At 70.6% G+C, this 55169-nt stretch carries 56 protein-coding genes and 1 tRNA gene (1 of these 57 running past the window's edge); 29 read left to right on the forward strand and 28 right to left on the reverse strand.

The features are described 5' to 3' along the window. Nucleotides 1-330 carry the 5' portion of a GNAT family N-acetyltransferase gene (locus tag ABZX61_RS47150; RefSeq protein ID WP_355204876.1) on the reverse strand. Its footprint begins 102 nt before the window's first position, so the window shows 330 of its 432 coding nt (coding positions 1-330); its start codon is at nt 328-330; the stop codon falls past the left edge of the window. 198 nt (nt 331-528) lie between these two features. Here ABZX61_RS47150 and ABZX61_RS47155 point away from each other — a divergent pair, with 198 nt between their 5' ends. Then, complete coding sequence (locus tag ABZX61_RS47155; protein ID WP_355204879.1) at nt 529-1629, forward strand: SGNH/GDSL hydrolase family protein; 1101 nt, start codon at nt 529-531, stop codon at nt 1627-1629. A 9-nt stretch (nt 1630-1638) separates the two neighbouring features. Here the strand turns inward: ABZX61_RS47155 and ABZX61_RS47160 are convergent, their stop codons facing one another. Then, the gene (locus ABZX61_RS47160; protein ID WP_350740588.1) at nt 1639-2385 is read right to left on the reverse strand and encodes a hypothetical protein; all 747 of its coding nucleotides are present in this window, start codon (nt 2383-2385) and stop codon (nt 1639-1641) included. Further along, nucleotides 2372-2884, reverse strand: coding sequence for a SigE family RNA polymerase sigma factor (locus ABZX61_RS47165; RefSeq protein WP_350740591.1), 513 nt, complete (start codon nt 2882-2884; stop codon nt 2372-2374). Before ABZX61_RS47165 ends, ABZX61_RS47160 begins: the two co-directional genes overlap by 14 nt. 131 nt (nt 2885-3015) lie before the next feature. Between ABZX61_RS47165 and ABZX61_RS47170 the strand changes: the two genes are divergently transcribed. Then, nucleotides 3016-3948 carry a hypothetical protein gene (locus ABZX61_RS47170; protein ID WP_355204883.1) on the forward strand — a complete coding sequence of 311 codons (933 nt, stop codon included), beginning with the start codon at nt 3016-3018 and terminating at the stop codon, nt 3946-3948. Nucleotides 3949-4002: 54 nt separating this feature from the next. Here the strand turns inward: ABZX61_RS47170 and ABZX61_RS47175 are convergent, their stop codons facing one another. Next, entirely contained in the window at nt 4003-4185 is a 183-nt protein-coding gene (locus tag ABZX61_RS47175) for a hypothetical protein (RefSeq protein WP_185078139.1), read from the reverse strand. A 148-nt stretch (nt 4186-4333) separates the two neighbouring features. On the opposite strand from ABZX61_RS47175, the gene ABZX61_RS47180 reads away from it, so the two are divergent. The 3 genes from ABZX61_RS47180 to ABZX61_RS47190 are packed head-to-tail and all read left to right on the forward strand — an operon-like array spanning nt 4334 to nt 7136. Beyond that, entirely contained in the window at nt 4334-4885 is a 552-nt protein-coding gene (locus ABZX61_RS47180) for a TlpA disulfide reductase family protein (RefSeq protein ID WP_355204886.1), read from the forward strand. Nucleotides 4886-4887: 2 nt separating this feature from the next. Beyond that, nucleotides 4888-6717: an ABC transporter ATP-binding protein gene (locus ABZX61_RS47185; RefSeq protein WP_355204889.1), complete on the forward strand. Its 1830-nt coding sequence runs from the start codon at nt 4888-4890 to the stop codon at nt 6715-6717. After that, nucleotides 6714-7136 (forward strand): S26 family signal peptidase, encoded by a 423-nt coding sequence (locus ABZX61_RS47190; protein ID WP_355204892.1) that lies wholly within the window; start codon nt 6714-6716, stop codon nt 7134-7136. The genes ABZX61_RS47185 and ABZX61_RS47190 overlap by 4 nt, the downstream gene beginning before the upstream one ends. On the opposite strand, the gene ABZX61_RS47195 is transcribed toward ABZX61_RS47190, so the two are convergent. Then, nucleotides 7120-8859 (reverse strand): BTAD domain-containing putative transcriptional regulator, encoded by a 1740-nt coding sequence (locus ABZX61_RS47195; protein WP_355204895.1) that lies wholly within the window; start codon nt 8857-8859, stop codon nt 7120-7122. The genes ABZX61_RS47190 and ABZX61_RS47195 overlap by 17 nt on opposite strands. Before the next feature lie 163 nt (nt 8860-9022). On the opposite strand from ABZX61_RS47195, the gene ABZX61_RS47200 reads away from it, so the two are divergent. Beyond that, the gene (locus tag ABZX61_RS47200) at nt 9023-9202 is read left to right on the forward strand and encodes a hypothetical protein (RefSeq protein WP_350740609.1); all 180 of its coding nucleotides are present in this window, start codon (nt 9023-9025) and stop codon (nt 9200-9202) included. Between the two features lie 123 nt (nt 9203-9325). Then, nucleotides 9326-10408, forward strand: coding sequence for a pentapeptide repeat-containing protein (locus ABZX61_RS47205; protein ID WP_355204898.1), 1083 nt, complete (start codon nt 9326-9328; stop codon nt 10406-10408). A gap of 83 nt (nt 10409-10491) precedes the next feature. On the opposite strand, the gene ABZX61_RS47210 is transcribed toward ABZX61_RS47205, so the two are convergent. Next, a tRNA-Ala gene (locus ABZX61_RS47210) sits at nt 10492-10564 on the reverse strand. A gap of 75 nt (nt 10565-10639) precedes the next feature. On the opposite strand from ABZX61_RS47210, the gene ABZX61_RS47215 reads away from it, so the two are divergent. Further along, nucleotides 10640-11530 carry an RNA polymerase sigma-70 factor gene (locus tag ABZX61_RS47215; protein WP_355204901.1) on the forward strand — a complete coding sequence of 297 codons (891 nt, stop codon included), beginning with the start codon at nt 10640-10642 and terminating at the stop codon, nt 11528-11530. 11 nt (nt 11531-11541) lie between these two features. Here the strand turns inward: ABZX61_RS47215 and ABZX61_RS47220 are convergent, their stop codons facing one another. The 7 genes from ABZX61_RS47220 to ABZX61_RS47250 all read right to left on the reverse strand — a co-directional run bounded on the left by ABZX61_RS47220 (nt 11542) and on the right by ABZX61_RS47250 (nt 16122). Then, nucleotides 11542-12072 (reverse strand): Clp protease N-terminal domain-containing protein, encoded by a 531-nt coding sequence (locus ABZX61_RS47220; protein WP_355204904.1) that lies wholly within the window; start codon nt 12070-12072, stop codon nt 11542-11544. Between the two features lie 4 nt (nt 12073-12076). Continuing rightward, nucleotides 12077-12292: a helix-turn-helix domain-containing protein gene (locus ABZX61_RS47225; protein WP_350740620.1), complete on the reverse strand. Its 216-nt coding sequence runs from the start codon at nt 12290-12292 to the stop codon at nt 12077-12079. 138 nt (nt 12293-12430) lie between these two features. After that, nucleotides 12431-13261 carry a metal-dependent hydrolase gene (locus ABZX61_RS47230; protein ID WP_355204907.1) on the reverse strand — a complete coding sequence of 277 codons (831 nt, stop codon included), beginning with the start codon at nt 13259-13261 and terminating at the stop codon, nt 12431-12433. Continuing rightward, nucleotides 13258-14487: an MFS transporter gene (locus tag ABZX61_RS47235; RefSeq protein ID WP_355204910.1), complete on the reverse strand. Its 1230-nt coding sequence runs from the start codon at nt 14485-14487 to the stop codon at nt 13258-13260. The genes ABZX61_RS47230 and ABZX61_RS47235 overlap by 4 nt, the downstream gene beginning before the upstream one ends. 139 nt (nt 14488-14626) lie before the next feature. After that, nucleotides 14627-15007, reverse strand: a complete 381-nt coding sequence (locus ABZX61_RS47240) for a hypothetical protein (protein WP_355204913.1) — start codon at nt 15005-15007, stop codon at nt 14627-14629. Further along, complete coding sequence (locus ABZX61_RS47245; protein ID WP_350740632.1) at nt 15004-15366, reverse strand: hypothetical protein; 363 nt, start codon at nt 15364-15366, stop codon at nt 15004-15006. The genes ABZX61_RS47240 and ABZX61_RS47245 overlap by 4 nt, the downstream gene beginning before the upstream one ends. 66 nt (nt 15367-15432) lie before the next feature. After that, nucleotides 15433-16122 (reverse strand): TetR/AcrR family transcriptional regulator C-terminal domain-containing protein, encoded by a 690-nt coding sequence (locus tag ABZX61_RS47250; RefSeq protein ID WP_355204917.1) that lies wholly within the window; start codon nt 16120-16122, stop codon nt 15433-15435. Between the two features lie 43 nt (nt 16123-16165). Here ABZX61_RS47250 and ABZX61_RS47255 point away from each other — a divergent pair, with 43 nt between their 5' ends. Both ABZX61_RS47255 and ABZX61_RS47260 read left to right on the forward strand, forming a co-directional pair. Next, the gene (locus ABZX61_RS47255) at nt 16166-17521 is read left to right on the forward strand and encodes a DHA2 family efflux MFS transporter permease subunit (RefSeq protein ID WP_355204920.1); all 1356 of its coding nucleotides are present in this window, start codon (nt 16166-16168) and stop codon (nt 17519-17521) included. Beyond that, a complete protein-coding gene (locus tag ABZX61_RS47260) occupies nt 17491-17985 on the forward strand; it encodes a DUF523 domain-containing protein (protein WP_350740641.1) in 495 nt (164 codons plus the stop codon). Before ABZX61_RS47255 ends, ABZX61_RS47260 begins: the two co-directional genes overlap by 31 nt. On the opposite strand, the gene ABZX61_RS47265 is transcribed toward ABZX61_RS47260, so the two are convergent. Both ABZX61_RS47265 and ABZX61_RS47270 read right to left on the reverse strand, forming a co-directional pair. Further along, nucleotides 17930-18364, reverse strand: coding sequence for a hypothetical protein (locus ABZX61_RS47265; RefSeq protein ID WP_355204923.1), 435 nt, complete (start codon nt 18362-18364; stop codon nt 17930-17932). The two genes, ABZX61_RS47260 and ABZX61_RS47265, sit on opposite strands and share 56 nt — an antisense overlap. Nucleotides 18365-18458: 94 nt before the next feature. Further along, on the reverse strand, nt 18459-18962 hold the full coding sequence (locus tag ABZX61_RS47270) for a hypothetical protein (protein WP_355204926.1): 504 nt from the start codon (nt 18960-18962) through the stop codon (nt 18459-18461). 39 nt (nt 18963-19001) lie between these two features. On the opposite strand from ABZX61_RS47270, the gene ABZX61_RS47275 reads away from it, so the two are divergent. The 8 genes from ABZX61_RS47275 to ABZX61_RS47310 all read left to right on the forward strand — a co-directional run bounded on the left by ABZX61_RS47275 (nt 19002) and on the right by ABZX61_RS47310 (nt 27155). Beyond that, nucleotides 19002-19679, forward strand: coding sequence for a response regulator transcription factor (locus ABZX61_RS47275; RefSeq protein WP_355204929.1), 678 nt, complete (start codon nt 19002-19004; stop codon nt 19677-19679). Between the two features lie 37 nt (nt 19680-19716). After that, entirely contained in the window at nt 19717-21015 is a 1299-nt protein-coding gene (locus ABZX61_RS47280) for a HAMP domain-containing sensor histidine kinase (RefSeq protein ID WP_355204932.1), read from the forward strand. A 41-nt stretch (nt 21016-21056) separates the two neighbouring features. Then, a complete protein-coding gene (locus ABZX61_RS47285; RefSeq protein WP_355204935.1) occupies nt 21057-22049 on the forward strand; it encodes a lytic polysaccharide monooxygenase in 993 nt (330 codons plus the stop codon). A gap of 152 nt (nt 22050-22201) precedes the next feature. Continuing rightward, nucleotides 22202-23572: a Dyp-type peroxidase gene (locus tag ABZX61_RS47290; protein WP_350740657.1), complete on the forward strand. Its 1371-nt coding sequence runs from the start codon at nt 22202-22204 to the stop codon at nt 23570-23572. A 113-nt stretch (nt 23573-23685) separates the two neighbouring features. Beyond that, entirely contained in the window at nt 23686-24369 is a 684-nt protein-coding gene (locus ABZX61_RS47295; RefSeq protein ID WP_355204939.1) for a GAP family protein, read from the forward strand. Nucleotides 24370-24409: 40 nt separating this feature from the next. Further along, nucleotides 24410-26206 (forward strand): Na+/H+ antiporter NhaA, encoded by a 1797-nt coding sequence (nhaA, locus tag ABZX61_RS47300; protein ID WP_355204942.1) that lies wholly within the window; start codon nt 24410-24412, stop codon nt 26204-26206. A 71-nt stretch (nt 26207-26277) separates the two neighbouring features. After that, entirely contained in the window at nt 26278-26679 is a 402-nt protein-coding gene (locus ABZX61_RS47305) for a hypothetical protein (protein ID WP_355204945.1), read from the forward strand. An 83-nt stretch (nt 26680-26762) separates the two neighbouring features. Further along, nucleotides 26763-27155: a hypothetical protein gene (locus tag ABZX61_RS47310; RefSeq protein WP_355204948.1), complete on the forward strand. Its 393-nt coding sequence runs from the start codon at nt 26763-26765 to the stop codon at nt 27153-27155. On the opposite strand, the gene ABZX61_RS47315 is transcribed toward ABZX61_RS47310, so the two are convergent. Next, nucleotides 27152-27604 carry a hypothetical protein gene (locus tag ABZX61_RS47315; RefSeq protein WP_355204950.1) on the reverse strand — a complete coding sequence of 151 codons (453 nt, stop codon included), beginning with the start codon at nt 27602-27604 and terminating at the stop codon, nt 27152-27154. The two genes, ABZX61_RS47310 and ABZX61_RS47315, sit on opposite strands and share 4 nt — an antisense overlap. 46 nt (nt 27605-27650) lie before the next feature. Between ABZX61_RS47315 and ABZX61_RS47320 the strand changes: the two genes are divergently transcribed. Next, nucleotides 27651-28628, forward strand: a complete 978-nt coding sequence (locus ABZX61_RS47320; RefSeq protein WP_355204953.1) for a YafY family protein — start codon at nt 27651-27653, stop codon at nt 28626-28628. 49 nt (nt 28629-28677) lie between these two features. Here ABZX61_RS47320 and ABZX61_RS47325 read toward each other — a convergent pair whose 3' ends face one another. From ABZX61_RS47325 to ABZX61_RS47355, 7 genes are read right to left on the reverse strand one after another with little or no spacing between them, the layout of a single operon-like run. Further along, nucleotides 28678-29673 (reverse strand): ABC transporter ATP-binding protein, encoded by a 996-nt coding sequence (locus ABZX61_RS47325; RefSeq protein ID WP_355204956.1) that lies wholly within the window; start codon nt 29671-29673, stop codon nt 28678-28680. Then, complete coding sequence (locus tag ABZX61_RS47330; protein WP_355204959.1) at nt 29670-30650, reverse strand: ABC transporter ATP-binding protein; 981 nt, start codon at nt 30648-30650, stop codon at nt 29670-29672. Before ABZX61_RS47330 ends, ABZX61_RS47325 begins: the two co-directional genes overlap by 4 nt. Next, complete coding sequence (locus ABZX61_RS47335; RefSeq protein WP_355204961.1) at nt 30647-31471, reverse strand: ABC transporter permease; 825 nt, start codon at nt 31469-31471, stop codon at nt 30647-30649. The genes ABZX61_RS47330 and ABZX61_RS47335 overlap by 4 nt, the downstream gene beginning before the upstream one ends. After that, the gene (locus tag ABZX61_RS47340) at nt 31468-32448 is read right to left on the reverse strand and encodes an ABC transporter permease (RefSeq protein WP_355204964.1); all 981 of its coding nucleotides are present in this window, start codon (nt 32446-32448) and stop codon (nt 31468-31470) included. Before ABZX61_RS47340 ends, ABZX61_RS47335 begins: the two co-directional genes overlap by 4 nt. Further along, complete coding sequence (locus ABZX61_RS47345) at nt 32445-34052, reverse strand: ABC transporter substrate-binding protein (protein WP_355204966.1); 1608 nt, start codon at nt 34050-34052, stop codon at nt 32445-32447. The genes ABZX61_RS47340 and ABZX61_RS47345 overlap by 4 nt, the downstream gene beginning before the upstream one ends. Then, nucleotides 34049-34759: a PIG-L family deacetylase gene (locus tag ABZX61_RS47350; RefSeq protein ID WP_355204969.1), complete on the reverse strand. Its 711-nt coding sequence runs from the start codon at nt 34757-34759 to the stop codon at nt 34049-34051. Before ABZX61_RS47350 ends, ABZX61_RS47345 begins: the two co-directional genes overlap by 4 nt. Then, nucleotides 34756-35688: a GNAT family N-acetyltransferase gene (locus tag ABZX61_RS47355; RefSeq protein WP_355204972.1), complete on the reverse strand. Its 933-nt coding sequence runs from the start codon at nt 35686-35688 to the stop codon at nt 34756-34758. The genes ABZX61_RS47350 and ABZX61_RS47355 overlap by 4 nt, the downstream gene beginning before the upstream one ends. Nucleotides 35689-35960: 272 nt before the next feature. Between ABZX61_RS47355 and ABZX61_RS47360 the strand changes: the two genes are divergently transcribed. Further along, nucleotides 35961-37256 (forward strand): PHB depolymerase family esterase, encoded by a 1296-nt coding sequence (locus tag ABZX61_RS47360; RefSeq protein ID WP_355204974.1) that lies wholly within the window; start codon nt 35961-35963, stop codon nt 37254-37256. A 123-nt stretch (nt 37257-37379) separates the two neighbouring features. Beyond that, nucleotides 37380-41150, forward strand: a complete 3771-nt coding sequence (locus tag ABZX61_RS47365; RefSeq protein ID WP_355204977.1) for a S8 family serine peptidase — start codon at nt 37380-37382, stop codon at nt 41148-41150. A gap of 64 nt (nt 41151-41214) precedes the next feature. On the opposite strand, the gene ABZX61_RS47370 is transcribed toward ABZX61_RS47365, so the two are convergent. Further along, on the reverse strand, nt 41215-41940 hold the full coding sequence (locus ABZX61_RS47370; protein WP_355204980.1) for a WYL domain-containing protein: 726 nt from the start codon (nt 41938-41940) through the stop codon (nt 41215-41217). Nucleotides 41941-42029: 89 nt separating this feature from the next. Between ABZX61_RS47370 and ABZX61_RS47375 the strand changes: the two genes are divergently transcribed. Then, nucleotides 42030-42902 (forward strand): NAD(P)H-binding protein, encoded by an 873-nt coding sequence (locus tag ABZX61_RS47375; RefSeq protein WP_355204983.1) that lies wholly within the window; start codon nt 42030-42032, stop codon nt 42900-42902. Nucleotides 42903-42926: 24 nt separating this feature from the next. On the opposite strand, the gene ABZX61_RS47380 is transcribed toward ABZX61_RS47375, so the two are convergent. Continuing rightward, nucleotides 42927-44081 carry an epoxide hydrolase family protein gene (locus ABZX61_RS47380; RefSeq protein WP_355204986.1) on the reverse strand — a complete coding sequence of 385 codons (1155 nt, stop codon included), beginning with the start codon at nt 44079-44081 and terminating at the stop codon, nt 42927-42929. A 63-nt stretch (nt 44082-44144) separates the two neighbouring features. On the opposite strand from ABZX61_RS47380, the gene ABZX61_RS47385 reads away from it, so the two are divergent. Continuing rightward, complete coding sequence (locus ABZX61_RS47385) at nt 44145-45107, forward strand: YafY family protein (RefSeq protein ID WP_355204989.1); 963 nt, start codon at nt 44145-44147, stop codon at nt 45105-45107. A 17-nt stretch (nt 45108-45124) separates the two neighbouring features. Continuing rightward, the gene (locus ABZX61_RS47390; RefSeq protein ID WP_355204992.1) at nt 45125-45790 is read left to right on the forward strand and encodes a 4'-phosphopantetheinyl transferase superfamily protein; all 666 of its coding nucleotides are present in this window, start codon (nt 45125-45127) and stop codon (nt 45788-45790) included. A 12-nt stretch (nt 45791-45802) separates the two neighbouring features. On the opposite strand, the gene fxsT is transcribed toward ABZX61_RS47390, so the two are convergent. Beyond that, entirely contained in the window at nt 45803-48358 is a 2556-nt protein-coding gene (gene fxsT, locus ABZX61_RS47395; protein ID WP_355204995.1) for an FxSxx-COOH system tetratricopeptide repeat protein, read from the reverse strand. Between the two features lie 110 nt (nt 48359-48468). Between fxsT and ABZX61_RS47400 the strand changes: the two genes are divergently transcribed. From ABZX61_RS47400 to ABZX61_RS47420, 5 genes are all read left to right on the forward strand, one after another. Next, a complete protein-coding gene (locus ABZX61_RS47400) occupies nt 48469-48636 on the forward strand; it encodes a hypothetical protein (protein WP_185078173.1) in 168 nt (55 codons plus the stop codon). Nucleotides 48637-48758: 122 nt separating this feature from the next. Further along, entirely contained in the window at nt 48759-49670 is a 912-nt protein-coding gene (locus ABZX61_RS47405; protein WP_355204999.1) for an SIR2 family protein, read from the forward strand. Next, on the forward strand, nt 49667-51316 hold the full coding sequence (locus tag ABZX61_RS47410; protein WP_355205002.1) for a hypothetical protein: 1650 nt from the start codon (nt 49667-49669) through the stop codon (nt 51314-51316). Before ABZX61_RS47405 ends, ABZX61_RS47410 begins: the two co-directional genes overlap by 4 nt. Nucleotides 51317-51365: 49 nt before the next feature. Next, nucleotides 51366-52562 carry an FxsB family cyclophane-forming radical SAM/SPASM peptide maturase gene (locus ABZX61_RS47415; RefSeq protein ID WP_355205004.1) on the forward strand — a complete coding sequence of 399 codons (1197 nt, stop codon included), beginning with the start codon at nt 51366-51368 and terminating at the stop codon, nt 52560-52562. Further along, on the forward strand, nt 52559-53845 hold the full coding sequence (locus tag ABZX61_RS47420) for an HEXXH motif domain-containing protein (RefSeq protein ID WP_355205007.1): 1287 nt from the start codon (nt 52559-52561) through the stop codon (nt 53843-53845). The genes ABZX61_RS47415 and ABZX61_RS47420 overlap by 4 nt, the downstream gene beginning before the upstream one ends. Nucleotides 53846-53887: 42 nt before the next feature. Here the strand turns inward: ABZX61_RS47420 and ABZX61_RS47425 are convergent, their stop codons facing one another. Next, the gene (locus ABZX61_RS47425) at nt 53888-54670 is read right to left on the reverse strand and encodes a glycerophosphodiester phosphodiesterase family protein (protein ID WP_355205009.1); all 783 of its coding nucleotides are present in this window, start codon (nt 54668-54670) and stop codon (nt 53888-53890) included. Nucleotides 54671-54703: 33 nt separating this feature from the next. Then, complete coding sequence (locus tag ABZX61_RS47430; RefSeq protein ID WP_355205011.1) at nt 54704-55114, reverse strand: hypothetical protein; 411 nt, start codon at nt 55112-55114, stop codon at nt 54704-54706. Between the last annotated feature and the right edge of the window lie 55 nt (nt 55115-55169).

Consider the following 55169-nt stretch of genomic DNA (forward strand, 5'->3'; position numbering starts at 1 on the left):
GGTGGACTCGTGGTCGGTGGTCAGCACGAAGTAGCGGCAGTGCGCGTACCGCTCCTTCAGCCGCTCCAGCAGCAGCCGGCCGATCCCCTGACCGTGGGATCTCCTGTTGACGAGCAGTTCCTGCACGTAGCAGACCATCTCGTCGTCGGACACCGTCCGGGCCAGGCCGAGCAGCCGCCCGTCCGCGTCCCTGGCGACGAGGACGAGATGCGAGTTCACCAGGCTCCGGCACACCTTGGCGATGTCGCGGGTCCAGGGCTGCCAGCCGACCGAGTCGTACAGCTCGAAGATCTCGGCCTCGTCGAACGACGTCTCCTGAGCGATGCTCACCACTTATGGGACTCCCCTGTATAAAGTCGACGCTTTCCAGCCTATTCGGGCCGCCGGATTCGGGAGAGTGTGGTTAGTTTCAGGATCCGTTCATCGGGCTGACGGTGAAAGGCCTGGTCGGCGCACAGGGGGCGGAATCAGATCTTGCGGCATCCGGGCAAGCGCTCGTTACAATCGCCCAGCCGCGAAGGAGAAGCCGTGCGAACTGTGCGTGTGACCGTAGTCCTGGCCGCGTTGACGGGTGCCCTGGTGCTGCCCGGCGTCGCGAGCGCGACCCCGTTGTCCGGCGCCATCGCCAAGGTGCACACCGCCGGACGCGTCAAGGCCGGCGGGGACTCCCTTCAGTACAGCTGGCCCGGCGTCTACTTCGAGGGCCGCTTCCGCGGCACCGGCGTCGGGATCGTCCTCGACGACTCCGACAACGACTACGAGGTCGAGGTCGACGGCTCGACCGTCGCCACCCTGGTGACCCCGGGCCGGACCACGTACTGGGTCAACGGCCTGACCCGGGGCGTGCACCGCGTACGGCTGGTCAAACGCACCGAGAGCCCGTGGGCCACGAGCGCCTTCGGCGGCTTCGTCGCCGCCCCGGGCGGCGCGATCCTCGGCAGGCCCGCCGCGCGCCACCGGCAGATCGAGTTCATCGGCGACTCCTACACCGTCGGCTACGGCAACCGCTCCGACAGCCGCGACTGCACCACCGACAAAGTCGCCCGCACCACCGACGCGAACCTCAGCTTCGGCGCCCTCACCGCGCGCCGCCTGAACGCCGACTACCAGCTCAACGCCTTCTCCGGCCGCGGCATGGTACGCAACTACAACGGCAGCGACCCCGGCACCGACTACCGCACCTACTACGACCGGGCCCTGCTGAACGTCGCCGGCGACGTCTGGCAGAACCCGGGCACCTGGCATCCCCAGCTGGTCGTGATCGGCCTGGGCATCAACGACTTCTCCACCGCCATCAACCCGGGCGAACCGTGGACGCCGGACACTCTGGCCGCTGCTTATCGCACCGCATACCAGGGCTTCCTCGACAAGCTCCGGTCACGGTACGGCCCCCGCACGACCATCGTGGTCAGCGCCACCCACATGTCCAACACCACCGTGTTCGCCGAGCTCGCGCGGCAGATCGTCCAGGAGCGCAACAGCAGGGGCGACGACCGGATCCGTTACTGGTACTACAGCGAATCCGGCCTCGACTACCTCGGCTGCCACTGGCACCCGTCCGTCCACGACCACCGGATCATCGCCGACCGCCTCGGCGAGTTCATCGCCACCCTCCCGCTGCGCTGGTAGCTCAAGCCCCTAGTCGGCGGCGGTGAGCCCTTCGGCGATCTTGATCAGCTCGCGGTCGACGGCCTTGGCGTCGCGGAATTTCTTCACGTACACCGGGCTGAACATGATCTCGGCCCTCCGCTGCTCGCCCATGTTCAGGAAGAGCGTGGGGGTGCCCTTCATGCCGTCCTCGCCGACCCCTTCGACGATCAGGTATCCGGTCCGGTCGCCGACGGTCACCTCCTCGCCCTCCCCCTCGTCGCGGTGCACCTGCACGCGGTCGTCGACCTCCTGGACGGTCTTGCCCTCGTACACGTAGATCTGGACGCAGTAGAAGCCGGTCTTGTCGCCGTCGTAGTTCCACGAGGTCGTGTAGCTCTCGCCGAAGTCCAGCGACCAGTTGGACCACCGCAGGCCGTCGGGCAGGTAACCCACCCTGACGTGCTTGAACGCCCTTCCGTCGCCCAGGTCCCCGAGGTTCGGGGGCTCGGACCGCACCGGCGGGGTGTCGTCGATGGCGGGCGGACCCAGCGTCTCGGAGGCGGATGGATCCGGCGTCTCGGAGACGACGGACGTCTGCACGGCGCCCGGGGCCGCCGTCAGGTAGAGGGGCACCGCCGCGGCCACGGCCAGCGACGTGGCCGCCGTCGCGATCCGGCCGCGGATCCGCTTCCGCCGCGAGGACCGGACGACCCGCTCCACGAGGTCGGGCGCGGCGTGCAGTCGCGCGGTCTCCTCCGCCATGATCTGGCGGAGCTGGTCCTCAAGCATGGGCATTCCCGATCACTCCTTCCACGGCTTCCTCGCCGAGTGCCGTCCGCAGCTTGGCCATCGCCTTCGACGCCTGACTCTTCACCGTGCCGAGCGTGCAGCCGAGCACCTCCGCGGTCTGCGTCTCGCTGAGGTCCTCCCAGTACCGCAGGACGACCACCGCGCGCTGCCGGGGAGGCAGGCCGCGCAGCGCGTCCATGAGCACGTGACGCAGGTCGACGTCGGTCGAGCGGGCCGCTCTCTCCGGCGGCACGCGCATCGGGATGATGTGCAGGATCGCCCGGCGCCGGGCCCGGCTGATGGCGGTGTTGATGATGACGCGGCGCACATAAGGCTCGACGGTGTCGCGCCGCACCCGGTCCCAGTTCTTGTACGTACGCTCCAGCGCCGTCTGCAGCAGGTCCTCCGCCTCCGCCTCGTCTCCGCAGGCGAGATAGGCGACCCGCAACAGGGTCGTGGCCCTTGCGGCCACGAACGCGCCGAAGTCATGCTCCGCGCCGCTCACGGCTGTCTGTCCAGTTTCACGCCTCCTAATACGCCTCGGCCGCTCCAAACAGTTGCCAAGCGCCCGCGGGCAACCTTGCCCGGCGCCCGGGCGTATTTGAGGACATCGAACCGGATTTCTGGAGGAAGCACATGAAGCGCGCGACCGCACCGGCCCGGCCGCTGATCGCCCTCGGGGCCGGCCTGGCCGCCGTGGGCACCGCCGCCCTGCTGGGTCTGCCGAGCCTCACCAAGGCACCGGAGGCCCGGCTCACGGCCGCCGCGTCGGCTCCGCCGGAGGGTGCGTACTGGCATACGAGAGTGCTGTCGCAGCGCCCAGAGCCCCGTCAGGTCGGCAGCGGCGCGAACCGCTACTCGGTGGTCCAGCAGTCGCTCACCGAGGAATGGACCGCGCCCGACGGCAGACGCTGGGTCGGATCGCGGGAGCTGGGGGCGTACCCGCAGAGCGCGGCGGACCGCGCGGCGTGGCGCCGCGACGGCTCCCCCACCAAGTGGACCCGCACCGCCAACGGCCAGACCGTGTCGCTGTCCACCACGCCCACCAAGGGCCACGTCACCCCCGTACGGCGTGACAACACGTTCTTCCTGATCGGGCAGCGGCTGACGTACGACGAGGTCCAGCGGCTGCCCGCGAACCCGGACGCGTTGAAGTCCTGGCTCGCGCAGGCCGCGCGGGTCTCACAGGTGCCGGAGAACGGCGTGGACAGGTACGTCACCTCGGAGCTGCCCATGCTGCTCCACCAACTCCCGGCGCCGAAGGAGGTCCGTGCCGCGGCCTACCAGGCCCTGCTGACGATGCCCGGCGTCAGCTCGCGCGGAAAGTCCGTGGACGGCACCGGCAGAACCGGCGCGGCCGTCTCGATCGGCTATGAGCCGGCCGGCCAGAAGAAGGAGACGATCAAGGTCACGACCGACCTGGTCGTCGACACCGGCACGATGCTCCTGCTGTCCGAGAGCCAGACGACCTTGAAGGACGGCAAGGTGTTCCCGAACAAGACCATGACCCAGACCGTGCTCCAAGCCGGCTGGACCAACGCCGAGCCGGCCGTGCCCGCCCTGCCGTAAGGCGGACGGAACAGGCGCGAAGGCCCGTCCGGACGGGCCTTCGCGCCTACGCGGTCATCGGCAGCGCGGGTCCAGGCACTGGGCGCACGCGATCACGCCGCTCCCGCTCCGGAACTTGCAGATCTGGAAGTCGCAACACCCGATCCACTCCGGGGGAGGAGCGTACGCCGCCGCCTCGGCCCTCGGCACCACCAGGCCGAGCATGAAATCGCTGACCTTGCCGAACAATCTGTTCATTCCCGCCTCCAAGCGGAACGCCGACGGTTCTCGGAGCCGACCGTAGAGAGGCCGCCGATCGGGCCGATACACGAGTGCGTATGCGGGGCCTATCGCCGCGGTTCCTAGGGTTCCGATGCCCGGCCACGGCGAAAGGGAGAGGACCCCCATGTCAGGTCTCGTCGCGATCCTTGCGTTCGTCAGCGTGCTGACGGTGCTCAATCTGCTGCTCACGTTCGGTGTGATCCGGCGGCTCCGCGAGCACACGGAGCTGCTCGCCGGCCGGGCGACCCCGATCACGGGCGAGGCACCCTCTCTGCCGGTGGGCAGCCAGGTCGGGGACTTCGCCGCCACCACGACCGACGGGGAGCCGGTCGCGCGGGCGCTGCTCGCGGGCGACACCCTCGTCGCCTTCCTGACGCCCGGCTGCGAACCGTGCGAGGAAAGCCTGCCCCACCTCGTCGAAACCGCGAAGAAGTGGCCGGGTGGCAGGCAGAACACCCTGGTGGTCGTCATCGGCAAACGCGACCGCGCCACCGAGTACGTCGAGCGGCTGACCCCCGTGGCGAGGGTCGTGGGCGAGGCGCCCGACGGGCCGATCGCCACGGGGTTCGGCGTGACGGCGTACCCGCTCTTCGGGGTGGTGGACTCCTCGGGTCAGGTGCTCCGATCCGAGTCGGCCCCCGCCGCGCTGCTGCCGCACGACGTCGCAACGGCCTGACGGTGCGGCTGCCTCGTCTGGGGGGTGTCGGCCACGCCCTCGGCCTGGCCTGGCGGGCCGGGCCGGCGACGTTGCTGGTGTACGTGGGCCTCACCGTGGTGAGCGGCGCCGTCCCCGTCGCCGTCTCGTGGCTGACGAAGCTGATCCTGGACCAGATCGCCACCGGCCACGCCGACGCGACGACGCTGACCGGTCTCGGCGCCGGATTGGCGGCCGCGGGAGCCGTCGTCACCGTCCTGCCGCGTGCCGCCCAATATGTCACCGAGGAGCTGGGCCGCTCCGTGGCGCTGCTGGCCGATGATCGCCTGTACGCGGTGGTCAACTCCTTCGCCGGGCTCGGGCGCTTCGAGGATCCCGCCTTCCTGGACCGGCTGCGCATGGCCAAACAGTCGGGCGGGGTCGCCCCGGGGCGGGTCGTCGCCGCGGTGCTCTCCCTCGTCCAGGCGGCGATCAGCGTCGCCGGCTTTCTGGGCTCGCTCATCGTCATCAGTCCCCTGATGGTCGTAGCGGTGCTCATGGGAGCGGTTCCGATGACGATCGCCGAATTCCTGCTGTCCCGGCGGCGGGCCCAGATGTTCTGGCACATCGGGCCGCTGCAGAGGCGGGAGATCTTCTTCGGGGACCTGCTCGGGAGCGTGGACGCGGCCAAGGAGGTGCGGTTGTTCGGCATCGGCGGTCACCTGCGCGGCCTGATGCGCGCCGACAGGCTTTCCGCGAACGCCGCCGAGCGGCGCACCGGCAGACGGGAAATGCTCACGCAGGGCGGCCTCGGCCTGGTCAGCGCGACGGTGTCCGGCGCCGGCCTCGTCTGGGCCGTCCGGGCAGCCGGCTCGGGGCAGCTTTCCGTGGGCGACGTCACGATGTTCGCGGCCGCGGTGGCGGGCGTGGGGCTCGCGCTCGGACGCCTGGTCACCGAGGTCGCGGGGGCTCATTTCCAGCTCCTGATGTTCGACCATTATCGGGCCGTCGTGAATGCCGGACCCGACCTCCCCGCGCCATCGCGCCGGCGTCCGCTGGCGGGGCTGCGGCAGGGGATCGAGCTCCGCGACGTCTGGTTCCGGTACTCGCCTGAGCATCCCTGGGCGCTGCGGGGCGTCAACCTGTTCATTCCGTACGGCTCCGTACTCGGACTGGTCGGTGTGAACGGCGCGGGCAAGAGCACGATCGTCAAGCTGTTGTGCCGGTTCTACGACCCCGACCGGGGCGTGATCCTCTGGGACGGCGTGGACATCCGCGAGGTGCCGCCGGAGACGTTGCGGAGCAGGATCAGCGCGGTGTTCCAGGACTTCATGGCCTATGACCTGACGGCCGCGGAGAATGTCGGCCTGGGTGACGTCCGCGCGCTCCAGGACCGGCCCCGCATCGAGGCCGCCGCACGCGACGCGGGCGCCCATTCCCTGCTCGCCGGTCTGCCCGACGGCTACGAGACCCTGCTCTCGCGGCTGTTCTTCAGCGAGGCCGACAAGACCGACGCGAGCACGGGAGTCTATTTGTCCGGCGGGCAGTGGCAGCGCGTCGCGCTCGCCCGTGCGATGCTCCGCGACCAGTGCGACCTGATGATTCTCGACGAACCGAGCTCGGGGCTCGACGCCGACGCCGAACACGAGATCCACCAGCGGCTGCGGCGCTATCGCGCGGGCCGCACGAGCGTGCTCGTGTCCCACCGGCTCGGTGCCATGACGGACGCGAGCGCCATAGCCGTGCTGGAGGACGGGCAGGTGACCGAGTACGGAACCCATGAGGAGCTCCTCACGCTGGGAGGCACCTACGCGCGGCTGTTCACCAGGCAGGCGCGGGGATACCGGGCCGACGAGCAGAGCGTGCCGTCGTGAACGGCTGGATTCTCGCCGTCGTCGGCGGCGCCGTCGCGCTCGGCCTCGCGTACGTCAGGCGGCGGTTCGTCGCCGTGACCATCACCGGCACGAGCATGGCGCCCACCTACAGCGGCGGTGAACGCGTGCTGGTGGTACGCGCCGGAGTCGACCGCCTGCGCCGGGGCGACATCGTCGTGGTGCGGTGGGCGGCGACGGATTCGATCCCGCTGTTGCTGATCAAACGGGTGGCGGGGGTCGCCGGTGACCCCATCCCCGCCGACGTGGCGACCGCCGTCAGCCGGCCCGCGGGCACGCCCATCCCCGCCGGGAAGTTCATCGTGCGGGGCGACAACTCCGACTGGAGCCTGGATTCCCGGACGGTGGGCTTCTTCGACGGCGAGAGCCTGCTCGGGACGACGGTCAAACGCCGGGCATGAGCCTCAAGGCGCCCCGGGACACGGTGGCGATGTCCCGGGCCAGGAGCCGGGGCAGCTCCGTCATCCGGTAGCGGTCACGCGCGTGGAAATCGAGCAGCTCCATCTCGACCAGCCGATCCAGTGCCCGGCTGATTCTCCTGACAGGCGCATGAAGCCTCCGGGCGGCCTCCGCCGCGCTGATCTCCGCGGCGGGAAGCGAGCCGGCCTGCCGGAACACCTCGATGGCGAGCCGATCCATCGGGTGCTCACTTGCCATGAGGTGCTCGACCTGCGCGTACATGCTGGCCCGCATCGACAGGTCACCGGTCTGGAGCTCGTCGAGCCGGTGCCGGTCGTCGGCCAGCCGCTCCAGCAGCTCGCGGACGGACCAGCCGGGATGCGCGACCAGTCGGGCGGCGACGATGCGCAGCGCGAGCGGTAGCCGGTCGCACAGCCGTACCACCTCGGCGGCGGCGCCGGGATCTTCCCGCAGCCTTTCCGGATCGACATGGTGCGCCAGGAACGCCAGCGCTTCCTGCCGTCCCAGCCTGTCCAGCCGAAGGTGCAGCGCGCCGTCCAGCGTCGTGAGCATCGGACAGCTCGTGACGAGGAACGTGCAGAGTCGGGCGGCCGCGAGGAACGGACGGACGTGCGCGACCTCGGGCGCGTTGTCCAGCACCACGAGCATGCGGCCTTCCGCCAGGAGCGACCGGTATCGCGCGAGGGCGGTATCGGCATCGCTCACGGGCCGGCGGCGCGGTCGCAGGTCCACGTACAGCTGGCCGTCCGGATAGCAATCCGCGATCAGGTGGGCGGCGTGCAGGGCCAACGAGGACTTGCCGGCTCCCGCTGGGCCGTGCACCACCACCACACCGGCGGCGGCGCCGAGTCGCCGGGTGAGAAAGGAGAGTTCCGGCTCGCGACCGACGATGACCGGCTTCCGCGGTAGCCGGCACGGCGGGGAGGCCGAGGCGACCGCGCGGGGCGGGCGCAGGTCCCGGCGCAGGATCGCCTGGTGGAGGCGCCGCAGGTCCTCGCCGGGCTCGATGCCCAGGGACCCGGTGATCGCGATGCGGGCCTGCTCGTACGCGTCGAGCGCCCCGGCGACGTCGTGGTCGGCGTACAGAGCACGCATCAGCAGCGCCCACGCCCGCTCCCGCAGCGGCAGCTCCGTGACGAGCGAACGAAGAGGCCAGATGGCGGGTGCCGGCCGGCCGAGCAGCAGGAGCGCTTCGCAGCGGTCCTCCTGGACCGCTCGGCGCTGCTCGTCGATCGCGACCTCGCGGGCGGCGATGACCGGCCCGTGGGGGACGTCCTCCAGCAGCCGCCCGCGCCACAGGGCGAGCGCCGTTTCGCATTGCCGCAGGGCTTCCTCGGCGCGTCCCTTTTCGAGCGCCGCGCGACCGGACGAGGCCTTGTCCTCGAACGCCTTCAGGTCGAGTTCGGCTGTATCGACCCGCAGTTGATAGCCGAGCGGCCGGACGACCAGGCGATCTCGCTCCGCCGCCGGAAACGCGGCTCGAAGCCGCGCCGCATAAGTACGGAGATTGGCGATGGCGGATTTGGGGGGAGCCGATCCCCACAATTCCTCGGTGATCTCGTGAAGCGGGGCAAGCGAGTTGGCCCGCACCAGCAGAAGGGACGTGAGTGTGCGTTGTTTCGGGGCTCCCGGCCTGAGCAACCGCCCATTCGCCCGTATCGCCAGCCCGCCCAGCACCGTGAATTCCATTGAACCAGGGGTCATCACCTCGAATCCTCGGAAACGAAAAGGCCCGCAACAAGGTCAGCCACCGGACATTGAGCGGACATTTCCCGAAGGGCACGCATACACATTCGTGTATCAGCCCTATCGGCAGCACCCCTACGGTCGAATCCGAACACATCCGCGCCGTACCTGGAGGTACACCATGAACAGATTGTTCGGCAAGGTCAGTGACGCGATGCTGGGACTGCTGGTCCCCAGGAAGGAGGCCCACGCCCTGCCCGCGACGTGGATCGGGTGCTGCGACTCCTGCATGTGCATCTACCGGTACGACGACGGCCACACGAGTTGCCTTCGCTGCTCCTGCCAGATGTGCGGCGCCTAACCGTAACCACGGGCCACGAATAGGTCGCATGGCCGGACGCCCGCGGAATCGGCCAGGCAGGCGTCCGGCCACGCGTGCGGCAGACCATCCCCACGTTGGCCCTTGTCGGGCTTTACTTGCTTCATGCAGCGCATGCGCACGCTCGCGGGCTGGTTGATCGAAGGTCTTGAGCGCACCTTCTCCGACGGCCGGGACCCGTCGATCAAGGGGGTGTCCCGCGCGGAGTTCGAGGCGCTGCCCGTGAAGGAGCGCATCGAGATCAGGGCGCTCGCCACGCAGAACAGAATGCAGTTGCTCTCCACGTCAGGGGTGCTGCTGGGGCTGCTGTTCACGGCGGCGGGGCTGTTCTACACCGCCCGCTCGCTCGACACCACCCAGGAAGGCCAGATCACCGAGCGCTACACGCGGGCCATCGAGCAGATCGGCTCGGACACGCTGGAGGGGAGGGTCGGCGCGATCTACGCCCTGGAGAGGATCTCCCGCGACTCGCCGCGCGATCAGCGGACCGTCGTGGACGTGCTCGCCACGTACGTACGCGAGCGCTCCCCGAAGAAGGCCAAGGAGAAGGAGCCGCGCATCCCGGCGGACATCCAGGCGGCGCTCGCGGTGATCGCCAGGAACAAGCCCGCCGGCACGTCGCCGCCGACAGGGCCGCCGTGGTCCGCGCAGCACTGGGTGAACCTGTCGGGCATCCGCGCCACGGCCCTGACGCTGGTCGACGCCGACCTGTCCGGCGCGGACCTCACCTACACCGACTTCGGCCACCGCGAATACATAAAGCAGGCAGACGGCTCCATCACGTGGGTTCGCAGTTTCCTCGACCACGCGAACCTCTCCTACGCGGACGTGGGCTACTCGACCTGGATCCGGGTGTCCTTGTCCGGGGCGAACCTCACCGGGGCGAACTTCGCCGGGTCCGACCTGACGAACATCGACCTCAGCGGGGCGCGGCTTCCCGGCGCGAATCTCGTCAGCGCGAAGGTCCGGTACGCGGACCTGGACGGTGCCGACCTCACGGGCGTCGACCTGGGCGGCGTCGACTTCACGGGCACCCACTTCCGTGGGGCCGACCTCACCGGCGCGAAATGGCCCAGCGGCCAGGGGAAGATCGACCTGCGCGGCGCCGACCTCAGCGGAGCCAAGGGCGTCCCGTCAGAAGACGTCCTGAAGAAGATCGCGCTGATGGACGACAAGACCCGGCTCTGACCGGCATCCGGCGCGCGTCCCCAGACGCGGAACCGCCCCCGACCTTGAGCCGTTTCGGCAGGTCAGAGGCGGTCTGATGAGGGTGGAGCTATGGGGATTCGAACCCCAGACCTCCTCCATGCCATGGAGGCGCGCTACCAACTGCGCCATAGCCCCTTGCGATCACCAAGTGTATCGGAGATCGGGAGCCCCTGTGTCACACCGAGAGCCCTGTGATACGTCTATGGTTTCATGCCGACCTTTGAAGACCACCGAAGCCTGCTGACCGGGGTCGCGTACCGGATCCTGGGCAGTGCCGCCGACGCCGAGGACGTCGTGCAGGAGGCGTGGTTGCGCTGGTCGGGGGTGGACGAGACGACCGTTGAAGAGCCCAAGGCGTACCTGGTCAGGGTGACCTCGCGGCTGGCCATCGATCGGCTGCGGTGGGCGAAGTCGCGGCGGGAGTCGTACGTGGGGCCGTGGCTGCCCGAGCCGATCAGCACGGCGCCCGACGTCGCCGAGCACGCCGAGCTGGCCGAGTCGGTGGAGCTGGCGCTGCTCCTGGTGCTGGAGACGCTGTCGCCGCTCGAACGGGCCGTGTTCGTGCTGCGGGAGGCGTTCGACCTGCCGTTCTCCGAGATCGCGGAGATCATCGGGCGGGCCGAGCCGGCGACCAGGCAGCTCGCGCGGCGGGCGCGGGACCACGTGCGGGACAGGCGGCCCCGGTTCGACGTGGACAGGCAGGAGCGGCGGCGGATCACCGAGCGGTTCATCAGCGCCTCCGCCGAGGGCGACCTCGACGGGCTGATCGAGCTGTTCGCGAGTGAGGTCACGATGGTCAGCGACGGCGGCGGCAAGGCCCGGGCCGCGCTGCGGGTCATCACCGGCGCCGACAACGTCAGCCGCTGGCTGCTGTCGATCAACACCCCCGCCAACATCGCGGCCTTCATGGCCTCGATCGGCATGGCGGGGATCTCCGACCTGTCCATCGGGCTGGCGACCATGAACAACGCCCCCGCGATGGTCATCTCCGCGGGTGGACGGGTGATCACGGTCGCCTCGCTGCTGATCTCGGACGGCAAGATCGACACGATCTACCTCATCGCGAATCCCGAGAAGATCGCGCACCTGGAGCCCGTCTGACGCCGCTGCGATCAGGCCGTGCGCCGGGTGGGGACGCGGGCCTCGCGGATCAGCGCGGCCAGGTCCACCCCGGCGTCCCGGAGGATCGCGGCGGCGCCGTTCGCGTGGTCGGCGAGCAGTCCCCACAGCAGGTCCTCACCCGTGACCGGCCCGGGGCGCCACATGGCGACCTCGATCGCCTTCCTGGAGTGCATGGCCAGGGGGATCTCCCCCAGCGGCCCGTACAGGGTCACCCGCAGCGGGCGCACCCGGGACCGGCGCAGGCTCCACAGCCCGGGCGCGTCCAGGCCCGCCCTGGTGCGCCGGTGCACGGCGTCGAGGTCGATCCCCAACGTGGCCAGCAGTGACCGCGCGTCGCGCACGTCCACCCGCGCCCGCACGTCGGCCTCGGAGGCGGTGAACGCCGCCAGCGAGAACGGCCGGACCTCGACCACCCCCAGCAGCAGCACATCGGCGCCGAGCGCGGGCCGGCCCGCGTCGAGCGCGAGTATCCCGGCCTTGACCACGGCCCTGCGGGCCCCCTCGGTGAACCTGGCGAACACGCGGCTACCTCCCCGTCCTGCGAGCATGCTTGCGATGAGCCGACTGCCGCCGAACGCCCAGCGCGTCGGCGATCTGCTCCCACGACCAGCCCTGGGCGCGGGCGTTCGACACGTGCGTCGCCTCCAGCTCCTCCAGCAGGCCCCTGAGCGCGGCCACGGCCGCCAGCCCCACTCCGGGATCGCGATCGGCGGCCGCCTCGGCCAGCTCGGTGACTTCCATGGTGTCAGCATGTGCTGACAAGCACCCGCTTGTCAACACATGCTGACACAACGATCAGAGCCGCTCGGGGCAGCGTGGCGGCCGCCTGCGGGGACGTCTGGACGCGGGTGCTCGCCTTCCCGGCGAGCCGCTGATCGGCTAGCTCGGGGCGCCGCAGGTGGTGCGCATGGTCAGGGCGGCCTCTTCCAGCGAGAACGCGACCTCGACCCGTCCCAGCTCGGCCGTGCTCCCCACGTGGGTGCCGCCGCACGGGATGGACGCCTCGCCCTCCGGCAGCGAGCAGTGCCACGTGCGGCGGGCGGTCAGCCCCGGCCCCGGAATGTCCAGCCGGACCGGCGCGTCAGCGGCCACCCACGCGGCGAGCTGCTCGTTCGCGTGCTGGGCGACCTTTTCGAAGTCCAGGCCCTCGGCGGAGAACCCCTTCTTGCGCAACGACTTGCCCAGACGGTAGACGTCCACGCTGCCGTACGGCTCGATCCGCGACGAGACGATCGCCCTCTGGTCGAAGTCGGGGTGCCCGAGCGGGTCGGGCGTGGCCTCCTTGCGCCAGTGGCCGGCCAGGGCCGCGTTCACGGCGAGCGCGGCCAGGTGGCAGGCGGTGTGACCCGCCGAGAGCGCCGCCCGGAATCCGGCGTCCACCTCGAGCTCGGCCTCCGCCCCGACGGGCAGCGGCGTCTCGGTGCTGTGGACGACCAGCCATTCCCAGCCCTCCGTGCCGCGCCGTACCGGGATGGCATCGCCGACGAAGACCTCGCCGGTGCTCGACTGGGCCCCTGTGACGCAGTCGATGACCGGCAGGCCTCCGATCGTGCCCCGGTCTGCGGGCTGGTCGGGCCAGGTGTGGTCAAGGGGGTGGAACGGCGTCTCGGCGACGACGAGACCGTGCCGGTCCCCCACCGGCACGGCCCCGACGATCTCGGAACGGCCGCTGGTCCGGCCGTCGGGAAAGGTGACGATGGTGGACTTCATCCGGTCATTCTCGCAGGGACCGCCTGCTCGTCCTCCAGGTAGCGGTTGCGGCCCGCGTACAGGCCGGTGAACAGCTGCACGACGAGCACCACGAAGATCAGCATGTACGGCAGCGTCCATCCGCCGGTCACGTCGCGCAGCACGCCGACCAGCAGCGGACCGGCACCGGCGATGAGGTATCCCGCGCTCTGCCCGAACGCCGACAGCGCGGCCGTGGCCTCCGCCGTACGGGTGCGCAGGGCCAGCATCATCAGCGCCAGCGGGAACGACCCCATGCCCACCGCCACCAGCGTGACCCAGAGCAGCGCCAGGTCGGCCGGCCCGGCCCACAGCCCCAGGAACCCGGCCGCGTAGAACGCGACGAGCCCGACCACGGCGGGACGCTGGTCGCGGAAGCGGGAGGCGACCATGGGGACGACGATCGAGACCGGGATGTTCAGCGCCGTGAACACGCCGAGGATCACCCCGGCCTCCGACGTGCTGAAGCCGCTGTCGGTGAGCATGGTGGCGAGCCAGCCGAACATCATGTACGCGATCATCGACTGGGTGCCGAAGTAGATCGCGATCATCCACGCCAGCTTGCTGCCGAGCAGGCGGCGGAGGCCCGCGTCCCGGCTGCCCGCGTCCCGCTCCGGCTCACTGCGCAGGAGCGCGAGCCACGGAATGGCGGCGACGGCGGCCAGGGCCGCCCACACGCCGAGCGCGATGTGCCAGTCGCCCGACGCGCGCTCGATCGGCACGGTAGCGGCGGCGGCCAGCATGGTGCCGACCGCCAGGGCCGTGGTGTAGACGGTGGTCATGATCCCGGTGCGGGCCGGGAAGTGGCGCTTGATCAGCGTGGGGATGAGCACGTTGCCGACCGCGCCACCGGAGAGCGCCACGGCGCTGCTCAGCAGGAACACGGGGGCGGAGCCGACGAGCGACCTGACCAGCATGCCGACGCCCAGCGTGACGAGGGCGAGCAGGAGCAGGCGGTGCTCGCCGACGTGGCGGGCCAGGGTGGGCGTGATCGCACCCACGCTGGCGAAGGCGAGGACGGGGAGGGTGGTGAGCAGGCCGGTGCCGACGCTCGACATGCCCAGCGCGCCGGTCAGCTGGTCGAGGAGGGGGCCGACGCTGGTGACGGCGGTGCGGAGGTTGAGGGCGGCGAGGACGATCCCCAGGACGAGGAGCCAGGCGAGGGGTCCGGTGGTACGGCCTCGTGCCTCTTGGGTCAGCACGCTCATCGGGGGCGGTCCTCCACTCATCAAGTCATAGGACGAATCGCCATCTTAACAGGACCGAAATATGCATTTATTCCTGGCTGTGTCGGTTGCGGGCAGCACGACGACCCAATGGACGGCGCACGCACGGCTCGACCGGGGGTCAGCGTTTGTGGCGCAGCACCCAGTAGAGGCCCACCACCGGAAGCACGAGCGGGATGAACCCGTACCCCTTCCCGTACGCCGACCACACCGTCGCGTCGGGGAAGGCGGCCGCGTCGAGGAGGCTGAGCGTGCCGATGACCAGCACTCCGACCAGCTCGATCCCCAGCCCCACCAGCGCCAGGAGCCGTGCCCCGCGCCAGAGCGCGACGGTGAGGGCGATGTAGACGGCGGCCGCGAAGGCCGACAGCGAGTACGCCAGCGGCGCCTGGTCGAACTTGGAGACGATCTGCACCGCCGCGCGAGCCCCGGCGGCCAGCGAGAACAGCCCGTAGACCGCGATCAGGGCACGTCCGGGCCCGGTGCTGATGGAGGCGGTCACGCGCCCCCCGCCCAGATCTGCAGCATCCGCCCCGTCATCACCGCGATCGCGAACCCCGCCACGACCAGGATCGCCGACCCCCACCTGCTCCGCTCCGCCAGCGCCAGGAACACGCCTGCGGGCGGGATCACCACCTGGCCTCCGACGTAGCCGAAGAGCGTGACCTTCTCGGCGGGCCCCTGCCCCCCGGCCACCGCCGCGATCACGAAGCCCGCCTGCACCAGCACGGCCACCTCGAGCACGGCGAACCCGACCAGCAGCACCATGCCCATCGGCCGGTTGCGGACGGCGACGATCAGGCTCGCCAGCATGAGCAGCAGCGAGACGACGATGACGATCGTGGAGATGACGGTGTTCATCGGGGCTAAGGCTATCCCCAGAGTGTCCCGGTCCCCATTTCGCGGCGGCCGGAAGCGAGGGCGGCGCTACCGCTCCGGGATGGCGCGTTCGATGCCGTCGAGGACCCAGTTGAGGCCGCGTTCGAAGTTGTCGTCCGCCCCGCGTACCCCCTGCTCGATCATCGGCGCGAGCCGCGGGAACTCGCCGCACTCGACCAGCTCCTTGATGTACGGCTCCGCCACGGCCGTCCGCTCCGCCTCGTTGATCCCCTCCGACCGGGGCGCCCCGCGTTCCTGCGCCTCCCGCACCACGAACCCGGTCATGTAGTCGTTGAACACCGCCAGGAACCGCCACCGGGCCAGCCCGTCGAGCCCCAGCCCGTCGAAGGCGGCCAGCTTCTGCTCCACGTGCCGCAGCGCGTTGGGCCCCACGGCCACCCGCTGCGAGATCAGCTCCACCCGCCACGGATGCCGCAGCACCAGCTCGCGCTCCCGCCGCGCCATCAGCAGCAGCGCCTCGCGCCAGGAGGACGGCAGCGGCTCCTCGACGAGCACCTCGGCGCTGACCTCGTCGAGCATCAGCGCGAGCAGGTCCTCCTTGCGCTCGATGTACGAGTACAGCGTCATCGCCCGCGCCTCCAGCTCGGCGGCCACCCGCCGGATCGAGACCGCGGCCAGCCCTTCGGCGTCGGCGACGGCGATGGCGGCGGCCACGATCGCCTCCCGGGTCAGGACCGGGCGGCGGGGCGGCGTGGGACGGGACCAGATCGAACTCACGCCCAGATCTTAGACACTGTACGAAAGTGCTACGGTGTACGACATGCGATACAGCGTACGAAGTTCACTCCGGACAACGGGCCTGGTCGTCCTCCTGGGCGTCGTCATGACGATGCTCGACACCACGATCGTCAACGTCGCGCTCGGCACCCTGGCCCGCGACTTCCACACCACGCTCGCCACCATGCAGTGGGCGGTCACCGGCTACCTGCTGGCCCTGTCGATGACGGTCCCGGTCACCGGCTGGGCCGTGGGCAGGTTCGGCGCCAGGAACGTCTGGCTGGTCTCGCTCGTGCTGTTCGTCGCGGGTTCCGCGCTCACCGCCGCCGCCTGGTCGGTCGGGAGCCTGGTCGCCTTCCGCGCGGTGCAGGGGCTGGGCGGGGGCCTGCTCCTGCCGGTCGGCCAGATGATGCTGGCCAGGGCGGCCGGCCAGGAGCGGATGGGCCGCGCGATGGCCATGATCTCGCTCCCGGCGATGCTGGTGCCGGTGCTCGGGCCGCCGCTGGGCGGGGTGATCGTGGAGGGTCTCGGCTGGCGGTGGCTGTTCCTGATCAACGTGCCGTTCTGCGCGGTGGCGCTGCTGGCGGCGTTCCTGCTGCTCCCCCGCGAACCGGGCGCGAACCCGCAGGGGCTCGACGTGCTGGGTCTCGCGGTGCTCTCGCCCGGCCTGGCCGCGCTGGTCTACGGGCTGTCCGAGATCGGCGACGGAGCCTCCCCGCTGCACCCCGCGCTGTGGATCGGCGTGGCGCTGGTCGCCGCGTTCGCCGTGCGGGCGCTGCGGACGACGGGCACGCTGCTGGATCTGCGGTTGTTCGGGAACAGGCAGTTCGCCGCCGCGGTGGGCGCGCTCGTGTGCTACTCGGCCGCCATGTTCGGCTTCACGGTGCTCGTGCCCCTCTACAGCCAGCTCGCGCAGGGCGGGAGCGCGCTGGAGGCGGGCCTGCTGCTGGCCCCGATGGGGATCGGCGCGGCGATCACGATGCCGGTCGCGGGCAGGCTGACCGACAGCAAGGGGCCGCGCGGCGTCGGCGCGGCGGGCGTGGTCGTGGCGGTGGCGGGCATCGCGGGATTCGCGGCGTTCGGGGGTCTCGTGCCGATGTTCGTCCTGGGGCTCGGGCACGGGCTGGTGTCGGCGTCGGCGATGGCGGCCGCGTTCAAGACGCTGGAGCCGGTCGCCATCCCGGCCGCGACCACGCTGAGCACGATCGCGGTGCGGCTCGCCTCCCCGTTCGGGGTGGCGGTGCTGGCCGTGCTGTTGCAGGTGTTCACCAGGACGGGCGTGGAGCGGCCCTTCACGTACGCGTTCGGCGTCGCGATCGCGCTGGCGGCCGTCTCGCTGGTGCCGATCGCGCTCATAGGATCGAAGGCATGGAGAGGATCCTCGTCAGCGCCTGCCTGATGGGCCGCCGGGTCCGCTACGACGGTCGCGCCAAGACCAGCTCGGACGCCCGGCTCGCCGCGTGGCGCGAGGAGGGGCGGCTGGTGCCGCACTGCCCGGAGGTGTCGGGCGGGCTGCCGATCCCGCGTCCCGCCGCCGAGATCGAGGGCGGCGCGGGCGGGGCGGCCGTCCTGTCCGGGGCCGCCCGCGTGCTGGCGAGCGACGGGTCCGACGTGACGGCCGAGTTCCTGGCGGGCGCGCGGTCGGCGCTGGCCGTGGCGCGCTCGTACGGCATCCGGCTGGCGGTGCTGAAGGAGGGCAGCCCGTCGTGCGGCGCGCTGTCGATCTACGACGGTACGTTCAGCGGCCGGCGCGGCCCCGGCCAGGGCGTCACGACAGCACTGCTGGAGCAGCACGGCATCCGCGTGTTCACCGAGGACCAGGTCGACGAGGCCGCCGACTATCTGCGGACCCTGGAGCCGTGACCCCGCGCACTCTGGACGCGTAGAAGGAGCCCGCCAGCCCGGTGGCGAGCAGGACCGCGATCACGCTGTGATACCAGCTCAGCAGCGTGCTCGCCGGGCCCGCCCCGAGCGCGAGCGACAGGATCCCCATCAGCACCCCGCCGAGCGCGGCCGCATGGCCGTAGATGAGCCCGTCCCAGGCCCACGCGCGTTTGGCGAGCACGCCGTACGCCCCGGCGAACGTGGCCCCGGCGCACAACGTCTCCACGATCGCGGCCGGCACGATCATGGGCTCGCGTACCGGGCCGAACGCGATCCCGGCGTGCAGCAGCCCGAACGAGAGGAAGATCAGCGCGTACAGCAGCGAGAGCCAGCCCAGGGCCCTGCGAAGTGCGTCCATGTGATCCACCCTCGCACCCGGGGCGGGCCGGCGAATCGTCCCCAGGGAGGCGGTGCGGATACCACGCCCGCCGTAGCCCGGCGGCCGCCGCTCGTCAGTACTCCCAGGTGTCGGTGCGCTGCTCGTGGCTGATGCAGAACACCCCCGTGCCGTGCTCGCCCTTGACCAGGTCCACCCTGATCCAGCCGGTCGCGTGGGCGACCTTGGCGGTGTAGCCGCTGACCGGGGTGGCCGACACCAGGCGGCAGCCCTCCGGGCCGAGCGTGAACGCCACCTCGCCGCCCCTCACCTTCACCACCTTCAGCGGCTTCCTCGGCGCGGGACTCTTCGCCGGGCTCTTCACGGGGCTCTCGACCGGGCTCTTGACCGGCTTTCTCGGCGCAGGACTCGGGCGGGGGGTGGCGGTCGGGGTGGGGCTGGGGCTGGTGAGGGTCAGCGGGGCTTCCTCGGCCGCGATCGTCTGGGCGACGAACGGCTCCACGTCCACGTCGTCCACGAACTCGTCCCGCAGCACACCCCGTACGCCGAACCACGAGACCGACACGGCCACCGCGGTCGCCCCGCACCAGATCGCCGCGTATCGAAGGGCTCGACGCATGAGACGAATTATGTACGGTACGTCGGTACGGTTGGGCGCATGGCGACGGTTCTCGTAGTGGAAGACGATGAATTCGTCAGATCAGCGATCATCCACGAGCTCGGCCGGCGCGGGCACGCCGTCCGCAGCGCCGGGTGCGCGCTCGACGCGCTCAGGGAGATCTCGCAGCGCCCGCCGGACGCCGTCGTCCTCGACCTCGGCCTGCCCGACCTGGACGGGTCCGAGGCGTTGCGGATGGTCCGCGGCGTCTCCGACGTGCCGGTCATCGTGGCCACGGCCCGCGACGAGGAGGCCGAGATCGTCCGGCTGTTACGGGCGGGCGCGGACGACTACCTGGTCAAACCGTTCTCCGGTGACCATCTCAGCGCCCGGCTGGACGCCGTGCTGCGCAGGGCCAGGTCCGCGTCCGCGCCCCAGATGTTCCGCGTGGGCGGCCTGGAGGTGGACGTGGGCCGGCGCGAGGCCGCGCTCGACGGCGGTCCGCTCTCGCTGACCAGGCGCGAGTTCGACCTGCTCGCCTACCTCGCCGCCCGGGCCGACCGCGTCGTCACCCGCCAGGAGCTGCTGGCCGAGGTCTGGCGGCAGTCGTACGGCGACGACCAGACGATCGACGTGCACCTGTCGTGGTTGCGGCGCAAGCTCGGCGAGAGCGCCTCCCAGCCGCGCTACCTGCACACCGTCCGGGGCGTCGGCGTGATGTTGTCGGCACCCCGATGAGAGCGCGCGACGAGAGTGCCCCGATGAGAGCATCCCGATGAGGCGCACCCTGGCGGTGCTGATGGTCGCGGTCACCTCGATGGTCGCGCTGGCCTTCCTCGTGCCGCTGGCGCTGATCGTCAAGGAGACCGCGCAGACCAGGGCGCTGGCGGGCGCCGAACGGCAGGCGTCCGCGCTGGTCCCGGTGCTGGCGCTGACGACCAGGAGCGACGACCTCGGGCACGCCATGGCCCGCACCGAGGCAGGGCGGCGCGGCCTGCTGGCCGTCCACGTCAAGGGCGGCGCGACGCAGGGCACCTCCCGCGCGCCGGCCGCCGAGGTGGCCGGGGCCGCCCGCGAGACCAGGGCGAGCACCGTCGAACTGGACGGCGGATACGTGCTGCTGCGCCCGGTCGCGCTGGACGAGGACCGGGGCGCGGTGATCGAGGTGTTCGTCCCGGCCGCCGACCTCAACCGGGGCGTCTTCACGTCATGGGCGGTGCTGACCGGGGTGGCCGTGGCGCTGGTGCTCGGCTCGGTGCTGGTCGGCGACCGGCTCGGGGCGCGGGTCGTACGCTCGGCGCGGCGGCTCGGCACCGCCGCGACCGCGCTGGGAGCCGGTGACCTGAGCGAACGCGTCTACCCCGACGGGCCGCCCGAGCTCAAGGCGGCGGCGACCGCGTTCAACGCCATGGCGAACCGCGTCACCCAGCTCGTGGCCGCCGAGCGGGAGCTGGCCGCAGACCTCTCCCATCGGCTCCGCACCCCGCTCACCGCGCTCAAGCTCAGCCTGGACCAGCTCGGCCCGCAGGCGGAGCCCGGCAGACAGGCGCTGGCCAGGCTGGAGGGCGAGGTGGACACGATCATCGCGGCGGCCCGGCGGCCGTCGCGGGCGGCCAGGTCGTGCGACGCGGCCGAGGTGCTGCGCGAGCGGCTGACGTTCTGGTCGGCGCTGGCGGAGGACCAGCGGCGCCCGTGGGAGCTGGTCGGGGCCACGCTTCCGGTACGGGTGCCCGTACCGGCCGGTGAGCTGACGGCGGTGGTGGACGCGCTGCTCGGGAACGTGTTCAGGCACACGGCGGAGGGCACGGCGTTCGGCGTCACCCTGCACGAGGGCCAGGACACCGTCGGCATCCTGATCGCCGACGCGGGGCCCGGCATCGCGGACCCGGACTCGGCGATGGAGCGGGGCAGCAGCGGCAGCGGGTCCACCGGGCTCGGGCTGGACATCGCGCGCAGGCTCGCCGAGTCGACGGGGGGCCGGCTGCGGCTGGACCGCTCGTCGATGGGCGGGGCCCAGGTGCAGGTGTGGCTGCGTACTGAAATAGCAGCTAAGCCAGCCTTAAAGGACACTTAAGCCCGAAGTTTCGCTCTTTCGGGTGCATCAAGGTGATCTACATGCAGATCACCCGCAAGGCGCTCGTCGCCACCACCCTGGCCGCCCCCACGCTCCTCGTGCTCGCCGTCGCCCCCGGCACGGCCTCCGCGCACGGCACCATGAGCAACCCGCCCAGCCGCACCATGGTCTGCTACAGCGAGGGCCCGGAGAACCCGAAGTCGGCCGCCTGCAAGCAGGCCGTGGCCATCGGCGGCACCCAGCCGCTCTACGACTGGAACGAGGTCAACATCGCCGACGCGGCGGGCCGGCACCGCCAGATCATCCCGGACGGGAAGCTGTGCAGCGCGGGGCGGGACAAATACCGCGGGTTCGACCAGGCGCGGGCAGACTGGCCCGCGACGACCCTGGCGAGCGGCGCGTCCCACACGTTCAGGTATCGGGCGACCGCGCCGCACAAGGGATCGTTCGAGCTCTACATCACCAAGGACGGCTACGACCCGGCCAGGCCGCTGAAGTGGTCGGACCTGGAGGCCAAGCCGTTCCAGACCGTGCAGAACCCGGTGGTGACGGACGGCTTCTACACGATGAACGCCAAGCTGCCCGCCCGGCAGGGACGGCACCTGATCTACGCGATCTGGCAGCGCAGCGACAGCCCCGAGGCGTTCTACTCCTGCTCGGACGTGGTCTTCGGGCAGGCCAACCCCGCCCCGGCCCCCACGCCCACCGGCACCCCCACCGCGACCCCCAAGCCCACCCCCACGGCCACGGCCGCCCCCACGCAGCCGTCCGGGGACGTGCCGGCCGTCAACGCGGGTGTCGGCGTCGCCCCCGCCGCGGCCAAGGTCGGCCAGCAGGTGAGGGTGACAGCGGTCTGCGGCGGATCGACGGTGCGTGACGTGACCTCGAACGCCTTCGCCACCGTCCGGAACCGCCCCACCGCGCCCACGGCCACCTGGTCGTCGGCCCTGAAGGCGGTCAAGGCGGGCCGGTTCGGGGTGACGGTGCGCTGCGAGAACGGCGGCGTGGCGCGTACCGCTCTCACCGTCGGCTGATCGGGAAAGCAACCCGACCGTTTTCCCGGAAACCTTCTCGCGTTCCCAGGAGTCGTACAGGTGGGGCGCGTTGGAATACGGGGGATTCGCCGTTCCTCGTTCGACGCGATAGGGGGCCCGATTTCACATCGAAACGGGGAAGGGACTCGGCAATGCCTGTCGACCTGAACAACGCACAACCTCTGGCCTGGGACTCGGCCACGCTCGACGCGGACACCAAGGCGATGCTCGACAATCTCCAGCCGAACATCCTGCGCGCCCACGTGCGCGAGCACCTGTCCGTGCTGTTCGTCCGGTTCAACGACGCGGCGGAAGGAAAGGCGTTCCTCCGGCACGTCGCGACCACCAAGATGAAGTCGGCCCGCCGGCACCTGCAGGAGGTGCACGACTTCAACGCGAAAGGCAGCCGCGGCACGCCGTACGTCGGCATCGGCATCAGCAAGGCCGGCTACCGCGACCTCGGCCACTCGGTCGAGGACGTGCGCAAGTTCGAGGACCGGGTGTTCCGCGACGGCATGAAGCGCCGCGTCGCCGAGGTCGCCGACCCGCCCGTGGAGACGTGGGAGCGCGCGTACCAGCGGGAGATCCACGCCGTCATCCTGATCGGCGACGCTGAGCCCGAGCCGGTGGCGGCGCTGCGCGAGGAGATCCTCGGCGAGCTGCCGGAGAGCGCGCGGCTGCTCGGTGAGGAGACCGGGCAGGGCATGCGCAACCCCGCCGGCGACGGCATCGAGCACTTCGGATACGTGGACGGCCGCAGCCAGCCGCTGTTCGTGAAGGACGAGGTGGACAAGGAGCCGAAGAAGCACTGGAACCCGGCGTTCCCGCTGAGCAACGTGCTCGTGCCCGACCCCTTCGCGCCGAACCCCGTCCGCCACCACGGCAGCTACCTGGTGTTCCGGAAGCTGGAGCAGAACGTACGGGCGTTCAAGACGATCGAGCAGGAGCTGGCCGACGGCCTGGGCCTGGTCGGCGCCGACCGCGACCGGGCGGGCGCCATGATCGTCGGCCGGTTCAGGGACGGCACGCCCCTGACCAGCAAGCCCAAGGCGGGCGGCGGGCCGGTGACCAACGACTTCACCTTCGACGGCGACGACGGCAGCAAGTGCCCGTTCAGCGGGCACATCAGGAAGACGAACCCGCGCTCGTTCGGGCGTGAGGTGCTCATGGCGCGGCGCGGCCAGACGTACGGGGAGCGGACCGACGAGCCGTGGGACGACTCGCCGCCGGAGACCCGGCCGAGCGGCGAGGTCGGGCTGCTGTTCATGGCGTTCAACGGCAGCCTGCTGAGCCAGTTCGAGTTCACGCAGCAGTCGTGGGCCGACAACCCCGACTTCGAGAACCCGGCCACCGGGCACGACCCGGTGATCGGGCAGGGCGATCGGGACATCAAGGTCGCGTTCCCGAAGGTCTGGGGCAAGCCGGAGCTGTCGGCGCCGCAGGCCCAGGTGGCCCAGACGGTCACGATGAAGGGCGGCGAGTACTTCTTCGCGCCGTCGCTGGCGTACCTGCGGAACCTGTAGCCGGAAAGGCCGGGCGCGACCCGGCCTTTTCTGCGCCGTACGAAGAAGTATGTACGCCCGGTTCAGCCCGCTGGAGGAGGAGGCGGCGGTCGTGACCCAGCACGATCGATAGCATGACGATTGGACTGTTGCTCGCCCTCGCCGCCTTGGCCCTCGTCGACAGCACCAGCTTCGGCACCCTCGGCATCCCCGTCTACCTGCTGCTGGCCTCGAAACGGTCGGGCGGGCTGCTCGTCTACCTGGCCACCGTCGCGCTCTTCTACTTCCTGGTGGGGGTCGCGCTCATGCTGGGGCTGTCCACGGCGATGGAGCGCTTCGGCGACGTCCTGCGCAGCACTCCCGCGTACTGGGTGCAGCTCGTGCTGGGCGTGGGGCTGTTCGCGCTGAGCTTCAGGCTCGACCCCAAGCGGCGCGCGAAGCTGGGCAAGCCCGAGCGCCGCTTCGAGCCCCGGGTGGGCGGTCCGCGCGTGATGGTGCTGCTGGGGCTGACCGCCGGGGCGCTGGAGGTGGCGACGATGGTGCCCTACCTCGCCGCGGTCGGCATCATGACCACGGCGGGGCTGACCGTCGGGCAGTGGGTGCCGGTGCTGGGCGCGTACGTGCTCGTCATGATCCTGCCGCCGCTGGCGCTCATGGGGCTGCGCGCCGTGGCCGGAGCCTGGCTGGAGCCGAAGCTGGAGCGGCTGCGGGCCTGGATGAGCAAGCACGCGGCATCGGCCCTGAGCTGGGGCCTTGCCATCGTCGGGTTCCTGCTCGCCCGAGATGCGGCGTTCTATCTGTTCTTCCGGACACCGTAGGATCGGATGCCTCCGCTGGATCTTCGGGGGGAGATCTGTGATGTTGCGGGCGTTCCTGCGGACCGAGGCAGGCAGCACGACCGTGCTGCTGGTGGCCACGGTGCTTGCCCTGCTCTGGGCCAATTCGCCATGGGGTGACACCTACGAGGCGTTCTGGCATACCCCCATGGGCATCTCCTTCGGGGACGCCGACTTCTCGCTGGACCTGCGGCACTGGGTCAACGACGGGCTGATGTCCGTCTTCTTCTTCCTCATCGGCCTCGAGGTCTCGTACGAGGTACGGCTCGGCCAGCTCAGGGACCGGCGGCTCATCGCCGTGCCCGCCGTCGCGGCCCTGGGCGGGATGCTGGTGCCGGCCGGCGTCTACCTCCTGCTCAACTTCGGCGGGCCGGGCGCGGGCGGGTGGGGCGTGCCCATCGCCACCGACACGGCGTTCGTGCTGGGCGTGCTCGCCGTCGTGGGGGCCCGGTGCCCGGATCCGCTGCGGGCGTTCCTGCTGACGCTGGCCATCGTGGACGACGTGCTGGCGATCATGATCATCGCGATCTTCTACACGGCCAGCCTCTCCATCCCCGCGCTCATCACCGCCGTCGTGCTCCTCGCGGCCATCGTGACCCTGCGGTGGCTGAGGATCTGGCGGGCGCCGGCCTACGTCGTGCTGGGGTTCGCGCTCTGGGTGGCCACCCTCGAGAGCGGGATCCACCCGACGCTGGTCGGCATCGCGCTGGGCCTGCTGGTCTTCGTCTACGCGCCCACGGACCAGAAGCTGCTGCTGGCCGGTGAGGCCGTGCAGGAGTTCACCAGCGAGCCGAGCGCGCGGGCCGCCAGGGAGGCCACGCGGCGGGTCCAGCGGGCCGTCTCCGTCAACGAGCGGCTGCAACTGCGCCTGCACCCGTGGAGCAGCTACGTGATCGTGCCGATCTTCGCCCTGGCCAACGCCGGGGTGCGGCTCGACGGCGAGACCCTGCGGGCCGCCCTCACCTCGCCCGTCTCCATCGGGGTGGCGCTGGGTCTGGTGGTCGGGAAGTTCGTCGGGATCTCCCTCGGCACGTGGCTCCCGCTGCGGTTCGGCTGGGGGATCCTGCCCGGCAACCTGGTGTGGGGCCAGCTGCTGGGCGGGGCGGCCGTGTCCGGGATCGGGTTCACGGTGGCGCTGTTCATCGTGGACCTGGCCTTCGACGGGTCGCCCGTCCACGCCCAGGCCAAAATCGGCATCCTGGCCGGGTCGCTGCTGTCCGCCCTGCTGGGGTGGGTGATCTTCCGGCTGGCGTGGGATCGGGGCGGGGTGTGCGCGCCACCCGAGGCCGAGCCGCCCGAGGAGCTGCCCGACCGGCTCACGGTGCCGGTCGGGCCGACGGACCACGTGCGCGGGCCCGAGGACGCCAAGATCACGATCGTCGAGTACGGGGACTTCGAGTGCCCGTACTGCGGGCGACTGCACCCGGTCCTGGAGGAGATCCTCCGGAAAAATCCTGATGTACGGATGGTTTTCCGGCATTACCCGATCCGCACGCTGCACCCCCGGGCCGCGTCGGCCGCGATCGTCTCCGAGGCCGCGGCCGACCAGGGCAGGTTCTGGGAGATGCACGACATCCTCTACGACAACCAGCGCTTCCTCACCGACGCCGACCTTGAGCACTATGCCGCCGAGCTGGGCATCGACCCCTGGTCCGACGTGCCGGGCCACGCCGCGCGGATCGCCCTGCACGAGGAGTCCGGCCGCGACGGCGGCGTGCGCGGCACCCCCACGCTCTTCCTGAACGGCGTGCGCTACCAGGGCCGCCTGGACGAGGGGTCGATCAGCAAGGCAGTGGACGATCTACTCGAATCCCCGTAGCGTCATCGAGTTGTCCCCGAACGGAGTTCCCTGTGATATCTACGATCGCCGGTATCCTCACCTTTGCCGTGATGGGCATCCTGTTGCTCCTCGGCGTCGTCATGACCGCGATGGCCCGGCGCGAGCACGGCTCGGCCGCGATGATCGGCATGGCGGGCTGCATCCTGCTTCTGCTGGGACTGCTGTTCAACATCTTCCGCTCGTACGTGCTGTTCCCGCAGATGACCTCATCGACGGACATCCAGACGACCGTGGCCGTCACCAGCCTGGTCTCCCTGCTCTTCGACGCGGGCGGCACCGCCCTGCTGATCTGGGCCGTGGTGGCCCGGCGCAAGCCGAGCCAGCCCGCCCAGCCGCCGCAGGGCCCCGGCTGGCCGCAGCAACCTCCCTATCCGCAGCAGCCGTACCAGCAGCAGCCCGGGTGGCAGAACCCGCCGCAGCCGCCCTACGGCCAGGGTCAGGGCCAGAGCTGACGAACCCGCGGGACGGGTCCCCCGGCGAAGTGTGACAATGGGAGGGCACGCCCCCACGCTCCGCAGCGGCTCCTGAGGAGATCATGACTCGAGAGCAACCTGACCCGCAGGGCCAGGACCCCCACCAGACGATCAGGCACCGCCCGCCCTTCCCGACCCAGCCCACCCGGCAGGGACCTCCCGGACAGGTCCCGCCACCGCGGCACGGACACCCGCCCCCGCAGGACCCTCCGACCGTGCGCGTGCCGCCACCCCCGGCTCCGCCGACCGTGCGCGTGCCCCGGCCCGGGCGTCCGCAGGATCCGCCCTCCACGCAGCGGCTCCCCTACACGCCGGACATGCTGCCCGACGTGTCCCACTACGAGACCAAGCCGCCTCGATCGGCCTGGTGCTGGGCGATCGTGGCCGGGTCGCTGGTGCTGCTGATCGCGGCCGTCGCGGTGGCGGCGATCCTGTGGGCCCGCTCCGGCGCCTAGGCCCGGCTGAAGTCCATCGTCCAGTTCGTCTCCCAGGTCAGGCCGTCGTCCGCCGAGTACGCCTGCTCCCAGCGGGCCGCGTCCGGGCCGAGCACCGTCCAGATGAACCGGCACCGCACCTGCCTGCCCTCATACGTCTCCTCCCCGTAGAACTCGCCCCGGCCCCCCTCGAACTCGCCCACCATGGGCGAGCTGTCGAGCGTGCCCCTCGTGCTGCTGGCCCAGTAGATGGCCCACTGCCGCGACTCGGGGTTGTACACGCGCACGGTCAGCCCGCTGGACCCCTTGGTCGGGAACGTGATCTCGTCGAAGCTGGCCGCCCCGTCGAAGTGCCGGCTGGCGACCGAACGGCCGGGGAACTCGTCCCATTCGTCGCTGCCGGCGAGCGCCTTCACGAGCCTGCGGTTGTCGACGTTCCAGTGGCCGGCGAAAAAGTCGAAATCGTTCATGCGGGCGACGCTAGGCGGTGGTCACTGACAGGTAGTGTCAGTGAATGTGCGTGCCTCCCGCCTCGTCTCGATCCTCCTGCTCCTGCAGACGCGCGGCCGGATGACCGCGCAGGATCTGGCCGAGCGGCTGGAGGTCTCGGTACGCACCATCTACCGCGACGTCGAGTCCCTCCACTCCGCCGGCATCCCCCTGTACGGCGACGCGGGCCCGAAGGGCGGCTACCAGCTGCTCGACGGCTATCGCACCCGGCTCACCGGGCTGACGACCGACGAGGCCGAGTCGCTGTTCCTGGCCGGCCTGCCGGGTCCGGCGGCGGAGCTGGGGCTGGGCGCGGTGGTCACGGCCGCGCAGCTCAAGCTCATGGCGGCGCTGCCCGTGGAACTCCGCGACCGCGCCGGGCGCATCCAGGAGCGCTTCCATCTCGACGCGCCCACCTGGTACCGCGACCAGGAGCCGGTGACCTACCTGCCCGCCGTGGCCGACGCCGTCTGGAACGAGCGCCGCATCCAGGTCAGATACCGCCGCTGGAAGGCGCCCCAGGAGGTGGAGCGGCGGCTGGACCCGTACGGGCTGGTCGTCAAGGCCGGGCGGTGGTATCTCGTCGCGCGGGCGGGCGAGGACGTGCGCACCTACCGCGTCTCGCAGATCCTCGACCTGCACCCGCTCCCCGAGGGCTTCACCAGGCCGGACGGCTTCGACTTGGCGGCTTACTGGCAGGGGTACCTGGCCGAGTTCGAGGCCCGGCTGCGGCGGGGGGAGGCGGTGCTCCGGCTGTCGCCGCGCGGCGTCGAACGCGTGCCCAACCTCATGACCCCCGGCGTGGTGGCGGCGGCCAGGGAGAGCGCGCAGCCGCCCGACGAGGAGGGCTGGACGCGGGTCACGGTGCCGATCGAGTCGATCGAGCACGCGCTCGCCGAGTTCCTGCGGCTGGGCACGGACGCCGAGGTGCTCGCCCCCGCCGAGCTGCGCGACCGCATGGCCGCCACCGCCACCGAGCTCGCCGCCCGCTACCGCCACGCCTGAGCCGCCGCTCTACCTGAGCCGTCGCTCCCCGCCGTCTGAGCCGCCGCGCCTATCTCCCCGCCTGAGCCGCCGCTTCCACCTGCCAGCAGTGCGTCCAGTGGCCGTCCCCCAGCGCGGTACGCGCGGGCGCCTCCTCCGAGCACACCGGCAGCGCCACCGGGCAGCGCGGATGGAACCGGCACCCGCCCGGCGGATCGATCAGGCTCGGCGGCTCGCCGTGCCGCGTGACCTCCGGCGCCGCCACCCGGTCGGGATCCGGCGCCGACTCCAGCAGCAGCCGCGTGTACGGGTGCCGCGCCGACTGCGTGAGCTCCTCGCTCGGCCCGCTCTCGATCAGCCGTCCCGCGTACATGACCGTGATGTCCTCGGCGAAGTAGCGGGCGCCGGCGATGTCGTGCGTGATGTACAGGAGCGCCAGCCCGCTCTCCCTCGCCAGCCCCTCCAGCAGCCGCAGCACCCCGAGCCTGATCGACACGTCCAGCATCGACACGGGCTCGTCGGCGATCAGCGCGACGGGCCGCACCGCCAGCGCCCGCGCGATGGCCACCCGCTGCCGCTGCCCGCCGGACAGCTCGTGCGGCAGCTTGTCCATGAACTGCTCGACCGGCGTGAGGCTGACGCGTTCGAGCAGCTCGGCGACCTGTGCGCGTTCCTCCGCGTCCGAGCGGACGTGTCCGTGGATGCGCAGCGGCCTGGCCAGGTGGTAACGCACCCGGTGGAAGGGGTTCAGCGAGGCGAACGGGTCCTGGAAGATGAGCTGCACCTGCCGCCGGAAGTCCCTGAACGCCGCCCCGCGGTGGGCGCGCACCGGCTCGCCGCGCAGCAGCACCTCGCCCGACGTGGCCGGATAGACCTGCGCCAGCAGCCGCGCCACGGTGCTCTTGCCGCAGCCGCTCTCCCCCACCAGCGCCGACACCGTCCCGGCCCGCAGCGCGATCGACACGTCCTCGACGGCCCGCACCGGCGGCCGCCTGCCGAAGCGGCCTCGGGGACCTCGGGCCGCGGTGAAATGCTTGGTGAGGTTCCGTCCCTCCAGGACGATCATGACGCGTCCTCCAGACCGCGGCCGCCGTTCAGCAGGCACGCGACATCGCCTTCGAGCTCGGGCAGGACCGAGGAGCACGCCGCCACCGCCACCCCGCACCGCGGGTGGAACGCGCATCCCGGCGGCGGCGACCTCAGGTCGGGCGGGCTGCCGGGGATGCCCAGCAGCTCCTCGCGCGGCCCGTGCAGGCGCGGGAACGAGCGGAGCAGCCCCAGCGTGTACGGATGCCGCGGCGACTTGTGGATGGCCTTGGCGGACGCGGTCTCCACGACCCGGCCCGCGTACATGATGGCGATCCGGTCGGAGATCTCCATGAGCAGCGACAGATCGTGCGTGATGAACACGACCGCGAAGCCGTACTCCTGCCTGAGCTCCCTGATCTCGTGGAGGATGTCGCGCTGGACCACCACGTCGAGCGCGGTCGTCGGCTCGTCCATGATGATGATCTCGGGGTTGAGCGCGAGCGCGATGGCGATGGCGGCGCGCTGCCGCATGCCGCCGGACAGCTCGTGCGGGTAGGAGCGCCGCCTGTCGGCGCTGATGCCGACGCGCCGCAGCAGCTCGACCGCCCGCTCCGTACGGTCGCCGCGCGACATCCCCGGAACGTGGACGCGCAGGACGTCGTCGATCTGGGCGCCGACGGTGCTGACCGGATTGAGGGCGTTCATGGCGCTCTGGAAGACGACGGCCAGCTCCTTCCAGCGGAAGGCCCTGAGCTCGCTCTTCCCGAGCCCGAGCACGTCGACCGACGAGCCGTCCTGGCGGCGGTAGACGACCGAGCCCGAGGTGATCGCGGCGGGCGGCCGCAGCAGCCGGGCGACGGCGTTGGCCAGCGTGGACTTGCCGCTGCCGCTCTCCCCCGCCAGGCCCAGCACCTCGCCGCGGCGCAGGTCGAGGGAGACGTCGGCGACGGCGTGCACGGTGCCGCTGCCGGACAGGTAGTCGACGCTCAGGTCGCGGATCTCCAGGACGTTCATGTGCGGGCCTTCACCTTGACCGTTCGCAACCGGGGGTTGGCGATCTCGTCGATGCCGAAGTTCACCAGCGCGAGCCCGGTGCCGATGAGCGCGATGCACAGGCCGGGCGGGATGAACCACCACCAGGCCCCGATGAGCAGCGCCTGGCCGTTCTGCGCGAAATAGAGCATGCTGCCCCAGCTCACGGTGGACAGGTCGGCCAGGCCGAGGAACGACAGCCCGGCCTCGGCCAGGATCGCCGCGACCACGGTGGCCAGGAAGCTGGTGGCGATGACGGGCAGCAGCACGGGCAGGATCTCGAAGAAGATGATCCGCAATCCCCCCTCGCCGCTCGCCCGCGCGGCCTGGACGAAGTCGCGCCGCCGTACGGACAGGGTCTGCGCCCGCAGCACCCGCGCGCCCCAGGCCCAGCCGGTGACCGCGATCACCACGGCCACGGAGGCGACCCCGCGCTGCGGCAGGTAGCCGGCCAGCACGATGATCAGCGGCAGGGCGGGCAACACCAGGAAGATGTTGGTGAGCACGGACAGCACCTCGTCCACCGCGCCGCCGAAATAGCCGCCGACCAGGCCGACCGCGACCGCGATCACGTTGGCGATGACCGCCGACAGCAGGCCGACGCCCATCGAGACGCGGGCGCCGTACACGATCTGGGTGAGGATGTCCTGCCCGGTCTGCGTGGTGCCGAGCCAGTGCGCGGCCGACGGGCCCTGCAGCCCGTCGTCGCCGGTCGCGGCCGGGTCGGCGCCGATGAGCAGCGGCCCGAGCACGGCCATCAGCGTGAAGAAGACGAGGATGCCGATGCCGATCTTGATCTTCATTCGGACTCCTGCCTGGTACGCGGGTCGAGCACCACGTACGCCAGGTCGGCCAGGAAGTTGGCGACGAGCACGGCCAGCGAGATGACGAGGAAGATGCCCTGCATGAGCGGGAAGTCCTCGTTCTCCACCCCTTTGAGGAGCATCGACCCGATCCCGGGATAGGAGAAGACGATCTCGGTCAGCACCGAGCCGCCCACCACGAAGCCGAGCGACAGGGCGAAGCTGGTGATGTTCGGCAGGATCGCGTTGCGGGCGGCGTACGCCCACATGACCCTCCTGGAGGTCAGCCCCTTGGCCTCGGCCATCACCACGTAGTCCTCGCCGAGCGTGGTCACCATGACGTTGCGCATGCCGAGGATCCGGTCGGCCATCGACGCGACCACGATCGTCACCGCGGGCAGCGCCGCGTGGTAGACCACGCTGCCGGCGAACTCGCCGGTGAAGCCGGGCATCACGTCCAGCCCGTACGCCCTCGACACGGGGAACCACTGCAGCGTCACCCCGAAGACGAACACCAGCGCCAGCGCCACCCAGAAGTACGGCACCGCGTGCATGAACGTGGCCGCCGGCAGCACACCGTCGAGCCAGGTGCCCCGCTTCCACGCCATCAGCACGCCCAGCGAGGTGCCCATCAGGTAGCTGATCAGGGTGGCGACCCCGACGAGCCCGACCGTCCACGGCAGGCTGCCGGCGATGACCGTGGACACTTCGGCGGGAAAGAAGGTGATCGAGCGGCCCAGCTCCCCTTGTGCGAGATTGCCCAGGTAGTCCAGATACTGCTGCCACAGGTTCGCGTCGCTGATGCCGAACGCCCGCCGCATGGCGTCGATGGCGGCCGGGTCGACGTTGCCTTTCATCCGGGCCACCAGCAGCTCCACCGGGTCCCCCGGCATGAGCCGGGGGATCAGGAAGTTGAGCGTGACGGCGGCCCAGGCGGTCAGCAGGTAGAAGCCGAGCCGCCGGGCCAGGAACCTCACTTGACGGCCGGCTTCAGGTGCAGCAGCACGACCGCGGCGTCGGGCGAGGCGTACGGCGACGGCATCGCGTACGGATCCTGCTCCGACGGCCAGCCGACATACTTGGTGGTCCGGAACTGCGCCCACCCCGGGCTGTAGAACAGCGGCAGCTGGGGCAGCTTCTCCACCATGATCCGGCCCAGCCCCTGCGTGGCCTTCTGCTGCTCGGCCAGGTCGTCGGTGGCGGCGTACTCCTCGATCAGCCGGTCGGTCTCGGCATCCTTCCACCGCTCGTAGTTGCCGCTCGCGGCCTCGCCGACGGGCTTGGCCAGGCCGCCGAAGAGCATGAAGCGCATCTGGAAGTACGGGGTCGGGCCGGCCTCGGCGCCCCTGATCGACAGCTCGTAGTCGCCCTTGCCGACCTTCGACACCCAGTCCTGGAAGGCCACGCCCCTGGTCTCGACCGTGATGCCGACCTTGGCCAGGTCCTCCCTGATGAGCTGGGCGGCGTTCACCCAGTCGGTGAACGGCGACGGCACCAGCAGCGTGAACTTCAGCTCGGCCGGGTTCACGCCCTTGAGCAGTTCCTTGGCCTTGGCCACGTCCACCTGGAACGCGGCGTCCTTGTACTGCGGCGGCACGTACGCCTCGCCGCCCGGCATCGGCACGCCTGTCGGGTGGGCGACCTTGGTGTAGCCGCGCTCGGCCACCCTGACGATCTTGTCCCGGTCGATGGCGAGGCTCATCGCCTGCCGTACCTCCGGCTTGGCCAGGACCGGGTTGGTCAGGTTCGGCAGCAGCGAGACCAGGCCCTCCGGCGGGAAGAAGAACTTGTTCTGCTCCGGCTTGCCCTGCACGAAGATCTTCTGGATGTCCGGCACGAACGCGCCCGCCCAGTCCACCTCACCCTGCTGGAGCGCCGTCTGCAGGGCATTGGCCGTGTACGCCGGGAAGCGCAGCAGCGGCACCTCCGGCTTGCCCGGCTGCCAGTAGGACGGGTTCTTCTCCATCTCGTAGAGCTGCGCCGAGAACTTCGACAGCTTGTACGGCCCGGTGCCGACCGGCTTGGCGTTGGTGAACGTCGCCGGGTCCTGCTGCTTGTCCCACAGGTGCTTGGGCACGATGGGCGAGCCGCCGGCGATGTTGTAGAGCTTGGCGTACGAGGTGGTCTTGAAGTCGACACGCACCTTGTCCGGAGCCAGCGCCCGCGCGTCCTTGATCTCCAGCGCGGACGTGTTGAGCTGCGCGTGGTCCTTCAGCATCTGGAAGGTGAAGGCCACGTCGTCGGCGGTGAAGGGCTGCCCGTCAGTCCACTTCACCCCCGGGCGGAGGGTGAACGTGAGCGACTTGCCCTTGTCCGACCATTCGTACTTCAGCGCCAGCCACGGGACGATCTCTCCCGGCTTGAGCTTGTTGAAGTACATGAGGGTCTCGTAGATCATCCCGCTCGTGCCGAAGTTCACGCCTTCGAGGTGGTACGGGTTGAAGTCCTCCTGGAACGTCCCCGCGTCCACGGCGTGGATCACCAGCGGGGGCGCGCTCGTGCTGTTCTTGCCGGTGGGGCCGCCGCTGCTCGAACAGCCTGCGAGGGCCAGGGCGAGGAGTACTGCCAGACAGCGTTTCATTGGGGGGTGGCCTTTCCGAAATACTTCGTCCGGAGGTCGCGCGAGCCCTTCGGTGCGGCGAAGGCCTGGGCGCGGCCGAATCCGGCTGGTGCGCCGCGCACGATCGTCAGCGCGCGGTAGTACTCGACGTACGGGAAGCCGTAGGTCTCGCCTCTGGCGTAGGCGTACCCGGTGATCGCCTGTGACCAGAGCTCGTACGCCTCCTCCGTCAGCTCGACGAACACGTCAGGGACGAACCCCTCGGCGTCCTCCCAGTTGTCGGCGTAGTAGAGCTCGCTCGCCCAGTAGGCCGGGTGCTCGCGTTCGAGCGTCTTGAGCCCGCCGTAGAAGCGGGCGTCCTCGACGATCCGGTGGGTACGAGCGTGATCTTTGTGGATGGACGCGCTCCAATGGGTCAGGATGACGTCCGGGCGCAGCTCCCTGATCAGGTCGCCGACGCGCAGCTTGACCTCTTCGTCCTCGGGCAGCAGGCCGTCCTCGTAGTCGAGGAAGCGCACGCCCGCGCCGATCCGCTCGGCGAACGTCTCGGCTTCCGCGCGCTTCTGCCTGGCGTAGTCGGGGACGGGCATGCGGGGATGGCCGCGTTCGCCGAGGGTGAGGTGGAGGAGCGTGGCCCGGTCACCGCGCAGGACGTGCTGGGCGAGCACGGCGCCCGCCGTCAGGTCCAGGTCGCCCGCATGAGCCCCGATGGCCAGGACGTGGGTCATGACTTCCTCATCACGTGGAAGCGCCGGGTGATCTGGTAGCCCGCCTTGGTGTAAAGGCGGCCGGCCGGGCTCGCCTCGCCGGTCCAGAGGAACCACGACGAGTGGAGCCCTTCGGCGCGCATCATGGTCATGGTGAGATGGAGGAGGATCTTGCCGAGGCCGGTGCCGCGCTGCTCGGGGTCGACGCCGAACGGGCCGAAGCGCTCGGGGATGCCGCGGTAGGCCGCGTACAGAGCGAATCCCATTATTTGATCTTTTTTCGCGATGACCATGCGTCGGGGGTCGCGGTGCAGGCGGATCGCCTCGCCCCAGTCAGGGTTGAAGGCGTCGGCCGCGAAGCGGATCAGCTCGGGCAGCTCGCCGTCGGTGGGGTTGCGGAAAGCGTACCCCTCGCTCTCGCGCTCGGCGCGCAGCTCGCGTACCTCGTCGGGGGTCACGTAGCCGACGAGCGTCCGGTCCATGGCGACCGGCGAGTACAGGGTCCGGAAGCCGAGCCCGTTCAGGAGCCGGTAACCGTCGGGGTAGAGCTCGGAGTCGGCCCCGGGGAGCACATAGTTCGGCGTATAGGACGAAAAATCGACCTTCGTCCGGCCGGCCCGCTCCAAGAACGCCAGCGCCTCGCCCACCAGCCGCCTCCCGAGCCCGCCGCCACGATGCTCGGGGCCGACGAAGAAGAACGGGATCCAGCCGGTGTCCGGCTCCAGGTCGGTGCCCGGGGCCAGGGGGGTCAGGCGGCGCACGCCGTACGCGCAGCCCACCACCCGGCCGTCGGAGACGGCCACGCGCAGGCCCTCGGGGTCGAAGTTGGGGTCGAGCAACACGCAGTCGCGGAACCAGGCGGAGGTGGCGGGATCGGCCGGCATGCTGCGGTTCCAGGCGTCCACCAGGGAGACCTCGTCACCGGACGCGAAGGCGCGGACTGTGACCATCGGGGTCCTTTCACCTTTGGCTCTCCGGTCCCAGCTTTCCCATGGTCAACGGGCAAGGTCAAGATGATTCGGGAATTTATTTTCTTCCTAGGCGCATGTTTAGAAAATTTCTTTTGCGCCATACCTGCCCGAAACTTTCACGCCCGGCCAACCCGCCCTCATCCTTAGCCGCAGGTCACCTGGCTAACCTGACGGGTCACCACCAGCAACGATTGCGTTCGTGAAAGTTTCTCTTCACACTCGCAATGTTTCAGGCGAACGAGAGGAACCCGATGAACGTGAGAGCTCGGATCGTGGGTGCCTTGATCGCCGCCGTGACGCTCATCGTCGCGGGGCTGATCACCGCGCCACCGGCCTCGTCGGCACAGCTGACGGAGGTGACCGGCTTCGGCACTAACCCGACAAACCTGCGCATGCACCTGTACGTCCCGGACGGCGTCGGGACCCGACCACCTCTCCTGGTCGCCGTGCACTACTGCACGGGATCGGGTCCGGCCTTCTACTCCGGCACGGAGTTCGCCTCGCTGGCCGACCGGTACAAGTTCATCGTGATCTACCCGTCCGCGACCAGGAGCGGCTCCTGCTTCGACGTCTCCTCGCCGCAGGCGCTGCGGCACGACGGCGGCAGCGACCCGGTGGGCATCATCTCGATGGTCAGGTACGTGCAGCAGCGCTACAGCACCGACCCCGACCGCACGTTCGTGACCGGGGCCTCGTCGGGCGCCATGATGACGAACGTGCTGCTGGGCGACTACCCCGACGTCTTCAAGGCCGGCGCCGCGTTCGCCGGGGTGCCGTTCGCCTGCTTCGCCACCACGGACGGGTCGATGTGGAACAGCGCCTGCGCCAACGGCCAGGTCAGCAAGACGCCGCAGCAGTGGGGCGACCTCGTACGCGGCGCGTACCCCGGCTACAGCGGCCCCCGCCCGCGCATGCAGGTGTGGCACGGCACCGCGGACACCACGCTGCAGTACCCGAACTTCCAGGAGGAGATCAAGCAGTGGACCAACGTCCACGGCCTGAGCCAGACGCCCAGCAGCACCGACCAGCCGCGGTCCGGCTGGAACAGGACCAGGTACGGCGGCACCGGCCTGACGCCCCCCGTCGAGGCGATCAGCCTCCAGGGCGTCGGCCACAACGTCCCGATGAGCGGGATGGCCGCCGCCGCGATCGCGTTCTTCGGCCTTGACCAGGGCGGCGGCGGGCCCACGCCGACCCCGACGCCGACCCCGACACCGACCCCGACGCCCGGGACCGGGGCGTGCCGGGTCACGTACGCGATGAACTCCTGGAACACCGGCTTCACAGCCGAGGTCACGCTCACCAACACCGGCACCAGCCAGCTCACCTCCTGGGCGCTGACCTTCACGCTCCCCGCGGGCCAGAGCGTCACCTCCGCGTGGAACGCCACGATCTCGCCCGCGAGCGGCCAGGTCACGGCCAGGAACGTCAGCTACAACGGCACGGTCGCCCCGGGCGCGTCCGCCTCGTTCGGCTTCCAGGCCACCCACACGGGGAACACGTCCAAGCCGCCGGCCTTCACCCTCAACGGCGCCACCTGCACCTGACCGCTCGATCCACCGGGCTCGGACCCCCCTGAGCCCGGTGTGATCATCTGATGGATACTGGCCCTTCTCGGAGAATTTGGGAGCGCTCCCGAAAGTGCTCTCGCTCAACCGAAAGGGCATAACTTGTCCAAATTTCACACGCGGTTATCGGCGGTGTTATCGGGCTCGGCGCTCGTGCTCGCCGCCGGGCTCACGCCGCTCCACCAGGCGGCAGCCGCGGTCACCGAGCCCGCTGAGACCCAGCCGGCCCGGGTCACCCTCACCCTCATCACCGGCGACGTCGTCGAGTACGCGCCGTCGCAGGGCGGCGTCCCCTCCATCGCCATCAGGCCGGCGCCCAGGCCCGACGGCGCGGACGTCACGTTCGCCACGCTGCCCGGCAAGGACGGCGGATATCTGGTCCTGCCCTCCGACGCGGCCCCCATGGTCGCCGCCGGGACGCTGGACGAGGAGCTGTTCGACGTCGAGACGCTGGCGCGGGACCGGCGCGTCGAGGCGATCCCGCTGCTCGTCACCTACCCGGGCGACCCCGCCCCCGCCGCGCTCGCCAGATCCGCCCGGTCCCTGGCGGCCGGCGAGAACGTACGGGTGCTCGACAGCGTCAACGGCGCCGCGCTCACGGTACGCGCCGACCGGGCCGACGACTTCTGGGCCGGGCTCAACACCGGCGCCAGACTGACCGGCGGCGCGATCTCCAAGATCTGGCTGGACCGCAAGACGCGGGCCTCGCTCGACAAGAGCGTGCCCCTCATCGGCGCGCCGGCCGGGTGGGAGCGCGGGTTCGACGGCAAGGGGGTCAAGGTCGCCGTCCTCGACACCGGGATCGACGCCGCCCACCCGGACTTCGCCGGACGCATTCTCGCCAGCGAGAACTTCTCCGACTCCGCCGGCATCACCGACAAGGTCGGACACGGCACGCACGTCGCCTCGACGATCGCGGGCGCCGGCCCGACGTACAAGGGCGTGGCGCCGGCCGCGTCCCTGCTGGTCGGCAAGATCCTCGCGGACAACGGCCAGGGCGACTGGTCGTGGGCCATCTCCGGCATGGAGTGGGCCGCCGCGCAGGGCGCCGACGTGGTCAACATGAGCCTGGGCTCCTGCTGCGGCAACGGCACCGACCCGATGAGCCAGGCGCTGAACGAGCTCACGAAGAAGTACGGCACGCTCTTCGTGACGGCCGCCGGGAACGAAGAGGACCCGCTCACCGTGAGCGTCCCGGCCGCGGCCGACGAGGCGCTGGCCGTGGGCGCGGTGGACAAGGAGACCGGCACCACCCTGGCCGACTTCTCCAGCAAGGGGCCGCGGCTGGACGACGCCGCCGTCAAGCCGAACATCGTCGCCCCCGGCGTGGACATCGTCGCCGCGCGCTCGGCCGACTCCTCGTTGCCCGGCATCCCGGGCGACGACAAGTACACGACCTTCAGCGGCACCTCCATGGCCACCCCGCACGTCGCCGGGGCCGCCGCGATCCTGGCCCAGCAGCATCCCGGCTGGCGGGCCGCCGAGCTGCGCGACGCGCTGACCTCGACGGCCGTGCGCAACGACGGGCACAACTGGTTCGAGCAGGGCAGCGGCCGGGTGGACGTGGCCCGCGCCGTCACCCAGAGCGTGTTCGCCACCTCCGTGGTGGACTTCCGGCTCCTCGGCAAGCCCGCCACCAGGCAGGTCACGTACCGCAACCTCGGCTCCGAGCCGGTCACGCTGGCCGTCTCGCTCGTCACCCGCGGCTGGAGCGGCAGGCCCGCGCCGGACAAGGCGGTCAGGCTGGGCGCGCAGAGCGTCACCGTGCCCGCGAACGGCACCGCCGCCGTCTCCCTCACCGCCGACCCGTCGGCCGGCCCGATCGGCGCGTACGGGGGCTGGGTGACGGCGAGCGGCGGCGACGTGCGGCTGGTGACGCCGTTCAGCTACTACACGGGTCCCGCCACGCACCGGCTGGGGGTGTCGCTGGTCAACTCGTACGGGACCAAGGAGTTCTTCCCGGGTTACCAGGCCGAGCCCCTGGTGTACGCGATCCCGTTGAAGCGGGCGAACAGCGCGGAGGACCCGTTCAACCCGTACGGGTACTACTACCTGCGAACCGACTATTCGGGCAATGGTGAGTTCTCCCTGCCCGCCGGGGACTACGAGGTGATCGGCGTCGCCAACGAGACCCGGATCAGCAACCGTATGAGCTGGGTGATCGAGAACGTCCACCTCGACGGGGACCGGACCGTCACCCTGGACGCGCGCAGGACGGCGCCGATCCGGCCGAGGACGCCGAAGGCGCTGGACGGGGGCGGGAACGCGTACTACGTGCGCACGTTCACCGACCGCAGCCAGCCGGTCTCGCTGTACGGCGGGGTCCAGGGCGGCGGGCAGCAGCTGTTCGTCACGCCGGTGTCCTCGGTGAAGGCGGGCAAGGTGCGGCTGTCGCACCAGTGGAACCTGGAGCCCCCCGTGCTCACCTCGGCCACCGCGGGCGGGCTGGCCCTGCATCCCGCCTACGACGTGGAGGCCCAGCGCAGGCTGACCTCCACCACGTCCTACCCCGTCGTTTCGGTCGGAAGGGGGCGGCCGGAGGACTTCTCGGGGGTGGAGGTCTCCGGCAAGATCGTGCTCGTCGGGATCCCCGTCGAGAGCGGCTACGTCAACGCGAGCGTCCAGATGGACGACGCCGGCCGCGAGGCCTCCCTGCGCGGCGCGGCGGGCGTCATCGGCTTCCTCGACGTGGACGGCGGGCGGGCCCGCGTGCCACAGGGCTGGTCCCTGCGGCTGGGGCTGGACGCCGCCGAGGGGCGTTCGCTGCGGTCCGCCCTGGCCAAGGGGCCGGTGTCGCTGCGGCTCGAACCGTACGCGGGGCCGGGCGCGATCTACCACCTCCGCTTCGACTCGCGCGGCCGGGTGCCCGCGCGGCCCGTCAAGGTCGACATGGGGCGGCTGGTACGGATCGACGCCGCCTACCATGCCGACAAACCGGACACCAGCGGCTGGGAGTACGGCGAGTCGACGGCCGGCGAGGAGCCGGGGCGGATGGCGTACGGCGGGTCGCTGCGGATGCCGCTCACCCGGACCGAGTACTTCGGGCCCGTGTCCGACGACGTGGTGTGGTCCCGCACGATCACGAACGACGGGCTGGTCCTGCACTCCGACGACCGGTTCGCCGGTGACGACCGGCGGGTCTCCGAGCAGTGGTTCAAGGCGCCGCTGGTGCCTGGCGCCGCGGACGTGCCGTCGGGGTACCCGGTCAAGGTGCCGTGCGCGCTGTGCCGGGACTCCGACCGGTTCGTACCTTTCGAGCAGTGGCGCGACTCCGACCCCCGTCACTACAGCGACCTGAGCCCGGTCACCTCGGCGCCCCGGCTGTTCGCGGCCGATCAGGAGCTGGCCCCGCAGGGCTGGCGTCCCCGATTCTTCACGGGGGCCGCCGGGTCCTACCGTGTGGAGGCGGTGGACACCTCGGGACGCACCCTGTCCGGCAAGGTCACGACCACCGCGCGCTTCGCCTCCTCCCCGCCGCCGTCCTCGGGGGCTCCCCGGGGGTACGCGTGCTCGTTCGGGGCGGGGTGCGCGTTCCAGCCGGCCGTCCAGGTCACCTACGACCTGCCCCTCGACCTGCTGAACCGGGCCCCGGCCGGGGAGCCGTTCGCGTTCGACCTGCGCGCCGGCGCGCACTCGGCCGTGCGCCGGGCGGCCGCCGTCAACCAGGTCACGGTCGAGTTCTCGGTCGACGACGGGGCCACCTGGCGGGCCGCGACGCGGGTCAGGAAGCACGGCGACGGGCGGTTCCGCGTGGAGCTGGCGCATCCCGCCCTGGCGCGGACCAGCGGGTTCGTGTCGCTGCGGGTCACGGCGTCGGACACGGCGGGCGGCTCGACCACCCAGACCGTCAACCGGGCCTACGCCCTGCGATGACACCACGGGACGGCCAAGGACCACCCTCCTTGGCCGTCCCCGATCCCCCGGACATGGCCTCGGGCTATTCGGTTCGCGTCCCAGTAGGAGTGGCGCGCCCGAAGTCGCTGGTGAGCCAGCGCTCGATCGAGAGGTCGGGAAAGGTGTGCGGCTCGTAGTCACCGGGCACGGGCGTGAGGTCGCGGACGCGGTCGATACAGAACAGTCGCCAATCGGCTCGGCACACGTCGAAACCCACCAGATACCAGCGCCCATTCCGCAGGATGTGCCGGTAGGGCTCGATCAGGCGCTCCGATCGGTCGCCGTTCCGGTCCGTGTATCGGAACCGCACCCGGGTGTTGTCGGCGACGGCGTCGGCCAGGACGCCGATCGTGGCCGAGGTGATGACGGCCGCAGGCTGTTGCAGGACCTCGGTGACCAGGGCTGTGGCGGCGGCCCGTCGACGCAGCCTTCGTGGGAGCACTTGGTCGAGTTTGAGCAGTGCCGCCGATGTGGCCGGGTCGTCGGGGACCCAGGCCTCGAGCACGCGGAGACCGGCGATGATCACGCTGATCTCGTCCTCGGTGAAGAGCAGCGGTGGGATCTTGACACCGGGATGGAGCCGATAAGCACTCCCGGGGCCGGGACGGGCTCGCACGTCGTAACCGAGCTCTCGCAGACGTTGAGCGTCACGACGCACCGTCCGGACGCTCACGCGGAGGCGTTGCGCCAGGTCCGCGGCGGGCCAGTCACCGCCGCTCCGAAGCAGAGACAACAGATGGAGGGTGCGCGCCGTCGGTGTCTCGTCCATGGGAACCATCCTGCCGGGAGACGAGGACGGGAACAGGCCGCCTCTGCTCGTAGCGTTCCAACCTGCCCCAATGCAGAAGGAGGCCGCTCATGCGGATTGCTGTGACCGCCCCCAATGGCAACGTCGGCCGGCACCTGACGCGCGCGCTCGTGCGCGCCGGTGTCCGCCCCCGGCTACTCATGCGTCAACCCGACCGTCTGCCCGCGGACCTGCGCGACTTCGTCGAGGTGGTGCGGGCCGACTCCTGGGACACGGAACTGGTCGTCGCCGCGACCCGGGAGGTGGAGGCGATCTATTGGATTGACCCCACCGCGGCGGGTGCCGATCCGTTGGCCGGCTACGCTCGCGCCACCGAAGCCGTCACGGCGGCCGTCACCCGTAACAGCATCGGCCGGGTCGTCTTCCAGAGCAGCGTCGGGGCGGAGAAGCGCCACGGAGCCGGTGAGATCGACGGGCTGGCAGGCACCGAAGTGGCCCTGAACGAGACCGGCGTCGACGTGACCCACCTGCGCTGCGGCTACTTCTTCACCAACCTGCTGCTTCAGATCGACGCCCTCCGCGCCGGCACCCTGCAGGTCGCCCTGCCTCTCGACGCACCGATGAGCTGGGTCGCTCCGCGCGACATCGCCGAGGTCGCCGCGACGGTGCTCCTCAACCCGGCGTGGTCCGGTCGCCACGTCCAAGCGGTCCACGGCTTCGCCGACCTGACGTGGAACGACGTGGCGTCCATCCTCAGCACCGAGCTGGGACGCCCCATCACCGTCGAGCAGATCAGCGACCAGGCGATGTACGACCAGTACCTCGAAGCCGGTATGCCACCCGGCCTTGCCGAAGCGGTACTGGGCATGTCGACCGGCCTGCGAGACGGCTTCGTCCCTGAGCAGGACCGCACCGCCGCGACCACCACCCCGACCACGCTGTCGTCATGGGTCCACGACGAACTCACGAAGTCGCTGGCCTGATCCCTTGGAGTACTCTCCGAAGGGTCACCGGAGGTCTCGGAAGAACGTCCTTACGTCTCCGACCAGGAGCCGGGGGACCTCCATCGCCGCGAAGTGGCCGCCCCGCTCGAACTCCGACCAGTGGACGACGTTGTTGTCACGCTCGGCGATGGAGCGGACTCCGAAGTCGCCGGGGAACACCGCCACCCCGGCGGGCACCTCGGAGCGTGTCGCCGGCCGCCCCCAAGCGGCCCTGCCCTCCTTGTAGAGGCGGGCGGACGAGGTGGCCGTACCGGTCAGCCAGTAGACGCTGACGTTGGTGAGCAGCAGGTCGCGATCGACGGCGTCCTCGGGGAGCTCGGCGGCCGGATCGGTCCACTCCTTGAACTTCTCGACGATCCAGGCGAGCTGCCCGACCGGCGAGTCGGCGAGCCCGAATCCCAGTGTCTGCGGACGGGTCGACTGGATGATCGCGTACCCGGCGCCCTCCTCCATCTGCCGCTGCAGGCGGGCGAGCCGCTCCTGCTCGGCTTCGCTCAGGGCGGCCAGCTCTGCCGGATCCCCGGTGGGGAATCCGAGGCTGCCGTTGACGTGGACGCCCACGACGTGCTCGGAGTCGATGCGGGCCAGCTCCGGAGAGACCACGGAGCCGGTGTCGCCGCCTTGGGCGCCGTACCGCTGATAGCCGAGCCGGCTCATCAGCTCCGCCCAGGCACGGGCGATCCGGGACATGTCCCATCCTGTCTCGCGCGTCGGCCCGGAGAAGCCGAACCCGGGGATGGACGGGGCGATGACGTGGAACGCGTCGGCAGGGTCGCCGCCATGCGCACGGGGGTCGGTGAGCGGCCCGATGACGTCCATGAACTCCACGATCGAACCCGGCCACCCGTGGGTGATGATCAGCGGCAATGCGTCCGGCTCGGGTGAGCGGACGTGCAGGAAGTGAATGTTCTGTCCGTCGATCGTGGTGGTGAACTGCGGGAAGTCGTTGAGCCTCTTCTCGTGCTCGCGCCAGTCGTAGGAGGTCTGCCAGTACTCGGCCAGCCCCTTCAGGTAGCCGACGGGGACGCCGTAGGTCCAGCCGACGTCGGGCAGCTCGTCGGGCCAGCGGGTACGCGCCAGCCGGTCCCGCAGGACGTCCAGGTCGGACTGCGGGATATCGATGCGGAACGGCCGGATTTCGGTGCTCTCGGTGTGCATGGGCCAGACGTTAATTCGCCTTGCGGACGATTATTGTCCTCAAGGGGCGTCAGACTGAGAACTGTGTTGGAGACCTCAGCGCGCCTGCTCCGGCTCCTGTCGCTGCTTCAGCTGCGACGCGACTGGTCCGGCGCCGACCTCGCCGAGCGCCTGGACGTCGACGTACGAACCGTCCGGCGCGACATCGACAAGCTGCGCAGCCTCGGCTATCCGGTGGGATCCACGTCGGGCACGGCGGGCGGCTACCGCCTCGGCGCCGGTGCGGCCCTCCCACCGCTGCTGCTCGACGACGAGGAGGCCGTGGCGGTCGCCGTCGGACTCCGTGGCGCCGCGGTCGGCACCGTCGCGGGGATCGAGGAGACGTCGGTACGCGCGCTGCTCAAGCTCGAACAGGTGCTGCCGTCCAGGCTGCGCCGCCGGGTCGAGGCGCTGCAATCGGTCACCGTTTCCCTGCCCGGCACCGGACCGACGGTGGACCCGGAGACGCTGACCGCGATCGCCGCCGCCTGCCGCGATCACGATCGTCTGCGCTTCGCCTACCGCAGCCGCGACGAGACGGCGAGCACCCGCGTCGTCGAGCCCCATCGGCTCGTGCACACCCCCCGCCGCTGGTATCTCGTGGCCTGGGACACCGGCCGCGAGGACTGGCGGACCTTCCGGGTCGACCGCATCGGGAGCCGGCCGTCCTCCGGACCGCGGTTCACCCCGCGCCCGGCGCCGGCCGAGGATGTCGCGGGTTACGTCTCCGAGTCCGTCGCGTCGGCTCCGTACCGCCATCAGGCCCGGATCCTGCTCCACACCTCCGCCGAGCGGGCGGCCGCCGGCATGTCCCCCACGGCGGGCCGGATAGAGGCGATCGACCAGCGCACCTGCCTGCTGCACACGGGATCCGACTCGCTCGACGAGATCGCCCTCTATGTCGGACTCACCGGGTTCGACTTCGAAGTCCTCGACCCGCCCGAACTCCTCGACCGCATCCGCGCCCTCACCGACCGCTTCGCCCGGGCGACCCGGCCGAGACCGTGAACGATAATGCGTTCACCATGCTCGATGAGATCCTGCCCTCGTGGGTCGCCACCGCCGAGCTCTTCGGCGACCCGCCGGACATCACGCTCTTCCCTGAGGAGGAAGCCCTCGTTTCGGACTCGGCGGACAAGAGGCGGCGCGAGTTCCGTACGTCCCGTCACTGCGCCCACCTGGCACTACGGCGGCTCGGCGTGGCCCCCCGCCCCGTCCTCCGCGGCGAGCGCGGCGCTCCCGCCTGGCCGCCCGGGGTCGTGGGCAGCATCACGCACTGCGCGGGCTACCGGGCGGCGGCGGTGGCGTGCGGCGCCCTGTCGATCGGCATCGACGCCGAACCCCACCTCCTGATGCCCCGCGGCGTCCTGGAACGAACCGCGACCCCCGCGGAAGCCGCCGCCCTGGACCTCCTGGACATCCCGGACCCGGGCCGCCTGCTGTTCAGCGCCAAGGAAGCGATCTACAAGGCGTGGCACCCGCTGACGGGCCAGTGGCTCGGCTTCCTGGACGCCACGGTCACCTTCACTGCTTCCCCATCCCCCTCACCAGACCCGCCGGCCGCGTCCGGGACCTTCGCCGCCGAGATCGCGGTCCACGGCCCGGGCTGGCCGACCCGCTTCGAGGGCCGCTGGCTGGTGAGCGGCGGCCTGATCGTGACGGCGATCGCGGTCCCCACCCCCTCCGCCTAGCCCGGGCCCTGGCTAGAGAACGGGTGGGTCGAAGTCGAAGTCGAGGCGGTTGCCCCGGCGGGACACCAGCACGTCGGGATGGTTGGGGCCGAGCACCCGGTCGTAGCGATCCAGCACGTCCTCGCGCAGCGCCGCCGCCTCCTCCGTGGCCCCCGTGGCGAGCAGGTCGACGACGAGGTTGGCCCCGGCGGCCAGCGTCACCGGGTGATCGTCGCCGAACAGGGCCCGCAGGTCCAGCAGGGTCTGCTCCCCGAGCACCCGCGCCTCCTCGTGCAACCCCACCTCGGCCAGGTCGCTGGCGAGGTTGATGGCGCAGGTCAGGGAGAAGTAGTGCTTGCGCGTGAGCCGCCGGTCGAACCCGGCCAGCGCCGCCTCGTCGATCTCCCGAGCCTGCTCCTTGCTGCCGCTCACCCGCAGCAGCAGGGCGAAGTTGCTGTCGCAGCCGTACTTGAACGGGTGCTCGTCGCCGTACATGCTGGCGAACCTGGAGACGATGTCCCGCAGCAGCCGCAGCGAGTCGTCCACCTGGTCGGCCGCCCGCTGGGCGTTGGCCAGGCAGAGGGCGGCGGCCAGGGTGTCGGGGTGGTCGATGCTGGTGCCGCGTTTCTGCACCTCGAAGGTGCGGTCGGCGAGTTCGAGCGCCTCTTCGATGAGCCCCGCCCGGCGTTTGGCGATCGACAGGTCCTTGGCGCAGCGCAGCGTCCAGGGGTGCTCCTGGCCCAGCTCCTGGAGACCGAAGTCGTAGGCGTCCTGGCCGAGGTCGCAGGCCTCGCGGTAGCGGCCCTGGAGACGTACGACGCGGGCGAGGTTGTTCATCGAGGAGAGCACGTTGGCGCGGCTCGCGCCCGACCCGGCCTGCCGCTGCAGCTTGAGCACGCGCGCGTGCAGGGACTGCGCCTCCTTGTAGTCGCCGAGCAGCAGGTGGTCGAGGGCGAGGTTGTTCATGGCGCGCAGGGTGCGGCGGTGCGAGCGGCCGAAGACAGCCTCGTGCCGGCTCAGCGATTCCTGGTCGTGCTCCCGCGCCTCCGCGAACTCGCCGCGGTTGCGCAGGTCGGCGCCGTGGCTGTTGGTGAGCAGCAGGGTCTCCTCGTCGCCCTCGCCGAGCACGCGCCGCATCCGTTCCATGAGAGCCTTGTTCAGCTCGAACGACTCGTCGATGCTGCCCAGCTCACGGATGATGATCGCGTAGTGGCGCTGGGCGGTGAGCACGTGGCGGTCGTCCTCGCCGCCGTCCTCCCGCCAGGCCTCCAGGAACTCCTGCACCAGCTCGCGGGCCGACGCGAAGTCGCCCGAGGTGTAGACGTAGCGGATGATGTTGAGCGCGAACTTGCGGACGTTGGGGTCGCGGCTGCCCTTGACGTCGGCCGTGGTGATGTGGCCGAGGAGGTTGGCGTAGCGGGGCCAGGCCGTGGTGTCGTCCGGCTCGTAGTCGGCCACCGAGGCCGACAGCAGGAGGTGGACCTCGCGGCGGAAGGCGTCGGCCTCGTCGCCGTCGAGCTCGTCGCGCAGCAGCGCCTGGACCAGCCGGTGCACCTGGACCGTACGGCTCTCCGAGTCGATCCGCACCAGGGCGTACCTGCCCAGCTCCCGGATGACCTGGCTGAGCTGGATCGGGTCGGCCAGCAGGCCGGCGATCTTGGATCCGGCCGCGTACGCCTCGGGCAGCTCGTCCAGCAGGTCGCGCGGGATCGGCTCGGGCCCGAAGAACGCGAAGCAGCGCAGCAGCTCGACCGCGTCGGGCAGCCTGGCCTTGAGCTGCGACACCGAGGTGGCCCAGGCCGCCGTCATCGACAGCGGGTAGTCGGACGGCTTGTTGGCGCCCAGGAGCCGGGTCGTCTGCCTCTTCAGCAGCCGCAGATATTCATCGGTCGACATCCCCGACTCGGCCTGCAGCGCGCCCGCCTGCTCCAGGGCCAGCGGCAGGTCGCCGAGGGCCTCGGCCAGCCGGTCGGCCTGCTCGTGGTCGATCGCCCGCCCCACCCGCTTGACCAGGAACGCGACGCTCTCCTCGCGCTCGAACACGTCCACGGGAAGGGTGTCGACCACGCCCTGCCAGCTGTGGTTGCGGGAGGTGATCAGCACGTGGCCGGGGCCGCGCGGGACGATGTCGTTGATGTCCAGGGTCTCGGCGTTGTCGAAGATCAACAGCCAGTTCCGGTACGGGTCGCCGCGCCGCAGCGCGTCCAGCGCCGCCTCGGCCGCGTCCTCGACGCTGTGGGGACCGACCTTGAGATGCAACTCCCGGGCCAACCCGGCCAGCGACGACTTCACCAGCATCGTCTGCGCCGACGGCACCCACCACACCAGGTCATAGGCGTGCCTGAAGCGGTGGGCGTACTCGATCGCGAGCTGCGACTTGCCCACGCCGCCGAGTCCTTGCAGAGCGTGCGGCGCGGGTTGAGACTGGTCCTGTGCCTGGGGGAGGACGGCAGTGACCTTGGACTGGAGCCCCGTACGGAGCTTCTCGATGAGGTCGTCCCGACCCGTGAAGTTCTTGTTCCGCTGGGGGACTTTGCCCCATACGGACGGCGCATGGCCGGAATCGTGTTGCGAGTGCGAATTTGTCACGATATCGCCTCGAGTCGGCCGGTCGTCACGTCAGCTGAGACAAGCATAGACAGCATATTGAAGCCAGAGATAGATAGGATCCGCTAGATCCATCAGGTCCAGGGAGAGCGATGAACAAGGAAGCAGTGCAGGGGTACGGCGGTGGGCTCATTGATGTCAGCGGGCGCACCCTGGAGGAGCTCAAAGACATCGACGACTCCCGGTTGAAGGACGCCATAGACCGCCTTCTCGACGAGACCGGCGTGACGCCCGTGGCCAAATTCCAGTCTTCCATCTGAGTCAGCCCGCGGGTCGGCCGCCACGCCTGACCTGCGGGCCGGCACTTCCCCCACATTTAGGCCAGCCCGAAAACATTCACATATTTCCATCCGTCCCGGGTCATATACTCCTCAGCACAAGAATGGTCCTGCCGGTGGGGTGGCGCGTGAACGAAGCGGACTGGGTGCGATTGGTCAGACAGCTCCGCAGAGGCGACTGTACCCCGCTTCTCGGGGCGGGCGCCTGCTATGGGCGACTTCCGACCGGCAAGGAGCTCAGCAAGCACTTCGCGAAGGAGTACGGCTTTCCGTTCGCCGACCACGGAAATCTCGCGCACGTGATGCAGTACGCGGCTCACGTGCATAACGATCCCACTGATCTCAAAGTGGAAGTCTGCGCATACCTGAAACAGCGCGCGGCGGGCGCCATCGACCCGCTCGACCCGCACACGGTGCTGGCCGAGTTCCCGATCAAGACTTTTCTCACCACCAACTACGACGACTTCATGCTCCAGGCTTTACAGCACTGCCGCAAAGGTCCGCGCACCCCGAACGTGTGCAGGTCGACGTGGTGGGAGCCGACGAAGCGGGCCGTCGTGCCCGACCCCGATCCCGACCATCCGCTGATCTACCATCTGCACGGGAACTGGGACGACCCCTCCTCCATCGTGCTGACCGAGAACGATTACGTGCAGTATCTCCTCAATCTGCGCGACGTCGACGACGCGAACGGCCGCCAACTCCTCCCGATTCCCGAGCCGGTGCTCGACGCCATGACCTCGAGCCCGCTGCTCTTCCTCGGCTACAGCCTCCAGGACTGGAACTTCCGGGTGCTCTTTCACGGGCTGATCAAATCCATTCCCTCCACCCGACAGCGCCGGCATATCAGCGTGCAACTCCTGCCGGAGCTGAACACGTCGCTGACCGACGCGGAGAATCTGGCCGGCGAATACCTGAAGAGCTATTACGCCGACCTGAAGATCTCGATCTACGTCGGCACCACGTCCGCGTTCTTCAAGGAACTGCTCGACTGGAATGCGAGGACGCCGCTATGACCGTGACCGATCCCGCCGGCCGGCCGTTCGTCGGGCTGCGCCCCTTCGGCCGTGCCGACAGCGACCTGTTCCACGGAAGGGAGCAGGAGTCGCGGGAGATCGCCACGCTCTGGCGGGCGGCCGGGCTGACCGTGCTCTACGGCGCCTCCGGCGTGGGCAAGACCTCGCTGCTCAACGCGGGCGTGCTGCCCAGGATCGATCCGGAGCGGGCCGACGTGCTGCCCGTCGCCAGGATCTCGCCGCACACCCCGCTCCCGATCGCGGGCGGCAACCCGTACGTCATGGCGCTGCTGTCGGCCTGGGCTCCGGACGCCTCGCCCGGCTCGCTGGCGGGCCTGACCATCACGCGCTTCCTGACCGAGCGCCCCGGGCGCGAGGACGAGTACGGCGACCCGCTGCCCGTCCTGGCCGCCATCGACCAGGCGGAGACCCTGTTCCACAGCGACCTGGCCCGCCAGCGCGACCGCAAGGAGCTCGTCGACCAGCTCGTACAGGCCATGCGCGACCACCCCAGCCTGCACCTCCTGCTCTCGCTCCGCGAGGAGTACCTGTTCCTCGTCCTGCCCTACGAGCGCCCGTTCGGCCAGGGCTCGCGGGCCCGCTTCCACCTGCAGCCGCTCTCCCCCGAGGCGGCGAGGCAGGCGGTGGAGCGGCCGCTGGACCGCACGTCCAGGACCATCACGAGCGCCGCCACCCGGCTCCTGGTCGGCGAGCTGCGCTCGGCCACCGTCAAGGACGCGTGGGGCAACCCGTCCACCGTCGAGCTGGATCTGGTGGAGCCGGTCCAGCTCCAGGTGGTCTGCTCCGCGCTGTGGGACTCGCTGCCCGACGAGGTGACGGAGATCGGCGAGGAGCACGTGCGGGTGTACGCGGTGGTCGAGGAGTTCCTGTTCGACTTCTTCAAGCGCGCGGTCGGGGAGGTGGCGCGCGAGTTCGACGTCCCCGTGGGGGAGCTGCTGCTCTGGCTGCGCCGTACGTTCATCACCGACCATGGCACCCGCAACATCGCGTACGAGGGCATCGAGCAGACCATGGGCATGCCCAACGCCGTGGCCCGCGCCCTCGATGACCGGCACATCCTGCGCGGCGAGCACCGCATGGGCAGCCGCTGGTACGAGCTGGCCCACGACCGGCTCATCGGCCCGGTCTCGCACCGCGGCTCGCCCGCGACCTACCTGGAGGCGGCCCGCACGGCGCGGGCCCAGCGCAACTGGCCGCTCGCCGCCCGGCTCGCCGACGAGGCCAGGCACGCGGCCGAGCCCGACGACTCCTGGGTGCGGGCCGAGGTCGCCGAGATCCACGCCGACGCGGCGCTCGCCCAGGGCGACGTCAAGCAGGTACGCCGCTACTGCGACGAGGCGGTGAGCCTGTACGCCGAGCGCGGGCGCTTCGACGGGGTCGCCCGCGCGCTCACCATCGACGGCCGCTGGCACCTGGCCCATGGGGATCTCACCCGAGCGATCGAGCAGATCAACGCGGCAGTGACCCTCGCACCGAATGACATATCCGCACAAATGGCACTAGCTGAGGCATTTCACCGTTCGGGCACTCCCCGAGCCGCCGCGGCCGTGGTTCACGGCATCTTTCCCCTGCTCACCGACGAGGCGCTCGAAAGGGCCAACGAGATGCTTCGACTATCGGAATGACGTCATATGCTGGGCACCTCGCAAGTCTCAATGTGGAGGCTGATCCGCGGTGTCAGAGTGGCCAGCGACATTGGACGTCGACGCGCTGCTGGTCCGCGGCTGGCGGCCGACGCCGTTCCGGCAGTTCATCCTGAAAGTACATAGCAGATGTGATTTGTCATGCACATATTGCTACATGTACGAAATGGCGGATCAAAGCTGGAGATTTCGCCCAAAACGTATGTCTCGGGAAACGGTCGAGGCCACCGCGGGCAGGATCGCCGAACACGCCAAGGCACACGATCTCGACAGCGTCGACGTGATCCTGCACGGCGGTGAGCCGCTCCTGGCCGGCCACGACGACATCCGCGACCTCGTGGGCGTCGTCAGGTCCGCCGTGCCGGTCCGCGTGGACGTCAGCGTGCAGACCAACGCGACGCTCCTCGACGCGCGCTTCCTGCGGCTCTTCGACGAGCTGGAGATCGGCGTCGGGGTCAGCCTCGACGGCGGGCAGGCCGACCACGACCGCTCCCGCCGCACCGCCGACGGCCGCGGCAGCTACCACCGGGTGGCCGCCGCGCTGGAGCTCCTCACGTCCGAGGACTTCCGGCACCTGTTCCACGGGCTGCTGTGCACGGTCGATCTCCGCAACGACCCCCTGGGCACCTACACCGCCCTCCTGGGCTTCGACCCGCCACTGATCGACTTCCTGCTCCCCCACGGCAACTGGTCCGAGCCGCCGCCCGGCAGGGTCCCCGGCTCGCCGGACACCCCGTACGCGACCTGGCTGGCGACCGTCTTCGACCAGTGGTACGCCACCCCGTCCCACGCCACCCGCGTCCGGCTGTTCGACGAGATCATCCACCTGCTCCTCGGCGGAGAGTCGGCCACCGAGCAGATCGGCCTCTCGCCCGCGGCCATGATCGTGATCGAGACCGACGGCGAGATCGAGCAGTCCGACCTGCTCAAGTCGGCGTTCGAGGGCGCCGGGAGCACCGGGCTGCACGTGGCCCGCGACTCCTTCGACGACCTCCTGCTCCTGCCCTTCACCGCCGCCCGCCAGATCGCCCGCCTCGACCCCGCGCCGGAGTGCGCCGCGTGCGAGGTGGGCATGATCTGCGGTGGCGGTCTGTTCGCCCACCGCTACAGAGCGGGCAACGGCTTCCACAACCCCTCGGTCTATTGCGCCGACCTGCTGAGCCTGATCAAGCACGTTGGCCGGACCGTGCAGGCCGACGTCCGTCGCCGTACTAAGGATCCCCGATGAACCTCACTGACCACCGGATCCCGGCGGACGCGTTCGACGCCCTCGCGAACGGCGGCGGAGGCGGCGGCGCCGTGCGGCGGCTCAAGGCCGCCCAATACAGCAAGCACCTGCTGCTCATCAGGGGTGTCCTGGACGTGGCCCGCGACCTGGGCCACACCTCCTGGGCGCGGACGCGGCGCGCCTACGACCTGCTCGCCACGCTCCAGACGAGCCATCCGGAGGCGGTCGGCCGGGTCCTGCAGCACCCGTCGGTCGGCGCCTGGGCCCGCCACGCCATCCGTTCCCGGCGCTCGCCGGAGCAGCTGGCCGCCCTCGCCGCGGCGGCGGCCATCCACGCCCGTACGACGTGCGAGGTGGACGTTCCGGTCTTCGCCGGCAGGGCCATGCTGCCGTCGCTGGGGCAGGTCGCCTTCCCCGGCGGCGTGACCATGGCGACCGTGCACTGCTGGCCGGAGGGCGCGGAGGTGAGCGCGGGCGACCTGGTGGTCGAGATCCGCGACGACGCCCCCGGCTGGCAGCGGCTGCGCGCCCTCTCCGCCGAGTCCCGGGGCAGAAGCCTGAACGTGCTCATCGACGATCTGGACCCGCACCGGCTGCCGGGGGCGACCGACCTGCACGGGCGGCTCACGGACGCGGAGGCGGCCCGCTGGCAGCGCCTCCTGGACGAATCCTGGCAGCTCCTGGTGAGCCACCACGAGCCGATCGCCGAGGAGGTGTCGGCCGGCATCACGGTCCTCACGCCGCTGACCGCACCCTCGACGGGCTCGTCCAGCGCCTCCTCGCGCGACGCCTACGGCTGCATCGCCCTCTCCGACCCGCCGGACCCCCGCACGCTGGCGGAGACCCTCACCCACGAGGCCCAGCACGCCAAGCTCTCGGCCCTGCTCGACATCGTGCCGCTGACCGCCCCCGACGACGGCTCCCGCTACTACGCGCCCTGGCGCGAGGACCCCAGGCCCGCCGGCGGGCTGCTCCAGGGCGCGTACGCGTACCTGGGTGTGACGGACTTCTGGCGGCGGCAGCGGCAGCACGAGTCGGGCGAGGACGAGATCCGCGCGAGCGCCGAGTTCGCCCGCTGGCGGGCGGCGGCCCACCTGGTCACCCGCACCCTCCTGAGCAGCGGCCGGCTGACGGAGCACGGGGTGACCTTCGTGGACCGGATGGAGAGCCGGCTAGGCTCCTGGGCCGCCGAGCCGGTGCCCGCCGCGGCGACGGCCCTGGCCGAGGGTGCCGCCGAGCGCCACCGGACCCGCTGGCAGGCCCGCAACGGCGCCCTCAACTGATCGGCCACCGGACGACACCGGTAGGCCGGACCCGTCACCGGGTCATTGGCACTTCCCCTTCAGCCACGCGTTGAACTGGGGCGTGTAGTCGGTGGCCACCCGCTTGGCGCCGCGATCGAGCGCCCCCTGCCACGCGCTCTCGTTCAGCGTCCACGAGGGGGGCGGCTCCTCCCACTTGGTGACCTCCGGCCAGATGGGCCCGCCGCTCAGCACCTTGGTCATGCCCGCGGCGCTCACCCGGCTCCTGAGCTCGGCGGCGATCTCGCTGTTGTGGGAGTACAGGATGATCTCCTGCGACTGGTAGCGCTCCTTGACCGGGTCGAGCACCTCGGCCCAGGCCCGCGCCTTGATCGCGGCGTTGGAGCTGAGCAGCGACTGCCGGGCCTCCGGCTTGATCTCGACCAGCCCGATCATGCCGGCGCTCTTCATCTCGGCCAGCCACTCGCGGAAGGTGTAGACGGTCTCGCCCTCGAAGATGCCGCGGTTGATGGTCCGGCCCTTGAGCGCGGTGTCGCCCGCCGCCCACCAGATGTCGGTGATGTTCTTCTTCGTGCCCGTCAGGCCCCAGGTAGAGGTGTTGTGCCACATGACGGCCTTGGTGCCGTCCTTGGTGAGCTGCAGGTCGGCCTCGACGCCTGACGCGCCCCAGGACTGGTAGCGGCGGATGGCCGTGGGGTTGTTGGGCTGACGCACCTGGTCCCGCTCCCAGGCGTTGGCGCCCGTGGGGTAGCCGCCGTGCCCGAAGATCAGCGGGCACGCGGGCAGTGCGGAGGACGGAGCGGTGAGCAACGAGGCAAGCGCTAAAGCGACGAGGGAGGCTGCCAAGGTTCATACCTTTCGATCATGTTTTCCCGCACACTACCGTTCGGTCAGGAAGGTCCGCAGGAGGCGGGTGCAGGCGTCGGGTCGGTCGCCCGCGATGGCGTGACCCGCGTTCGCGCGGCCAGGCGAGGCACCGACGAGGAGCGCGCGATACGCGGCGGCAGCGGCCCTGCGGGTCTGTCCGCGCCGCCGGGACCCGCCCATCACCCAGACGACGGCCGCCAGGCCCGCGGCCTGGAGAGCGAGTCCCGCGACGGTCCTCACCGGCGCGCCAGCGGCAAGAGCCGTCCCGATCACGACCAGGACGGCGCAGACGCCCCCGGCCGCGGCGAACCCGGCCGTACGGCGCACGGCCGGCGAATGCAGGGCGACCAGCACCGCCACCAGAGCGCCACCGACCGTCCCGAGGCCCAGCAGAGCGTTGTCGACTGTCCCGACGCCCAGCACCGCCGAGGGCCCACGGGGGTGCGAGGCGAGAGCTGAGGGCGGCGAAGGCGATCAC

It is taken from the genome of Nonomuraea sp. NPDC003709 (assembly GCF_040610775.1).
Lineage (GTDB): Bacteria > Actinomycetota > Actinomycetes > Streptosporangiales > Streptosporangiaceae > Nonomuraea > Nonomuraea angiospora_A.

Coding starts and splice junctions, on each gene's coding strand:
- ABZX61_RS47160 (WP_350740588.1), bottom strand. CDS start 2,385: ATGCCCATGCTTGAGGACCAGCTCCGCCAGATCATGGCGGAGGAGACC.
- ABZX61_RS47170 (WP_355204883.1), top strand. CDS start 3,016: ATGAAGCGCGCGACCGCACCGGCCCGGCCGCTGATCGCCCTCGGGGCC.
- ABZX61_RS47175 (WP_185078139.1), bottom strand. CDS start 4,185: ATGAACAGATTGTTCGGCAAGGTCAGCGATTTCATGCTCGGCCTGGTG.
- ABZX61_RS47180 (WP_355204886.1), top strand. CDS start 4,334: ATGTCAGGTCTCGTCGCGATCCTTGCGTTCGTCAGCGTGCTGACGGTG.
- ABZX61_RS47195 (WP_355204895.1), bottom strand. CDS start 8,859: ATGACCCCTGGTTCAATGGAATTCACGGTGCTGGGCGGGCTGGCGATA.
- ABZX61_RS47200 (WP_350740609.1), top strand. CDS start 9,023: ATGAACAGATTGTTCGGCAAGGTCAGTGACGCGATGCTGGGACTGCTG.
- ABZX61_RS47205 (WP_355204898.1), top strand. CDS start 9,326: ATGCAGCGCATGCGCACGCTCGCGGGCTGGTTGATCGAAGGTCTTGAG.
- ABZX61_RS47215 (WP_355204901.1), top strand. CDS start 10,640: ATGCCGACCTTTGAAGACCACCGAAGCCTGCTGACCGGGGTCGCGTAC.
- ABZX61_RS47225 (WP_350740620.1), bottom strand. CDS start 12,292: ATGGAAGTCACCGAGCTGGCCGAGGCGGCCGCCGATCGCGATCCCGGA.
- ABZX61_RS47230 (WP_355204907.1), bottom strand. CDS start 13,261: ATGAAGTCCACCATCGTCACCTTTCCCGACGGCCGGACCAGCGGCCGT.
- ABZX61_RS47235 (WP_355204910.1), bottom strand. CDS start 14,487: ATGAGCGTGCTGACCCAAGAGGCACGAGGCCGTACCACCGGACCCCTC.
- ABZX61_RS47245 (WP_350740632.1), bottom strand. CDS start 15,366: ATGAACACCGTCATCTCCACGATCGTCATCGTCGTCTCGCTGCTGCTC.
- ABZX61_RS47255 (WP_355204920.1), top strand. CDS start 16,166: ATGCGATACAGCGTACGAAGTTCACTCCGGACAACGGGCCTGGTCGTC.
- ABZX61_RS47260 (WP_350740641.1), top strand. CDS start 17,491: ATGGAGAGGATCCTCGTCAGCGCCTGCCTGATGGGCCGCCGGGTCCGC.
- ABZX61_RS47265 (WP_355204923.1), bottom strand. CDS start 18,364: ATGGACGCACTTCGCAGGGCCCTGGGCTGGCTCTCGCTGCTGTACGCG.
- ABZX61_RS47270 (WP_355204926.1), bottom strand. CDS start 18,962: ATGCGTCGAGCCCTTCGATACGCGGCGATCTGGTGCGGGGCGACCGCG.
- ABZX61_RS47275 (WP_355204929.1), top strand. CDS start 19,002: ATGGCGACGGTTCTCGTAGTGGAAGACGATGAATTCGTCAGATCAGCG.
- ABZX61_RS47280 (WP_355204932.1), top strand. CDS start 19,717: ATGAGGCGCACCCTGGCGGTGCTGATGGTCGCGGTCACCTCGATGGTC.
- ABZX61_RS47285 (WP_355204935.1), top strand. CDS start 21,057: ATGCAGATCACCCGCAAGGCGCTCGTCGCCACCACCCTGGCCGCCCCC.
- ABZX61_RS47290 (WP_350740657.1), top strand. CDS start 22,202: ATGCCTGTCGACCTGAACAACGCACAACCTCTGGCCTGGGACTCGGCC.
- ABZX61_RS47295 (WP_355204939.1), top strand. CDS start 23,686: ATGACGATTGGACTGTTGCTCGCCCTCGCCGCCTTGGCCCTCGTCGAC.
- nhaA (WP_355204942.1), top strand. CDS start 24,410: ATGTTGCGGGCGTTCCTGCGGACCGAGGCAGGCAGCACGACCGTGCTG.
- ABZX61_RS47305 (WP_355204945.1), top strand. CDS start 26,278: ATGGGCATCCTGTTGCTCCTCGGCGTCGTCATGACCGCGATGGCCCGG.
- ABZX61_RS47310 (WP_355204948.1), top strand. CDS start 26,763: ATGACTCGAGAGCAACCTGACCCGCAGGGCCAGGACCCCCACCAGACG.
- ABZX61_RS47315 (WP_355204950.1), bottom strand. CDS start 27,604: ATGAACGATTTCGACTTTTTCGCCGGCCACTGGAACGTCGACAACCGC.
- ABZX61_RS47325 (WP_355204956.1), bottom strand. CDS start 29,673: ATGATCGTCCTGGAGGGACGGAACCTCACCAAGCATTTCACCGCGGCC.
- ABZX61_RS47330 (WP_355204959.1), bottom strand. CDS start 30,650: ATGAACGTCCTGGAGATCCGCGACCTGAGCGTCGACTACCTGTCCGGC.
- ABZX61_RS47335 (WP_355204961.1), bottom strand. CDS start 31,471: ATGAAGATCAAGATCGGCATCGGCATCCTCGTCTTCTTCACGCTGATG.
- ABZX61_RS47345 (WP_355204966.1), bottom strand. CDS start 34,052: ATGAAACGCTGTCTGGCAGTACTCCTCGCCCTGGCCCTCGCAGGCTGT.
- ABZX61_RS47350 (WP_355204969.1), bottom strand. CDS start 34,759: ATGACCCACGTCCTGGCCATCGGGGCTCATGCGGGCGACCTGGACCTG.
- ABZX61_RS47355 (WP_355204972.1), bottom strand. CDS start 35,688: ATGGTCACAGTCCGCGCCTTCGCGTCCGGTGACGAGGTCTCCCTGGTG.
- ABZX61_RS47360 (WP_355204974.1), top strand. CDS start 35,961: ATGAACGTGAGAGCTCGGATCGTGGGTGCCTTGATCGCCGCCGTGACG.
- ABZX61_RS47370 (WP_355204980.1), bottom strand. CDS start 41,940: ATGGACGAGACACCGACGGCGCGCACCCTCCATCTGTTGTCTCTGCTT.
- ABZX61_RS47375 (WP_355204983.1), top strand. CDS start 42,030: ATGCGGATTGCTGTGACCGCCCCCAATGGCAACGTCGGCCGGCACCTG.
- ABZX61_RS47380 (WP_355204986.1), bottom strand. CDS start 44,081: ATGCACACCGAGAGCACCGAAATCCGGCCGTTCCGCATCGATATCCCG.
- ABZX61_RS47390 (WP_355204992.1), top strand. CDS start 45,125: ATGCTCGATGAGATCCTGCCCTCGTGGGTCGCCACCGCCGAGCTCTTC.
- ABZX61_RS47400 (WP_185078173.1), top strand. CDS start 48,469: ATGAACAAGGAAGCAGTGCAGGGGTACGGCGGTGGGCTCATTGATGTC.
- ABZX61_RS47405 (WP_355204999.1), top strand. CDS start 48,759: ATGGTCCTGCCGGTGGGGTGGCGCGTGAACGAAGCGGACTGGGTGCGA.
- ABZX61_RS47410 (WP_355205002.1), top strand. CDS start 49,667: ATGACCGTGACCGATCCCGCCGGCCGGCCGTTCGTCGGGCTGCGCCCC.
- ABZX61_RS47420 (WP_355205007.1), top strand. CDS start 52,559: ATGAACCTCACTGACCACCGGATCCCGGCGGACGCGTTCGACGCCCTC.